Here is a 57,146-nt window from a genome sequence, read left to right as displayed (position 1 = left end):
GTCGGCCTGATCGAACTCGGCGAGGCCGAGGGCGAAGCGGGCATCGTCGAGGACGCCGAGGCGCAGCTCAAGGCTCTCCTGGCCGACGTCTCGCGCCGGCAGGTCGAGGCGATGCTCTCCGGCGAAGCCGATTCCAACGACACCTATCTGGAGGTCCACTCCGGCGCCGGCGGCACCGAGAGCCAGGACTGGGCGCAGATGCTGTTGCGCATGTATGTGCGCTGGGCGGAGCGGGCCGGCTACAAGGTCGAGACGCTGGAGGTCAGCGACGGCGAAGAAGCCGGCATCAAGGCCGCGACGATCCTGGTGAAGGGCCACAACGCCTACGGCTGGCTCAAGACGGAGGCCGGCGTGCACCGGCTGGTGCGGATCTCGCCCTTCGACAGCCAGGCCCGGCGGCACACCTCGTTCGCGTCGGTCTGGGTCTATCCGGTGATCGACGATTCCATCCAGATCGAGGTCAACGAGTCCGACGTCCGCACCGATACGTACCGATCGTCCGGCGCCGGCGGCCAGCACGTCAACACGACCGACTCCGCCGTCCGCCTGACCCATATCCCGTCGGGCATCGTGGTGGCCTGCCAGGCCGGCCGCTCCCAGCATCAGAACCGGGCCCAGGCCTGGGACATGCTGCGCGCCCGGCTCTACGAGGCGGAGCTGAAGCGGCGCGAGGAAAAGGCGATGGCCGAGGCGGCGTCCAAGTCGGACATCGGCTGGGGCCACCAGATCCGCTCCTACGTGCTGCAGCCCTATCAGCTGGTGAAGGACCTCAGGACCGGGGTGGAGAACACCTCGCCCCAGGCGGTTCTCGACGGCGACCTGAACGGCTTCATGGAAGCGACGCTCGCCCAGCGTGCCGACGGCGGATCGACGGCCGAAGTCGAGGATGTGGAGTAGAGCGAAGCCAGGAAAAGTGGGAACCGGTTTTCCGTCCGGCTGAGCGAGGAAGAAAGCAAAGCCAGGAAAGGCAGGACGGATTTTTCCGCTCACGCCGGCTCGATACGCTCGCGGCTGCGCGGGCGCGGCTTTCCTTCGTCCCGGTCGCTTCGCTCCTCGCCTCTTGACCGGCCGGCGCGCGGTCGCGCGCTGGCTGTCGTGATACGGAAAGTTGTTCCGAGGGACCGCAGGCAATTGCGCCAGTCTCCGCTCATTCCCGCGAAAGCGGGAATCCATGGGGCGGAGCAGCACGTTAAGAGCAAGCCCAGAGTCCGTGCACCCTCTGCAAGCCTGTTGGCAGGCTCCCCCCAAGAATGGACCAAGTCCTCAAGGTACCGAAATGCATGATGGATTCCCGCTTTCGCGGGAATGAGCGGATCGGTTAGGCCCGTCGCATCGGACCGCCTTGCCGATCGGTTCAAGGCGGTCCCGCGGGACGTGCCAGGGCGCTCACCGTGCCTACGTCCGGATGATCTCCAGCGGCCGATAGAAGCCCGGTGTCAGGCCGGCTTCCGAGCGCGCCCGGTCGTTGAAGGGCGGCTTCAGAGGGCTGCGGAAGTGTTTGCGGACCAGCGCATGAAAGGTCGGCTCGAACGGCCGGCCCTCGCGCTCGCACAGGAACTTGAACCACTTGACGCCGAAATGGACGTGCTTCTTCTCGTCCTCGTAGATGCGCCTGAGCACGGAAGCGTCTGCCTCGTCGCCGCGCGCGTCGGCCTTCTCGATCATGGAGGGCGTGACGTCGAGACCCCGGGCTTCCAGCACCAGCGGCACGATGGCCAGCCGCGCGGTCAGGTCGTGCCCGGTTTCCTCCGCCGCCTGCCATAGCCCGTCATGGGCCGGCAGTGCGCCGTACCAGGAGCCGAGATCGGCGAGGCGCCCGCACAGAAGCTCGAAATGGATGCTTTCCTCCAGGCCGACCGTGACCCAGTCGTCGAAGAAAGCGCGGGGCATCGGCCGGTCGGCGAAGCGGCCGACGATGTCCCAGGCCAGGTCGATGGCGTTCAACTCGATATGGGCGATGGAGTGGAGCAGCGCGATGTGGCCGGTCCGGCTGTCGGCGGAGCGTCGTGGCATGTCCCGCGGCGCGCGCAGCTCGGGCTTTTCCGGCCGGCCCGGACGGGACGGAACCGGCGGGTCCAGCGGCGGGTGTCGAAGGGACAGCGAGCGGTCGAACCACAGCGCGGCCGTCCTCCGGGCGACGGCCACCTTTTTGCCCAGATCCGACGTGGCGACCACGGTGCGCGCGCCGGCGGCCAGCGATGCCGGGGCCTCCACGCCTGAGTCCGAAGCGTCCCGGGTCACAGCTTCTCGGCAGCCTCGAGCACCGCTTCGGCGTGGCCGGGAACCTTCACCTTGCGCCAGATCTTCGCGATGGTGCCGTCCGGCGCGATCAGGAATGTGGACCTTTCAACTCCGAAATAGGTCCGGCCGTACATGGACTTCTCCACCCAGACGCCATAGCTTTGACAAACCGATTTGTCTTCATCCGAGGCGAGGGGCACGCCGAGCTCGTGTTTTGCCCGGAACTTGCTGTGACGCGCGACCGAATCGGGTGAAATGCCGATGACCTCGACCCCGCGTTCGGAGAAGCGGGGCAGGAGTTCGGAGAAGCCGACGGCTTCCTTGGTGCAGCCCGGCGTGTCGTCCTTGGGATAGAAATAGAGAACCACCGATTTGCCGGAGAGTCCCGACAGCGAAATGTCTCCGAGCGTATCGGTCGGGAGTGTGAAATCCGGTGCCTGATCGCCTTCCGAAAGCGTCGCCATGTGCGTTTCTCCTCGCGGGGTGGTCCGTCGTGACCGCTGACGCCGGTCACGCGCGCCGGACCGCTCGTTCGTCGGTCAACTCAGATCGGGTTTTGCCCGGCAGGGCCGGCCGGTCAAGTCCTGCCCGATCCCGTGCGGCGCGTCCTTTGGTGGCAAAGGCGCCGATTGAATGATCAGAAAGACACCCAGATCCACGCCGCCGACCGCCTCGAAACGGTCGGCCGGACGTCGCGCCATGCGCGTGTCGGGGATCGCCGCGGGCGTGGCGCTCGTGCTCCTGATCGCGCTCGCCGTCCGCGTCTGGGTGGCGCCCGTCACGATCCCGTCCGCCGACCGGACGGTCCGCACCGTTCTCAACCAGCTGGCCGGGGACAACGGGCGGGTGGCCGTCGGCGGCGTCTCGGTGGGGTGGTCGCCCGAGCGGGCGTTCGAGCTGGTCGTCCGCGAGGTGGCGCTGCGCGGCCCGGCCGGGTCGCTCGAAGCGCCGGAGACCATCTTCGACCTGTCGGTGCGGTCGCTTCTGACCGGCGATATCCGGGTCCATTCGATCTCGATCGTCGATCCGGTCCTGGAGGTCAATCTTCCCACGATCGGGACGGGGGACGGTGCCGCCGATCCGGCCGCGGACGACGAGGCCGACCTGCCGCCGCCCCTCGGCGTGCTGCCGGTTGCCGAACAGCGTCTCGCCCGGATCTCGCTGCTCGCGCGCGAGCGCGGTCTCGCCGAACTGCACATCCTCAACGGCGAGGTCCACCTGCCCAACCTGGATCCGCGTCTTCCCGATCGGCGGTTCACCTCGATCGACGCGAGCTTCCGGCCGGATCGGGACGGGGACGTCGCCATCGAGGCGATCGGTCAGGCCGACAGCGGATCGTGGCGGGTGACGGTCGACCGCTCGAGCGCGGGGAGCGGTTCGGAACTGGTCGCCCGGGCGTCGGGACTGACGCTCACGGACTTCATCGACATTCCCCTGATCCGCTCCGGCTTCCACATGGCGCCGACGCTGACCGCCTGGTTCGGGCCATCGGGCCGGCTCGACCAGGCGCGGATCGAGCTGTCGGTCGAGCAGGGGGTCTTCCAGATCGCCAAGGATCCGGCGCGCAGCATCGACCGGCTGACCGTCGCAGCGACCTGGAGCGCCACCACAAGGGCGGTGACCGTCGGGACCCTCGAGCTTGCCGCGGGCGCGACGTACATGTCGGGCCACGGCCGGTTCGTGCCACCGTCCGGACCGGACGGCGCATGGACCTACGAACTCCAGGCCGACGACGCGCGGATCGGGCCGGACGACGTCGACGGGCCGCCGCTCGATTTCGTCGAACTCAGCACGGCCGGCGAAGTCCGTCCCGAGCGCAGCTACGTGACCTTCGACCGGTTCGTCGCGCGCTCGACGCTTGGGTCGATCACCGGCGCCGGCTCCATGGATTTCGGCCCCCAGGGCCCGTCGCTTGCGGCGGCGCTGAAGACGTCGCCGATGTCGGCCTCGGCGCTGATGCGGATGTGGCCGGTGGTGCTCGGCTACGAGGCCCGCAGCTGGCTCGTGGGCAACGTCCTGGCCGGCCAGATCGAGCGCGCCGACATGCAGTTCGCGCTGCTGCCGCTGGACATGGACGGCAAGCCGGCGACGGCCAGCGGGATGGACCGAACCATCGACATCGACATCGCCTACAGCGGCGCGGCGCTGAAGCTGCCGGGCGAGCTGCCCGCGCTGATGAATGCCGAGGGCACGGCGACGGTGGTCGACCGGCACGTCACCTTGAACGCCGAGACCGCCGAATTGCGGCCGGACGGGCGCGATCCGATTGCAGTCGAAGGCTTTTACGCGGACGTGCCGTCGGTGACGTCGAGCCCGCCGATCGGGACGATCCGCAGCCGCCTGTCCGGACCCGCGCCCTCGATCGCCGCGCTGGCCGCCGCCAAGCCGATCGATGCGCTGCGGTTCGTCGACGTGACGCCGGACGACCTCACCGGATCGATCGCCGCCAATCTCGAGGCGGTCGGCCCGCTGGGCAACACCATCGAGCCGGATGCCCTCAAATGGTCGGTGGATGCCACCCTGACCGATGTCGCGAGTGCGGTGGCGATCAACGGCCAGACCGTCACCGACGCCGATCTCAACGTCGTGGCCGACCAGTCGTCCGCGACAGTCAAGGGCGATGCGACGGTGGACGGCGTGCGGGCGTCGATCGATTTCACCCAGACCTTCTCCGGCGACGACCAGGGCCGCTCCGGCGACGTCTCGTTCGTGCTGACGGACGCGGAGCGCAAGAAGCGCGGCTTCGAGACCGGGTCGTTCCTCAAGGGGCCCATCGAGGTCTCCATGGAGGAGACCGCCGAAGGCGAGCGGCGGATCGAAGCCAGCCTGACCCGGGCGCAGGTGACCATTCCGGGCTTCGGCTGGACCAAGAGCGCCGGCGTCCCCGCCACGGCGGCCTTCACCCTGGTCGAGCAGGACGGCCGCACCGAGGTGAACTATCTCAAGATCACGTCCGACGGGCTGGACATCCAGGGCGGCGTGCGTCTGGAGGGCGGAAAGCTGGTCGATGCGACCTTCGACCGGTTCGCGCTCAGGGCCACCGACAAGGCCCAGCTCAAGGTGACGCCGAGCGGGAACGGCTACGACATCCGCCTCTCCGGCAGCGCGTTCGACGGGCGCGGCGTTATCTCCGGGCTCAAGAACGGGTCGGACGGTGGCGGCGGGTCATTCGACGCGCCGATCAACGTGACGATCGCCCTCGACGCGGTCCAGGGCAACGGCGGCGTGACCCTGACCGGCGTGAACGGCGCCGTTCGGATGACGGGCGGACGGCTCGCCTCGCTGGATCTGACCGGCTCCACCAACGGCGGCCGCGCCACCGACCTGGTGGCCAAGGTCGCGCCATCCGGCGGCGGGACGAGGTCGCTCTCGGTCCGCTCCGGCGACACCGGCCAGCTGCTCAAGTTCCTGGACCTCTATCAGCGGCTCGCCGGCGGGCAGGGGATTCTCCAGGCCACCCTGCGCCGGAACGGGCCGACCAACGGCCAGGTCCGCATCGAGCAGTTCCGCATCACCGGGGACCCGGCGGTGGAGAATCTCATCGACCGCACCGTCCAGACGCGCCGCTCCGCCGGCTCGCGGGTGATGGCCTATCAGCCGGAGCCCCAGCAGCGGCCGAACAACAGTTTCGAGGAACTGGTGGTGCCGTTCACCGAGAGCGACGGCCGGGTCGAGATCTCCGACGCGATCCTGCGCGGCGCGGCGATCGGCGGCACGGCGGGCGGGGTCATCGACCTGGACAACCGGACCCTGCAGATCAGCGGGACCGCCATTCCGGCCTATGCGGTGAACAATTTGTTCGGCCGCGTACCGGTGCTGGGCGAGATCCTCGGCGGCGGCAAGGAAGGCGGCCTGTTCGGCGTGACCTTCCGCCTGGACGGACCGATGTCCGGTCCGAACCTGTCGTTCAATCCGCTGTCCGCCGTCACGCCGGGCATCTTCCGGCGGATCTTCGAGCAGCAGAACGCGGACGGCGTCCCTTCCTATCAGGGCTACAACAACGGCAACCGGCGGAACTAGCTCCAACGGGCAGGTCCGCCGCAGCCGGGCCGAACCGGCCGCGACCGGGCGCGTCAGTCCGCCTTCAGGAGCACGTGCTTCTTGCGGCCCATGGACAGCTTGATGACGCCGTCGTTGGTGATGTCGCCGCGGCCGAGCTGGCGGCGGTCGTCGTCGACCACCGCGTCGTTCACCCGGAGCGCGCCGCCCTTGATGTGGCGCCGGGCCTCGCTGTTGCTGGCGGCCAGTCCGGCCAGCCGGAATGCGTCCAGAACGCCGATGCCGGCGTCCAGGTCGCTTCCGGCGACGGTCACCGTCGGCAGGTCCTGGGCGAAGGTGCCCGCCTCGAAGGTCTGGCGCGCCGTCTCCGCGGCCTTGTCCGCCTCCTCGCGGCCGTGGACGATCGCGGTCGCCTCGGTGGCCAGGATCTTCTTGGCCTCGTTGATCTCCGAGCCGCCGAGTGCTTCCAGCCGGGCGATCTCGTCGAGCGGCAGGCGGGTGAAGATCTTGAGGAAGCGGCCAACGTCGGCGTCCTCGGTGTTGCGCCAGTACTGCCAGAAATCGTAGGCGCTGAAGACGTCCTCGTTGAGCCAGACCGCGCCGTTCGCCGTCTTGCCCATCTTGGCGCCCGAGGACGTGGTCAGGAGCGGCGTGGTCAGGGCGTAGAGCTGGGGGGTGTTCATCCGGTGGCCGAGATCGACCCCGTTGATGATGTTGCCCCACTGGTCCGAGCCGCCCATCTGCAGCCGGCAGCCGTAGCGCCGGTTCAGCTCGACGAAGTCGTAGCCCTGCATGATCATGTAGTTGAATTCGAGGAAGGACAGCGACTGCTCCCGGTCGAGCCGCAGCTTGACCGAATCGAACGACAGCATCCGGTTGACGGAGAAGTGCCGGCCGACGTCGCGGATGAACTCGATGTAGTTGAGGCCCAGCAGCCAGTCGGCGTTGTTGACCATCATTGCGTCGGTGGGGCCGTCGCCGAAGCGCAGGATGCGCGCGAAGATGCGCTTGATGCCGGCAATGTTCTCCTCGATCTGCTCCTGGGTCAGGAGCTTGCGCTGGTCGTCGCGGAAGGACGGATCGCCCACCATCGAGGTGCCGCCACCCATCAGCGCGATCGGCCGGTGCCCGGTCTCCTGCAGCCAGTGGAGCATGGTGGCGGAGATCAGGTTGCCGATGTGCAGGCTGGTCGCGGTTGCGTCGTAGCCCACATAGGCGGTCACGGTCTCGGTGCGGAACAGATCGTCGAGGCCGCTCTCGTCAGAGATCTGATGGATGAAGCCGCGTTCGCTGAGGGTGTGCAGAAACTCTGACTTGAACCCGGTCATGGAAAACCAATCCTGTGATATCGGTCGGAGCGGAGGCGCTCCGGGGCGTTCGGCTCGCGGTTTATCAGCCTCTCAGACAAATTCCAGATGCGGAGTGGATTTTGAGTATCGAAGAAGGCACCCGTCGGCCCCTGCGCGCGATCGGTCTGATGAGCGGCACCTCCATGGACGGGGTCGACGTCGCGCTGGTGGAAACCGACGGGGAGGCCGCCGTGACCCCCGGACCGACCGCCTTCACCCCCTATCCGGACGAGTTGCGGACGCTTCTCAAACGCGCCAACGAGGTCGCCCTCGGTCTGGACGACCGCACGGCGCGTCCTGAGCCGCTGGCGGAGGCGGAACGCTGGGTCACGGAAATCCAGGCCACGGCGGTGAGGACCTTCGTCGAGGCGCTCGGCGCGCAGCCGGACGTGGTCGGCTTCCACGGCCAGACGGTGATGCATGCCCCGGACCGCGGGCTGACCATCCAGCTCGGCGACGGCCAGGCCATGGCCGACCGGCTCGGCATTCCCGTGGTGTTCGACCTGAGGGCGGCCGACATGGCGGCGGGCGGCGAGGGAGCGCCGCTCGTGCCCGTCTTCCACCGGGCGCTGGTCCTCCAGGCCGGGCTGGAGCTGCCGGCCGCCGTCCTCAACATCGGCGGCGTGGCGAACGTCACCTGGGTCGGGGCCGACGGCGATCTGGTCGCCTTCGATACGGGACCCGGCAATGCGCTCATCGACGACATGATGGAAGCCCGTCACCATCAGATGATGGACGAAGGCGGCGCGCGGGCGTCGGAGGGCACCGTCAACCGGTCGGTCGTGGAGGCCTATCTCGGCGATTCCTATTTCGCGCGGCCGGCGCCCAAATCCCTGGACCGGAGCCAGTTCGACCGCAGCCTGACCGATCCGCTGTCGACGGAAGACGCGGCCGCGACCCTGGTGGCGGTGACCGCCGAGAGCGTCGCGCACGGCCTGAAACAGCTTCCGGCCTATCCGAAGAGCCTGACGATCGGCGGCGGCGGCGCGCGCAATCCGGTCATGATGGAGGCGCTCGCCGGTGCGGTGGGCCTCGAGCCGCGCAGCGCCGACGGGCTCGGCTGGTCGGCGGCGTTTCTGGAGGCCCAGGCCTTCGCCTATCTGGCGGTGCGGGCGCTGGGCGGCCTGCCGATCACGTTTCCGGGGACGACCGGGGTGGCGGAACCGCAGACCGGCGGCCGGATCGCGAGGCCCTGATCCGGACGCGCTTTGCCGGTTTGCGCGGCCTCGACCCCATCCGCTCATTCCCGCGAAAGCGGGAATCCATGGTGGATTGGATCAGGTCGAGGTGGATATCGCCGGGGCCAGGACCCGGCCGCTTCGGCAGTGCCTTCGCTCACCCGGATCATGGACCCAGGAGAGCTGTCGACCAGCCCTATGGATTCCCGCTTTCGCGGGAATGAGCGGAGATTGGGGCGAGCGCTTACAGTCCCTCGGAAACGCTTTCCGGAAGACGGCAGCCAGCGCGCGACCGCGCGCCGGCCGGAGGCCGCCCACCCGGAGCCGGTGAGCGGAGCGAATTCGGCGTGAGGGGATTTTCTTTCTCGCAAATCCGGACGGAAAACCGGTTCCCACTTTTCCTGGATTTGCTGTGCCAGCGCGCGACCGCGCGCCGGCCGGAGGCCGCCCACCCGGAGCCGGTGAGCGGAGCGACCTCGGCGTGAGGGGATTTTCTTTCTCGCAAATCCAGACGGGAAACCGGTTCCCGGTTTCCACGGTCTCTGATTACGCCGCGTCGGGGGTGTCTGCGAGGCGCTTGTCCAGATAGGTCCCGCAGTGATCCATCAGCACGTCGACCCGGTCCTCGAAGAAGTGGTTGGCGCCGGGGATGATCTCCTGATCCACCACGATGCCCTTCTGGGTCTTCAGCTTGTCGACCAGGGCCTGGGTGTCCTTCATCGGCACGACCTTGTCGACGTCGCCGTGGATGATCAGGCCGGACGACGGGCAGGGCGCCAGGAAGGAGAAGTCGTGCAGGTTCGCCGGCGGTGCCACCGAGATGAAGCCCTCGATCTCCGGACGGCGCATCAGCAGCTGCATGCCGATCCAGGCGCCGAAGGAAAAGCCGGCGATCCAGCAGGAGCGGGCGTCCGGGTGGATGGTCTGGACCCAGTCCAGGGCCGCCGCCGCGTCCGAGAGCTCGCCGGAGCCGTGGTCGAACGCGCCCTGACTGCGTCCGACGCCCCGGAAATTGAACCGCAGCACGGCGAACCCGCGCTTCTGGAACATGTAGAAGAGATTGTAGACGATCTGGTTGTTCATCGTCCCGCCGAACTGCGGGTGCGGGTGCAGAACGATGCCGATCGGCGCGTTTCGATTCTTGGCCGGCTGGAAGCGGCCTTCAATACGGCCGGCCGGCCCGGTGAAGATCACTTCGGGCATCGGAACGAATCCTTTAGGAGACGGTTGCAGGGCAAGGCAGGCAAGCGGGCCGAAAAGCAGGAAAATCTTGACGGCAAGGGTCGCCTTCCTACACTTAAATTAATCTGGAACCATTCGAATTCGAGAGCGGGGACAAAGATCCGGTTCGCTCCGGGCAAATGGGGTCAGGGTGCGCGGGTTATCCACAGCTCGCGGAGCCAATGCAAGATTTTTCCGGACGATCGGGGACACGGATGACGGCGGCAAGCCGGATCTATTTCGACTGGAACGCAGGCGCGCCGGTGAAGCCGGCGGTGCGCGAGGCGATGGTCGATGCCCTGTCCGTGCTCGGCAACCCGTCGTCCGTTCATGCCGAGGGCCGGGCCGCGCGCGCCCGGATCGAGGAAGCGCGGCGTGCGGTCGCCGATCTCGCCGGCACGGCGGCCGATGCGGTCACCTTCACCAGCGGCGGCACCGAGGCGAACGTCACCGCGCTGTCGCCGGAGATGGAAATCGACGGACAGCCGGTCCGGTTCTCCCGCCTTCTGGTGTCGGCGATCGAACATCCGTCGGTTCTCGCCGGCGGACGCTTCCCGGCCGAGGCCGTGTCCGTCCTGCCGGTGGACGCGGACGGACGCCTCGATCTGGACGCGCTGGACGCTGCGCTGGCGGATGCGGACGGCCCGATGCTGGTCTCGCTGATGGCGGCCAACAACGAGACCGGCGTGCTTCAGCCGGTCGCGGAAGCCGCGGACCGGGTCCATGCGGCCGGCGGCGTGCTTCACGTGGATGCCGTGCAGGTCGCCGGGCGCGAAGCGATCCCGGCCGCCACGACGGGCGCGGACATCCTGACGCTGTCCGCCCACAAGATCGGCGGGCCACGTGGCGCCGGAGCCGTGATTCGCGTTCGTCCGGGACTGCGCATCGCGCCGCTCCTGACCGGCGGCGGCCAGGAAGGTCGCGACCGCGCCGGCACCGAGAACATGCCGGCGATTGCCGCGTTCGGGGTTGCGGCCCGCGAGGCGATGTCGGATGTCGTCCGCGCAGGGGAGATCCGCCGCCTGCGGGACTGGTTGGAGCGGGACGTCATGATTATGTGTCCCGATGCGGTGGTCTTCGGACGCAACGCCGGGCGGCTTGCAAACACGAGCTGTCTCGCGGTGCCGGGCATGACGGCCGAGACCGCCGTGATCGCCCTCGATCTCGACGGCGTGGCCGTCTCCTCCGGAGCGGCCTGCTCGTCGGGCAAGGTGGCCGCCTCCCACGTCCTCGCGGCGATGGGCGTGCCCGGGGATCTGGCCCGCGGCGCGGTGCGTATCAGCCTGGGCCCGTCGACCACGGAAGCCGAGGTCGAACAGTTCATTTCCGTCTGGCGCAAGCTGCGCCAGCGTTTCGCGCGGCAGACGGGGCAACCCGAGCCGCATTCAGACCGTCTTCGACAACCAGCGGGCCTTGAACCCGCCATGGATGGAGAGACTGATGCCGGCAGTGCAGGAAACGATCGATCAGGTTCGGTCGATCGACATCGACAAGTACAAGTACGGGTTCGTCACGGACATTCAGTCCGACAAGGCGCCTAAGGGCCTCAACGAGGACATCATCGCCTTCATCTCGGCGAAGAAGGGCGAACCCGACTGGATGCTTCAGTGGCGTCTGGAGGCCTATCAGCGCTGGCTGACGCTGGATGAGCCGACGTGGGCGCGCGTGAGCTATCCGAAGATCGACTTCCAGGAACTCTATTATTATTCGGCGCCGAAATCGTCGTCGGATGCGCCGAAGAGCCTGGACGAGGTCGATCCGGAGCTGCTGCGCACCTACGAGAAGCTCGGCATCCCGCTGAAGGAGCAGGAGATCCTGGCCGGCGTCCGCAAGCAGGGCGAGGCGAGCACCCTCGATGAAGCGGCCGGCGACAACCCCTACGGCAAGGTGGCCGTCGACGCGGTGTTCGATTCCGTCTCGGTGGTGACGACCTTCAAGGAAGAGCTCGCCAAGGCCGGCGTGATCTTCTGCTCGATCTCTGAGGCGATCCGCGAGCACCCGGATCTGGTGCGCAAATATCTCGGCTCGGTCGTGCCGATCACCGACAATTTCTATGCGACGCTGAACTCGGCGGTCTTCACCGACGGGTCGTTCGTGTACGTGCCGCCGGGCGTGCGCTGCCCGATGGAGCTGTCGACCTATTTCCGCATCAACGAGCAGAACACCGGCCAGTTCGAGCGCACGCTGATCATCGCCGACAAGGGCTCGTACGTCTCCTATCTGGAAGGCTGCACGGCGCCCCAGCGCGACGAGAACCAGCTTCACGCAGCGGTGGTCGAGCTGATCGCCATGGACGACGCGGAGATCAAGTACTCCACGGTGCAGAACTGGTATCCCGGCGACGTCAACGGCAAGGGCGGGATCTACAACTTCGTGACCAAGCGCGGCGACTGCCGCGGCGCGAACTCGAAGATCTCGTGGACCCAGGTGGAGACCGGCTCGGCGATCACCTGGAAATATCCGTCCTGCATCCTGCGCGGCGACAATTCCCGGGGCGAGTTCTACTCGATCGCCATCTCCAACGGGCACCAGCAGATCGATTCCGGAACGAAGATGATCCACCTCGGCAAGAACACGTCGAGCCGGATCATTTCCAAGGGCATCGCCGCCGGCAAGTCGGAGAACACCTACCGCGGTCTCGTCCAGGCGAACCGGCGGGCGAAGAACGCGCGCAACTTCACCCAGTGCGATTCGCTCCTGATCGGCAGCGAGTGTGGCGCCCACACGGTGCCCTATATCGAGGCCAAGACGGCGAGCGCGAAGTTCGAGCATGAGGCGACCACCTCGAAGATCTCCGACGACCAGCTGTTCTACTGCCGCTCCCGTGGGATCGGCGAGGAAGAGGCGGTCGCGCTGATCGTCAACGGCTTCGTCAAGGACGTCATCCAGCAGCTCCCGATGGAGTTTGCCGTGGAGGCGCAGAAGCTGATCGGGGTGAGCCTGGAGGGGTCGGTAGGCTAAGGCCGCTGCACGATGGATCCGGAGTTCTGGTTCAGGCCGAAGGTGCGGGGCTACGGTGCGTGGCCGGTGAACTGGAAGGGCTGGGCGGCGACCGGGGTCTACATTGCCGGCGTCCTCCTGTCCGTCCTGGCCCACATCGCGGCCATGCTGGCCTCCAGCCCGGCGACGGCGATTGCGGTGACGGCGATCTGGCTCGGCTTCCTGGTGATCTGGAGCGGTGGATTTCTGGCTCTGGCCCGCGCCAAGACCGACGGCGAATGGCGCTGGCGCTAGCCCTTGTTTCTATCGACCGACGCTGCCGCGCGATGGGATTTTGAGCGGCGCGACGGTCCAAAACGAACGGAATGCAAAGATGACGATGCTTGAGATCAAGAACCTGCACGTGACCGTCGAGGACCGGGAGATCCTGAAGGGGGTCGACCTCACGATCGAGGCCGGCAAGGTGCACGCGATCATGGGGCCGAACGGCTCCGGCAAGTCGACGCTGTCCCACGTGCTGGCCGGCCGCGACGACTACGAGGTCACCGAGGGCTCGATCCTGTTCAACGGCGTCGACCTGATGGAGCTGGAGCCGGAGGAGCGGGCCGCGGCCGGCGTGTTCCTGGCGTTCCAGTATCCGATCGAGGTGCCGGGCGTGGCCAACATGACCTTTCTGAAGACGGCCATCAATTCGCAGCGCAAGGCACGCGGCGAGGACGAGCTGTCCACGCCGGACTTCATGAAGCGGGTCAAGGCGGCGGCCGAGAAGCTGTCGATGAGCCAGGAGATGCTGCGCCGGCCGGTGAATGTCGGCTTTTCCGGCGGCGAGAAGAAGCGCAACGAGATCCTGCAGATGGCGGTCCTCGACCCCAAGCTCGCCGTCCTCGACGAAACCGATTCCGGCCTCGACATCGACGCGCTCAAGATCGTCGCGGAAGGCGTGAACGCGCTCCGCTCCCCCGACCGCTCGTTCATCGTCATCACCCACTATCAGCGGCTTCTGGAGCACATCGTGCCGGACGTGGTGCACGTGCTCGCCGGCGGACGCATCGTGAAGACCGGCGGCAAGGAGCTTGCGCTGGAACTCGAAGCGCGCGGCTATGCCGACTATGTCGAGGCCGCGTGAGGGAGGCGCAGATGTCCGAACAGACTGACGCCAACCGGACCGCCGCGGAGACGGCGCTGGTCGACTGGTTCGCCGCGGAGGCCGAAAGCCGGTCCGCCGAAGGCGCGATCGGGGCCCAGCGGGCGGAGGCCTTTGACCGCTTCAGCGGCCAGGGTCTGCCTCATCGCCGGGTCGAGGCCTACAAGTACACCGATCTGCGCGCCACGCTGCGCACCCTGCCGCCCGCCGCCGACCGGCCCGACAGCGCCGCGGTCGATGCGGCCGTCAAAGCCGTGCCGGCGCTCGCCGATACGGATACCGTGCCGGTCCGGCTGGTGATCGCCGATGGCCGATTCGTGGCCGAGGCATCCGATCTTGATGCCCTCGACGGGGCGGTTTCCGTCACCGGCTTCGCCGATCTTCTGGGGAAGGCCGATCCGCGCATGGAACGGATCGGGTCGCTCGCGGCCCAGGTCGACGATCCCATGCTGGCACTGAACACGGCGCTCTTCGAAGGCGGCGTGGTGATCGAGGTGGCAGCCGGAGCGAGCGTCGCGCGTCCCATCGAGATCCTGCACGTCGTCACCTCCGATCATGCGGTCACGACCATGCCGCGTCACGCCGTCTTCGTCGGCGAAGGGGCGTCGGTCTCCTTCCTGGAGCGGCATGAGGGGCGGGGCGAAGCCGCCAACGTCACCAATGCCGCGATCGAGCTGTGCGTCGCGCCGCGCGCCCGCGTGACCTGGGCAAAGCTTCAGGCGGAGACCACTGTCTCGACCCATGTCGGCACCACGACCGTGGCTGTCGGCGAGGCTGCCCGGGTGAACCATCTGACGGTCACGCTCGGCGCCCGGCTGTCCCGGTCCCAGCTCTTTGCCAGGATCGACGGCGAGGACACCGAGACCGCGTTCGATACGGCGACCTTCCTGACCGGCGAGCAGCATTCCGATGCGACGCTGGTGCTGGACCACAAGGTGCCGAACGGCGTCAGCCGGGAGCGCTTCCGCTCCGTGGTCGACGATACGGCCAAGGCGATCGTCCAGGGTCGGATCAATGTCTGGCAGCATGCCCAGAAGACCGACGCCCAGATGATGTCCAACGCGCTCCTCCTCTCCGACGAGGCGGAAGCGGTGAACAAGCCGGAACTCGAAATCTTTGCCGACGACGTGCAGTGCGCCCATGGGGCGACCTCGGGGCAGATCGACGAGGACGCGCTTTTCTATCTGCGCTCGCGTGGGGTACCCAAGCACCAGGCGGAACGGCTTCTGATCGAATCGTTCCTGATCGAGGCCGTGGAGGGGCTCGGCGACAGCGCCGTTGCGCCCGCGCTCGCCGCCCGCATCCGGGCCGCCCTGCACGCGGAGTGAGAGTGACATGATCGACGACTATCCCGTTTCCGCCACGCCCTACGACGTCGAAGTGCTGCGGCGGGATTTCCCGATCCTCATGCGGGAAGTCCACGGCAAGCAGCTTGCCTATCTGGACAACGCGGCCTCGGCCCAGAAGCCGGTCCACGTGCTGGAACGCATCCAGAGCGCCTACGCCAACGACTATGCCAACGTCCATCGCGGCCTGCACACGCTGGCGAACGCCTCAACGGAGGCCTACGAGGAGGCGCGCGAGACGGTGGCGGCGTTCCTCAATGCGCCGTCCAGCCAGGAGATCATCTTCACCCGCTCGACCACGGAGGCGATCAACCTGGTGGCGTCCAGCTACGGCGGCATGGTGCTGGGCGAGGGCGACGAGGTGGTGCTGTCGATTATGGAGCACCACTCCAACATCGTGCCCTGGCATTTCCACCGCGAGCGCAGCGGCGCGGTGCTGAAATGGGTCGACGTGAACGAGGACGGGTCGTTCGATCTGCAGCGGTTCGAAGAGGCACTGACCGAGCGCACGAAGATCGTCGCGCTGACCCACATGTCGAACGTGTTCGGCACGGCGGTTCCGATCAAGCAGGTGGTCGAGATCGCCCACGCCCGCGGCATTCCGGTGCTGGTCGACGGCAGCCAGGCGGCCGTTCACATGCCCGTCGACGTGCAGGACCTCGACTGCGACTTCTACGCCATGACCGGCCACAAGCTGTACGGCCCGACCGGCATCGGCGTGCTCTACGCCAAGCGCGCCCATCTGGAGGCGATGCCGCCCTATATGGGCGGTGGCGAGATGATCGAGAGCGTCACCCGGGACCGGGTGACCTATGGTGATCTGCCCAACAAGTTCGAGGCCGGCACGCCGCCGATCGTTCAGGCGATCGGGCTCGGGGCTGCCCTCGAGTATCTGGAAATGATCGGTCGCGACCGGATCGGCGCCCACGAGGCGCGCCTCAGGGACTATGCCCAGGAGCGGTTGTCGGCGATCAACTCGATCCGGCTGCATGGCACCGCGAAGGACAAGGCGGCGATCTTCTCCTTCGACATGCAGGGCGCCCACGCTCACGATGTCGCGACCATCCTCGACCGGGAGGGAATCGCGGTGCGAGCCGGCACACACTGTGCCGAACCTCTGCTTGCGGAGCTCGGCGTGGCGGCCTCATGCCGTGCCTCATTCGGCCTCTATAATACGCTGGAAGAGGTGGACCGCCTTGCGGACGGCATCGAGAAGGCCCATAGATTCTTCGTATGAGGAGAGCCGGTATGGATGAAAACACACTTCAGTCCGGCGATGTTGCGGTCGTCGATGAACGGACGACGGATGCAAAAGCGGCGTCCGCGATTCCGCAAGAAGAACTCGACCGCATTACAGACGACATCATAGCCGCTCTAAAGACCGTCTACGATCCGGAAATTCCGGTAGACATCTATGAGCTTGGACTGATCTACCGGATCGACATCGACGATGATCGGACCGTGGACATCGACATGACGCTGACGGCTCCCGGCTGTCCGGTGGCCGGCGAGATGCCCCACTGGGTCGAGAATGCCGTGGCCACCGTCGAGGGCGTCGGCGACGTCCGGGTGAAGATGGTGTTCGATCCGCCCTGGGATCCGAGCCGCATGTCCGACGAGGCCCGGGTGGCGCTCGACTTCTTCATGTAGGCTGAGACGAGTTGAAGCCGTTACGGCTGGAGATTTGGCAATGGCACAAGCGAGACCGAAGCCCCAGGTGATCACGCTGACCGACGCGGCAGCGGACCGGGTGCGCGAGATCATCGAGAACGCGGACAAGCCCGTCGCCGGTCTCAAGATCGGCGTGAAGAAGGGCGGCTGCGCCGGCATGGAATACACGCTCGACTATGTCGAGGAGCCGAGCCCGGGCGACGACCGTGTCGAGGACAAGGGCGTGACCGTGTTCGTCGATCCCTCCGCAGTGCTGTTTCTGCTCGGCACCCGGATGGACTTCAAGGTCGACAAGCTGAGGACCGGGTTCGTGTTCGAGAACCCCAACGAGGTGTCGGCCTGCGGCTGCGGCGAATCCGTCGAGCTGAAGCCGGCCTCTCTCGAGGACGCCTGATCATCCGACGGGGCCGGGTGCGCCCGCAACCGGCCGGTCAGGACACAGGGATGTCGAAGTGTAGAACACGCTCCCTGACGCCGAGGCTTTCGTAGAGGGCGATCGCGGGTTCGTCCCCGTGATCGGCCTGGACGAAGATGACCCAGGCCCCCAGATCCCGGGCGATGGGCTTCAGGGCCTCTAAGAGACGGGTTGCGATCCCTTCCCGGCGTCTGTCGGGTACCACCGCCAGATCGTAAATGTAGACCTCGGTTCGCTCCTGCTCGAATTTCTGCAAAGCGTAGGCGGCGAGCCCGCCGATCACGCGTCCCCCGTCCGTCGCGACAAGGGCGATGAAGTGCTCTTTGCGGAGCAGATCGGCAAGGTAGTCCGAGCTCGGCCGGCGCTTCGCATAGGTTTCGGGGTCGTCGAACACCTCGGCGAACATGGCGTTCAGATCGACCAGCGTCCGCACCTCGTCGGCACCCAGCCGGTGGACGGAAAAGTCGGGAGACCCGGACTCGTCTTGACCGCTCATACCTGATCTCCGATCTTCCCCGCCGATCCGTTTTATAAGCTTGCGCAGGACATAAGTGGGGCCGGCGCGGGGTCGTTCAACCTATCGAGACGCCACAGACCGGACGGTATCGTATGGAAATATTCGAGCGGCTGAAGGCGGCTGTCCCGGATGACTGGAACGCCTATGTCGGTCATCCCTTTGTGCGCGGAATGGGTGACGGGACGCTGCCGGAGCCGGCATTCCGGCACTATCTCGTTCAGGACTATCTGTTTCTCATCCAGTTCGCCCGCGCCTACGCGCTCGCCGGCTACAAGGCGCGGTCGCTTGCCGACCTGAAGGCGGCCTCTGCAGGCGTCTCGGCGATCGTGGACACCGAGATGGATCTCCATGTCCGCCTGTCGGAGCGCTGGGGCCTGTCGGCCGCCGACCTGGAGAGCGCCGTCGAGGCGCGGGCCACCGTCGCCTACACGCGCCTGGTCCTCGAGGCCGGCATGAGCGGCGACCTTCTCGACCTCTACACGGCCCTGGCGCCCTGTATGATCGGCTATGCCGAGATCGGCACGGCGCTGGCGGCCCTGCCGGGCGGCCTGTCGCCGGACAATCCGTATCGGGAGTGGATCGCGGAATATTCCGGCGAGGGCTTCCAGGAGGCGGCCCAGGCGGCGCGGGACCAGCTCGACCGGCTGGCGGCGGACCGCCTCACCGAGGCGCGCTGGCCGGCCCTCGTCGACCTGTTCCGCCAGGCGACCCGGCTGGAGGCCGATTTCTGGGAGATGGGGCTGACGCTCGCGGAGTAGCGGGCCGCGCGTCCGGACGGCATCATGTCCGTTCGCGAAGCCGGACGAGGTGGCGCATGCTCGAAACCGACTACATAGAGGATCTCTTCGCGCCGCTCGGCCCGGTCGGCGTGCGCAACATGTTTGGCGGGCAGGGCGTCTATTACGACGGCCTGATGATCGCGCTGGTCGCCTACGGGACCGTCTACCTCAAGACCGACACGGAAACCGTACCCGAGTTCGAGGCGGCCGGCTCGGAACCCTTCACCTATGTCGCCAAGGACCGCTCGCCGGTCGTGATGTCCTACTGGCGTTTGCCGGAGGAGGCGATCGACGATCCGGATGCGTTCCGGACATGGGCTGAAAAGGCCGTTGCCGCCGCCATCCGGGCGAACGCGAAGAAGAAGCCGAAAAAGAAGAAGACTGCGTCCGAGATCCGCTGACCGGTCTCGCTCCGCGTCGATGCGGACGAATCAGCTCTGAAGCAGCTGGCGGATGCGGGCGTACTGGTCGACGATCGGCCGCTCGGCGCCGGTGGCGGCGGCAGGCGGCTGCATCACCGGATCGGTCTCGCAGACGACCCGACTGTCGTCGAAGCTCATCGCCGTGGACAGGCAGCGTCCCGCGAGGGCCAGCGCCTTGGCCGGGTCTTCGTTGGCCATCAGCGAGACGGCGGCCGAGGAGAACAGCACCGTGCCGCCGCCACAGCTTTCCGCCAGCTCCCGCTTGGCTTCCAGGCTCCGGCGGACGGCTTCGGCGATCGACACCGTCTGGCGCAGGTTCACCCCCGACAGGATCAGGGCGATGGTCTGGGGGTCGTAACGGTAGACGGTCCCGAGCTTCTCGAAGACCCGGGTCAGCGCGACCAGCATGACCGCCTGAAGCGGCGTGACCAGATGGTCGCGACCTTCGGCCGGCATCGTGTCTCCCGCGCGCCGGCAGGAGGACAGGAAGATGGTCTGGGGGCCGCGCTTGGACTCAGGATGCAGCCAGCGCCGGCGGACGTCCTTGGAGAAGGCGTGGCGGTTGGGAAGATCGGCCAGCTTGTCGAACGGCGTCGTGGTCCGCTGGCGCGGCTCGTCCGCGAAAACCGGATCCTCGGCCGGTTCGGCGGGCATGGGCTTCGGCGTCGCCGCCGGGCGGGCCTGCCGCGCCTCGGCGATGTCGGTAACGACGGCTGCGGTCGGCCGGGGCGCCTCCGGTTCCGGCTCAGGCATAACCGGCTCGACAGAGGCGAGGGGCAGCGCGGCCTTCGGCGGATCGGTCGGAAGAAGCTGGACGAGCCGCTCGATGTCGTCCCGGCTGACCTCGTCGCCGCGGGCGTCGAGGCGGTCGATATAGGCGGTGACGAGTTCGTCCTCGTCGCTCACATAGGCGAACCAGACCCGGAACGTGTCCGCGTCTATGGAAAAGCCACGCCGTTCGGCCTCCTGGATCGCGGCCCGCGCAAGCGTGATCGACGGATCGATGGCGGCTCTGGTCAACGCTGCGGTCCCCTACGCGCATGCGGGCAGCCGGTACGGCGCCCTTCGACGACAGGGAGCAGAATTGCCGATCGCGGTTAATCCGGGGTTAACCGGGGTCCGGACGGCACCGGGAGCCGCCTTAAGGACGCGCAAACGAAAACGCCCCGGACGGGGCCGGGGCGTGAAACCGTCGAATTCAGGAGAGCCCGGTCTTACTCGACCAGCGCCTCGTCGCGGGATTCCGAATTGCCGGTCTCGTCATCGGACGCGGCGTCGTCCTCGGTGTTGTCCGTCGGCGGGCTGGGACGCACCGGGCGCAGCAGGAAGGCCGGCACGAATTCGCTCTCGCCGAACACCGGCTCCTGCGACTGCTTGCCCCCGCGACGGCCCTTGGGCTGCGGCGGATCGGTCTTCGGCGGCTTGTTGTCGCCCGAGGCGGACCCGCCACCGGACTTGCCGCGGCCCTTCGAGCCGGACTTGTCCGAGGACTTGGGCTGTTCCGAAGACTTGGCCGTATCCGGCGACTTGGCCGAAGACGTCTCGTCCTTGGCCGCGCTCGACGAAGACCGCCTGCGGCTCGGCTTCGGCTTCTGCGCCGGCTCCGCCGTCTCTTCGGCGGCGGCGGCCGGAGCGCCGCTTTCCCAGGGGATTTCCTTGCCGATCAGCTTCTCGATGTTGGCGACGGCCTTCTTGTCGCCCGGCGTGGCGATCATCTTGGTCACGCCGGTCCGGCCCGCGCGGCCGGTGCGGCCGATGCGGTGGACATAGTCTTCCGGGCTGTGCGGCACGTCGAAATTGAAGACGTGGCTCACCTCGGGAATGTCCAGACCGCGGGCGGCGACGTCGCTCGCCACCATGATGGTCAGGTTCCCCTTGCGGAAGTTGTCCAGCATCGTCATCCGCGAACGCTGGTCCATATCGCCGTGCAGCGCGCCAACCGACAGACCGTGGCGTTCCAGCGAGCGGAACACGATGCCGACGTCGCGCTTGCGGTTGCAGAACACGATCGCGTTCTTCAGGTCCGTCGCTTCGTCGATCAGCCGGCGCAGGGCGGCGCGCTTGTCCTTCGGGTCGTCGCGGGCGGCGACCAGCGTCTGGGCGACGTTCTCCGCGGTGGACGAGGGCCTGGACACCTCGACCCGCGCGGGATTGGACAGGAACTTGTCGACGAGATGCTGGATCTCCTTCGGCATGGTGGCCGAGAAGAACAGCGTCTGACGGCTCGGCGGCAGCAGTTTGCAGATCCGCTCGATGTCCGGAATGAAGCCCATGTCGAGCATGCGGTCGGCTTCGTCGATCACCAGGATCTCGATGCCCTGCAGGAGCAGCTTGCCGCGCTCGCTGTGATCGAGCAGGCGGCCCGGCGTGGCGATCAGCACATCCGCGCCGCGCTCGAGCTTCCGATTCTGGTCCTCGAACGAAACGCCGCCGATCAGGAGCGCTATGTTGAGCTTGTGGTTCACGCCGTAGCGCGTGAAATTCTCCTCGACCTGCGCCGCAAGCTCGCGGGTCGGCTCCAGGATCAGGGTGCGCGGCATGCGCGCACGCGCACGGCCCTTTTCGAGGAGCGTGAGCATGGGGAGCACGAAAGAGGCTGTTTTGCCCGTGCCGGTCTGCGCGAGACCGAGAACGTCCTGGCGTTCCAGCACGTGGGGAATCGCGCCCGACTGGATCGGGGTCGGCTGGGTGTACCCGGCCGACTGAATTGCGCTCAGCACTTTTTCGCTCAAACCGAGCGTATCAAAACTCATGATGGGAAGACGTTGCCACTTTCTGCCGCTACGCCGAAGAAAAACACCTCGGCACCATTTCGTCGGCTCTTTGGGATCACCCGTTTACCTAATCATCTGGCCTGTGTTGTCAACGTGAAACCGGGAATTTCCGCGGTTTCGCGACAGATTAACGCCGGTTTGAAGGGCGCCGGGGGCGCGGCCGGCGGATTCGGCGATCCTCCGGCCGAAACCAGACGCACCAAGCGCGCCTGCCTGAAGGCCCGGACATGCCGTCCCGCGCGGAACCACGCACTTTGTGACCCGCGTCACAGATCATCGCTCGCCCCGGGTGTCTAACGGGTCATGCCGGGTCTGCACAGGGCAGCCGGCACAGAGGTTGGGGGACGGCGAGATTTCGCTCTCCCGGATCCTGCGAGGAGGTTGCGATGGGCGCCGATTGGGATGTGCAGGGGGAGATCGCCAGGCTGATGGCCCTTGCCGGAATTTCCGCAGACAGCCAGAGCGGGACCCGGACCAACGGCGCTCAGCCGGAGGATGCCGGCCGCCGGAGCGGCGGGCGTGTCGGCTGTCGGCCGGGCGAGCGGTGCGGGGAGCCGACGAGCGGCTGATTGTTGTAACGCCTTGCCCAACAGGCGGAAACGCCTGATCGGGCCTGAACGGACTGTGTGGGCGAAGTGGGGACCAAGGAGAGGGGGCTCTCTGCGGGGGAGGGGCCTGGATCCGATCTGTCGGATCCGGGCCCTTATTCGTTTGCGCGTTCCCTATCGTGTCCGACGAGCCCGTCGGGCGCGCTTTCGTGGATGGTCAGCGTGTCGCCGAGGGTCGGATGCGCCTCTGCCAGCATCGGCCGGATGGTGTCTTTCAGGATGCGGCGCAGTTCGCCCGCGATGCGGTCGCCCAGACCGACCGCGTCGTCGCTGCGGCCGATCAGCGCGATCGTGCGCGTGAACGCGCCCTTGGGCATGGCTGCGATATGCAGGGCATCCAGGCGGTGGCGTTCCTGGGCCAGGCACAGCGGTGTGGTCAGGCACCAGCCCATCCCGTCCGCGACGGCGGCGAGCTGGCCGGTCGCCGTGTCGAACTCCGCCCGGTTGGGCAGGCTGAGCCCAAGCCGGCTGAGTTGCCGCTCGGTCTGGCGACCGATGGTCGAGCGCAGGCTGTAGCGGATGAAGGGGAGCGCGTCGGGATCCGGGAACCGGCCCGGCGATGTGGCGCTCTCCCGGGGCAGCACCATCACGAACGGCTCGGTCACGATATCCTGGCGGACGAGACCCTCGATCCCGTCCAGTTCGTCGCCGGCCGTCACCACGAAATCCACCGCCCGTGAAAGCAGCGCCTCGTGGTGATCGGGCGACAGGCCCGACCAGATCCGCCAGCGCTCCGCGAGGCTTTCGAGCCGGCGGACGAGGTGCGGCCCCGTGGTGCCGGCCATGCTTTCGGCCATGGCGATGGTGATGGATGAGCGCGGGCGGGCGTCGATGGCACGGACGGTCGCGACCGCGCCGTCGGCCGCGGCGAGCAGGCCGCGCGCCTGTTCCAGAAGAACCGTCCCCGCCGCCGTCAGCGCCAGCGGACGCAAGGAGCGGTCGAACAGGACCGTGCCCAGCGCCTGCTCCAGTCCGGCGACGGCCTGGGACACGCCGGACTGGGTCATCCCCAACCGCTGCGCGGCCGGCGTCATGCCACCGGCCTCCACGACCGCGAGAAAGACGCGGAGCGCCTTGAGATCAAATCCGGGCGGAAAGTCGGACACGAAGATGGCACCGAGCGTTGACGAACGCCGCCACCATGCGCCGGTTGTCGGCCGCCGATCAACGACCTTGGCGAGGATCAGCCGTGTACCGGCTCCGCCTTAAGAGCGAGAGACACGGCCGGCCCCGTCGCCCAGCCGAATTCCCGGGCTGCGTCGGTGAGCCAGTCGGCGAAGGACACCGCGAAGCTGGTCAGCACGTAGAGATCGAACGTGTCCTCCGTCCGGCGCACGATCAGACACCCCATGTGATGGATCGAGGTCTGGGCCAGTGTCCCAGGCGGAAAGCCCGTTGCGTCGAACGGGATCGCGGCTGCCTTGGCGAGCAGATCCTCGACCCGGTCGCCCGCGATCCGAACGCCGGCCCGGGCGTGGGAAAGATCCGCGACCGCGCCGATATCGGAGGCGACCGCTTCCGTCACGTCGGCCACGGGGCGGTCGGACAGGACGAGGAAGCGGCCGGGCGCGATGCGTCCGCAGATCCGCCCGCCGTCGCAGGTGAGGTCGCGCTCCGTCGGAAGCGCGATCCCGCATCCGGACAGCGCGGCGGCGACGCCCTCCCGCTTCCCCGGCCAGGCCTGGATCTGGGCCGCCGACACACCCGCGATCGCGGCGATCCGGATCGGGGTGGCGGTGCTGCGGCCTCCCTGCCTGCCGGGTGACAGGCGTCCGCGAAAGACGTCTTCCATCTCAGCCATTCAGCCGGTCTCCCTGCGGATCGTAGAAGTGGTGGGACACGACTTCGACCGGGACCGGGTGCGCGCCCCGGATCGGATCGACCACGGACAGATGCTGCCCGGTCCGCTCGCGCCCGCCGGAGACCAGCGCCAGCGCAATGTGGGCGCCGAGGGCCGGGGAATAGGTCGGAGAGGTCACGTGCCCCAGGCTCGGGATGCCGTCCGGCATGTCGTCGGACACCACATGGGCCCCGGTCCTGAGCGCCTGTCCGTCGAGCGACTTCAGACCGACCAGGACCTTGCGATCGGCGGCCGTCATCGCGGGGCGGGTCATCAGGGCCTGGCCGACGAACGCCTTCTTGGAGGAGGCCATCTTCTCCAGACGGAGATCGGCGAGCGTGGTCCGACCGTCGAGTTCGGCGCCGGCGACGTGGCCCTTCTCGATGCGGAGCGTGCCGAGCGCTTCCGTGCCGTAGGCCACCAGCCCGGACGACTGGCCCGCCTCGAAAACCGCTTCCCAGACCGCCAGCCCGTCACGGGCGCCGCAATGGACTTCGTAGGCGAGCTCGCCGGAGAAGGAGAGGCGGGCGACGATCACCGGCGCGGCCCCGATCCGCCCCCGCGCGACGCCCATAAAGGGGAGGCCGGCGTCGCTCATGTCGACGTCTTCCACGATGCGGGCGAGCACCTCGCGGCTCAGCGGACCGGCGATCGCCAGACCCGCCCACTGATCCGTGGCGGAGGCAACGGCGACCTTCATGTCCGGCCAGTCAACGGCGAGATGGCGTTCCAGCCGGGCCAGCACGCCGGCCGCGTTCGCCGTCGTGGTGGTCATCAGGAAGTCGTCCTCGGCCAGCCGCCAGGTGGTGCCGTCGTCGTAGACGAAGCCGTCCTCGCGCAGCATTACGCCGTAGCGGGCCTTGCCGACCGGCAGCTTGCCGAAGCCGTTGACGTAGACCCGGTTGAGGAAGTCGCCGGCGTCCGGACCCTGCACGGTGATCTTGCCGAGGGTGGAGACGTCGACGATGCCGACCGCTTCGCGCACGGTGCGGGCTTCGCGAATGTAGGCGTCGGTGAGGCTCTCGCCGGCCCTGAGATAGGCGCGCGGCCGCATCCAGGCGCCCGCTGCGACCATCTCCGCGCCGTGGGCCAGGTGCCAGTCGTGCATCGGCGTGCGGCGGGTCGGGCGGAAATGATCTCCGACCTCGCGTCCCGCCAGCGCGCCGAGGGAGACCGGCGTGTAGGGCGGACGGAAGCGGGTGGTCCCCACGTCGGGTATCGGCCGGCCTTCCAGATCGGCCATCAGGCCCAGCGCGTTGACGTTGGAGGTCTTGCCCTGGTCGGTCGCCATGCCGAGGGTGGTGTAGCGCTTCAGATGCTCGACGGAGCGGTAGCCTTCCTGATGGGCAAGCGTCACGTCGGCAGCGAGCACGTCGTTCTGGAAGTCGACGAACGCCTTGCCGCGGGCGGTCGGCGACGATACCGCGCGCAATGCCAGGGGCGGATTGGTGCCGGCGTCCGGATCGTCGGCCGCAATCGGCGGCCCGGCCGCGCTTTCCCGGCCGAGCGCAGCGAGCGCCGCATCGGCGGCGCGCAGCCCGTCGGCAAGCACATCGGCCAGCGCGAACGTGCCGTTGGCCGCGCCGGCCGCGGTCCAGGCTTCGCGGGGTGCACCGGGAACGAACGCGTCGATGTCGGGCCGCCACTGCGGTGCGCCGCCGGCCTGGCTGGCAAGATGGATCGTCGGCGTCCAGCCTCCGGCGACGGCCAGAAGGTCCGCATCGACCGCATCGCTGCCGCCCGGCCGGGGCTGGCCGGCCTCGTCGCAGCGGGCGAGGAACACGCGGCTGAGCCCCTTCGATCCCCGGGCCTCGGTCACGACGGTGCCGGCATGGACCGGAACGCCGGCCGCCTTCAGGGGAGCGGCGAGGGCGGTGGGCGCCTGCGGTCGGGCATCGACCACGGCAGCCACATCGATCCCGGCGCGGACCATGGCGAGGGCGGAGCGGTACAGGCTGTCGTCGGTGCCGAAGACGACGGCGCGGCGGCCGGGCGCGACGGCGTAGCGGGCGATGTAGCGCTCGACGGCGTTGGCGAGCATGACGCCGGGCAGGTCGTTGCCCGGAAAGACGATCGGCCGCTGGATCGCGCCCGCCGCCAGGATCACGTGGCCGGCATGGAGCGTCCAGTGGCGCTGGCGGGGCAGGTCCGGATCCCGGTCGCCGAGGTGATCCTGAACCCGTTCCACGGCGCCCAGCACGTTGCCGTCATAGTAGCCATAGACGCTGGTCCGGGTGAGGACACGCACGTTGGGCAGGGCATCGAGCTCGGCCGCGACGGCCTTCGCCCAGGCCTGCGCCGGTTGACCCTCGACGGTTGCCCGGGTCTCGAACAGGTCGCCGCCGAGGGCCTGGGTCTCGTCTGCGAGGATCACCCGAAGTCCAGCGCGGGCTGCGCGGCGGGCGGCGGCAAGGCCCGCCGGGCCCGCCCCCACGACCAGCACGTCGCAGAAGGCGTTGGTCTTTTCGTAACGACTTTCGTCGAAGCTGGGATCTGCCCGTCCGAGCCCGGCCGCCTTGCGGATGATCGGCTCGTAGACCCGCCAGGCGTGCCGCCCAGGCCCCATGAAAGTCTTGTAGTAAAAACCGGCCTTAAATCCTTGAGATAAAATGGTTAATGGCCAAGACATGAAGTCATGTCGCAAGCTTGGCCAGCGGTTCTGGCTTTGGGCTTCAAGTCCCTGATATATCTCGGAAATCGTTGCCTGTATGTTGGGTTCGGTCGAAGCGCCTCTGCCGAGGGTCATCAGGGCGTTCGGTTCCTCCACGCCGGCGCCCAGAATGCCGCGCGGGCGATGGTATTTGAAGGAGCGGCCGAACAGCCGCTGGCCATCGGCGAGGAGCGCGGAGGCCACGGTGTCGCCGGCGAAGCCGGAGCGGTCGGTCCCGTCGAAACGGAAGGCGACCGGGCGGGCGCGATCGATCAGCGCGCCGCCTTCGGGCAGACGGTATCCGCTCATTCGTCTGCTCCCTCGGGCGCGATCATCGCAGCCCCCTGAATGGCGTGGGTGGCGGTGTCGCGGCTCACCCGGAGGAACGAGCGGCAGCCCTGGATGTGATGCCAGATCTCCTGGTGGGAGCCGCGCGGATTGGTCCGCTCGTAGACGGCGGCGAACCAGGTGTCGGGGTCCGCGTCCAGGGGCGGGCGCACGACGGTGGCGTCGCCTTCGTAGGTGAATTCGGAAACGGAGCGGGGGCCGCAGAACGGGCAGGGGATGCGCATCGGCGTCTCGTCAGTGCAGGCGGGGGGTGGCGCCGGCGCCGCGCTCGTCGAGGAGCGCGCCGGTGCGGAACCGGTCGAGGGAGAAGGCGGCGTTCAGCGGATGAGGCTCGTCGCGGGCGATCGTGTGGGCGAAGCACCAGCCCGATCCCGGCGTGGCCTTGAAGCCGCCGTAACACCAGCCGGCGTTGAGATAGAGGCCCGGCTTCGGCGTCCTGTCGATGATCGGGCTGCCGTCCATCGACATGTCCATGATCCCGCCCCAGGACCGCAGAAGCCGGATGCGGGCGAGCGACGGGAACATCGCCACCGCGCTCGACGCCACGTCCTCCACGATCGGCAGGTTGCCGCGCTGGGCGTAGGAATTGTAGCCGTCGATGTCGCCACCGAAGACCAGCCCGCCCTTGTCGGACTGGGAGATGTAGAGATGGCCGGCGCCGAACGTGACCACGGTGTCCAGGAACGGCTTGAGGCCTTCCGACACGAAGGCCTGCAGCACGTGGCTTTCGATCGGCAGCCGCTCGAAACCGGCAAGCCGCATCACCTGGGATGTCGATCCGGCGACCGCGACACCGACCTTCGGCGCTTCAATGCGGCCCCGGGTGGTGTCCACGCCGGCGACGCGCTCCCCGTCATAGACGAACCCGGTGACCTCGCAGTTCTCGATGATGTCGACCCCGAGCCGGTCGGCGGCGCGGGCGTAGCCCCAGGCGACCGCATCATGGCGGACGGTGCCGCCGCGGGGCTGGCAAATGCCGCCGAGGATCGGAAACCGAGCCTGGTCCGACACGTCCAGGCCGGGAACCCGGCGCGCGACCTCGTCGCGGTCGAGGAGTTCGGCGTCGACGCCGGCGAGCCGCATGGCGTTGCCGCGGCGGGCGTAGGCATCGAGCTGGGCCGGGGTATGCGCCAGGTTGATGACGCCGCGCTGGGACACCATCGCGTTGAAATTCAGTTCCCGCGACAGATTTTCCCAGAGCTTCAGCGACCACTCATAGAAGCGGGTGTTGTCCGGAAGCATGTAGTTGGAGCGGATGATCGTCGTGTTTCGCCCGACATTGCCGCCGCCGAGCCAGCCTTTCTCGACCACCGCGATGTTGGTCAGGCCGTGCTCCTTCGCCAGGTAGTAGGCCGTCGCCAGGCCGTGACCGCCGCCGCCGACGATGATCGCGTCATAGGACGGTTTCGGGGCGGCCTTGCGCCACGCCATCGGCCACAGGCGCTGGCCGGAGACGGCGTTTGCGATGATCGAGCCAAGTGAGTAGCGCATAGGTCGCCCGGTTGGTTCGTGCTGACGTGACTGTCCACGGCGGCTTCGATGGATTAGAACCTCCGTACGCTAACGTATCGTGCGCCCCGATGGAGTGGCGCGATGCATGCATGACCAAAGCTTCTTGAGACCATGACTGGTCTTGATGGCCCGATCGATGGCGGGAGATCGGGTGCCCTTCATTTCCCAAGCTGGACGTGTGCCTCTGCGTGCCGCGTCACCAAGGACGGGCGATCCTTGCGAGCCGATAAAGGGCTATTGCGTGTCAGGGAACGAGTTCGAGCCGCCGGCGCTGGCGGCCGCCTCCACGATTCTGGAGCAGATCCTGGATCGTTTCGAGACCATGCCTCCGGAGCGGCTCAGGGCGAATCTGGAGCTGGCGCGGGACCTTGCGCTCGAGCTGGAGGCTCAGGTGGAGCACGACGTGCTCACCGGTGCCTACAATCGGCGCGGCCTTCAGCGGCTGCACGTCCAGGTGACGGGGCGGCGCCAGCGTCTGGGTGAGCCGGTCTCGGCGCTGTTCATCGACGTGGACAATCTGAAGGAGCTCAACCGGACCTACGGGCACGTGGCGACCGACGGGTTGCTGCGGTCGGCGGCGGTCCGTCTGCGGGACCTCAGCCGGCCCTACGACATGCTCGTGCGCTGGGGCGGCGACGAGTTCGTGCTGCTTCTGCCGGGTGTGGACCTGTCGAGCGCGGTCGGCATCGCGGAGCGGATTCGCAACCAGATGGCCTCGCGGCCGCTCGAGGGCTCGGTCGGGCCGGTCGAGATGTCGGTTTCGATCGGCGTGGGCGCCCTCGCCGAGGGCGAGGACGTCGAGGATCTGATCCGTCGGATTTCCGCGCTGATGTACGAAGCGAAGTCCGCCGGCAAGAACCGGGTGGCGGTTGCCGACTGGTGGGACGGGGCTCCCGGAAAGGCCGCGGCGGGCGGCTGCTGACGGCCTGTTCGAAACGCTTAGCGGGGCCCTGTGGCACGTGCCTTGGTCTGTCCGGATCCCGCATGGCTGATGCTTGGGCATCGGGCTGGCAGACAGGAACCGGCAGCAAACCACCTGTTTACAGATGGCGTGCTAAGCCTCCGCCAGGAGAGGAAACCCGATCCTTTTGTAAAGCTTTAGTTTATGGATAAAAATTTATTAAAAACAAATAATTATAGAAAATATTTCATGTTTTGAGTGAGGGCATAGCGGCGGCCGAAGCGTGCTCCATCGCGTCGATGAAGGAGCGCGCGGCCGGCGAAACTTCGGCGTCCGCCCGGGTGGTGACGCCGACCGGGCCGGAGGTGTCGGAGACCTCGAAGGGGAGCTCGACCAGGGCGCCCTCCTGAACGTCGAGGGCGACCACGCCGGACGAGATGATCCAGACCGCATCCGATCGTCTGGTATAGGCGCGCCCGAAATCGTTCGAGACGGTTTCGATCCGGTCGGGGATGTGGCCGATGCCGCTGGCCAGCAGATACCGCTCGACGATCCCGCGGATGGCGGCCTCCTGGTCGGGGACGAGGACGGGATAGGCGGTGATGCCGGACAGGTCCGGGGCGCTTGCCAGTGGATGGCCCGGCCGCACCACGAAGCTGACGGTCTCCGAATAGAGGTGCGTGAAGCTCAGCCCCATCATCGTGTCCGGCGCGCCGAGGCGGCCGAGGACCAGGTCGAGCGCCCCCAGGCGAAGCTGGTCGAGCAGGTGCAGATTGGGGCCGCTGACCACCTTGAGGGTGACGCCGGGCTGGGCCCTTCGGAACCGGTCGACGGCGGCAGGGACGACCCGGCCGGCCACTGAGGGAAGAACGCCCACCGTCAGGACGATCTCTTCTTCCATCCGCGACCGGGCCACACCGTCCAGACCCTGCCTGAGCGCTGCCACGCTGGCGCCGGCATAGCGCACGAACATCTCGCCGACCGGCGTCAGGACGACGCCGCCGCGCCCGCGCTCCATCAGCTGGACGCCGAGGATCTCCTCCAGTTCGGCGAGCGCCTTGGAGACGGCCGGCTGGCTGACGCCCAGGCTCTTCGCCGCCTTGGCGACGCCGCCGAGGCGGGCCGTCTGCAGGAGACACTGGAGGTGGCGGAATTTGACGCGGGCCGGTATCATGCTCAAACAGTTATATTAATCGCGCTATTTGTAATTTTACATGCCGATATGACAATATTTATCTTTGACAAAAGTCAAAGACGGTTGCGCCGTCACCCCTCCAGATGGGGCGGTCAGCGCGTGCGCTGGCCGACCGGCCGCAAGCCGCCTTCGCAGCAAACAGGCACGTGAACGGAAACGCGATGAGTAAAGACGAGCGCTTCGACACCGGCATGGCCGTTCGGCGATCGGTCCTCGGCGACGAACATGTCGATCGGGCCGAGGCCCGCAAGACCGAGTTCGACGCCGACTTCCAGCGCTTCATCGTGGAATCGGCCTGGGGCTCCGTGTGGAGCACGCCCAGCCTGTCCAAGCGGGAGCGCTCCATGATCACGGTCGCGCTTCTGGCGGCCGGCGGTCACCACGACGAGTTCGCCATGCACGTCCGCGCCATGCGCCGGACGGGGGCGACCGTCGAGGATCTCAAGGACGTGCTGATGCACGTCGCCATCTACGCGGGCGTGCCGGCGGCCAACACCTGCATCGGCATCGCCAAGAAAGTTCTCGCCGAGGGCGAGGGTCCCCAATGGAGGGAGGAGGTAACCTCATGAACGAGCAAGTCAGACGGACCGGATCGGGCCCGTTGCCCGGCCGGAACGATCTCGGTGGCTTCGCGCAGGGCTATCAGCCGCGCGAGCGTGAGCTGCAGCCGCCGGCCTATTTCCCGGACTACAAGTCCACCGTGGCGCGCTCGCCCAGGCAGGCGCTGCTGTCGCTGCCCCAGACCATGACCGAAGTCACCGGTCCGGTCTTCGGGCACAACGATCTCGATCCGCTCGACAACAACATGATCCGCAACGGTCAGGTCGACGGCGAGCCGATCGGCGAGCGCATCATCGTCCACGGCCGGGTGATGGATCAGGACGGACGCGGCATTCCCAACACGCTGGTCGAGGTCTGGCAGGCCAACGCGGGCGGACGCTATCGCCACAAGACGGAAACCTATCTCGCGCCGCTGGATCCGAATTTCGCCGGCTGCGGCCGGGTCATGACCGACGAGACCGGCCACTATCACTACTGGACGATCCGTCCGGGGCCCTATCCCTGGCGGAACTATCTGAACAGCTGGCGTCCGGCCCACATCCACTACTCGCTGTTCGGTCCGTCGTTTGCCACCCGGATGATCACCCAGATGTATTTCGAGGGCGATCCGCTGATCCCGATCTGTCCGATCGTGAATTCCGTGCCCGACCAGAAGGGTGTGGAGGCGATGACCGCGAAACTCGACATGACGGCCAACACACCCCACGACTGCCTGGCCTACCGCTTCGACATCGTGCTGCGCGGGCCGCGCCAGAGCTTCTTCGAGAACATGAAGGAGGGCATGTGAGATGCCGGTGAACCTGCTTCGCGAAACGCCCTCCCAGACGGCGGGCCCTTACGTTCATATCGGTCTGGTCCCCTCGGTTGCGGGCATCCAGATGCGGACCCAGGAAAATCTCCACGTCGTTGCGGGTCCGCAGACCGACGGCGAGGCGATCAAGCTTGAGATCGATCTGTGGGACGGCACCGGCGCGCCGGTGACGGACGCGGTAATCGAGCTGTGGCAGGCCGACGGACAGGGGCGCTATCGCCACCCGCTGGATCCGAAGGCCGGCGAGATCGCTGCCGATTTCCGGGGCTTCGGACGCGCCGCCTCCGACCTGAAGTCCGGCCACTATGTCTTCGAGACGGTGAAGCCGGGGGCGGTCGCCGGGCCGGACGGGTCGCCGATGGCGCCCCATGTCGCCCTGACGATCTTTTCCCGCGGCATCAACATCCATCTCAACACGCGGATCTATTTCGCGGATGAGGAGGCCAACGCCCAGGATCCCATCCTGCAGCTCGTGCCGCCGCCTCGCCGCGACACGCTGATGGCCGCACGCAAGGACGGCGGCGGAACGCCGACCTATGCGATCGATATCCGCCTGCAGGGTGAGAACGAGACCGTCTTCTTCGACGTCTAGGGGGCACCGACCGGGACGGTTCGTTTCGAGCGGCCCGGCGGTGTCGATGACGATCACAAATCCAGGCGGGGCGCGGCGCGGAGCCATGCCCCGTTTCCAGACGGCCGCGCCGTCGGAGGGCTCGGCTTGGTCACCCGCGCATCGGCGGGCGCGGGACTGATCCTTGCGAAGCCGGGCAACGTAATGCCGCGGGAAGGCAGATCCCGCACGTGATGAGGGAGCGAGCGACGTGAAGACCCAGGTTGCAATCATCGGCGGCGGTCCGTCCGGCCTGCTTCTGTCCCAGCGATTGCATCTCGCCGGCGTCGAGACAGTCATCCTCGAGCGGCAGACGCGCGACTATGTGCTTTCGCGCATCCGCGCCGGCGTGCTGGAGCAGGGCCTGGCCGATCAGCTGCGCCAGGCCGGCGTCGGCGAGCGCATGGACAGGGAGGGCGAGGTTCACGAGGGAACGGAGATCACCTTCGAGGACCACCGCCTGCATATCAATTTCCGCGAACTCGTCGGCAAGACCGTCATGGTGTACGGCCAGACCGAAGTGACGCGCGACCTCTACAAGGCGCGCGACGACATGCAGGGCACGATCATTCACGAGGCCCAGGACGTCGCCCTGCACGACACCGACACGGACAGTCCCTACGTCACCTTCACCAAGGACGGCGAAGAGCATCGCCTGGACTGCGACTTCATTGCCGGCTGCGACGGGTTTCATGGGCCAAGCCGCAAGTCCATTCCGGCCGACAAGTTGCGGGTCTACGAAAAGGTCTATCCGTTCGGCTGGCTCGGCGTCCTGTCGGAGACGCCGCCGGTCTCCGAGGAGCTGATCTATTCCGGCCATCCGCGCGGGTTCGCGCTCTGCTCGCTCAGGTCGCGGACGCTCAGCCGCTACTACGTCCAGGTCTCGTCCCAGGACAAGGTGGAGGACTGGTCCGACGACCGGTTCTGGGAGGAGCTGAAGGCGCGCCTTCCGCAGGACGCCGCCGACCGGCTGGTCACCGGGCCGTCGATCGAGAAGTCGATCGCGCCGCTGCGGAGCTTCGTCGCCGAGCCCATGACCCACGGCCGGATGTTTCTGGTCGGCGATTCCGCGCACATCGTGCCGCCGACCGGTGCCAAGGGGCTCAATCTGGCGGCCTCGGACGTGTTCTATCTCTCCACGGCGCTCATCAGCTACTACAAGACCGGCGCGGAAACGGAACTTCACGACTATTCCGCCAAGGCGCTGCGCCGGATCTGGCTGGCCGAGCGGTTCTCCTGGTGGATGACGACGCTGCTGCACAAGTTCGACGAGGAGGCGTTCGACGTCCGCGTGAAGCGGGCGGAACTCGACTTCCTGATGAGTTCGCGGGCCGCCCAGGCCGCGCTTGCAGAGAACTATGTGGGACTGCCCTACGACTGACGACCGATCTGCGGGCGGCCGGTTTGCGGCAGGCGAGCCGGGTCCGGCCGGACTGCCGGACAGGTAGCCGGGGCGCCGGGGCATGGCGCCCTATTGGGCCGTTTCGACCTAAAACTATTCCTTTTCATGTAATTTCGATGTGCTATGGTCTCCCGATCAGGCTTTTTCGGGAGGATCAGCCGCATGGCAGCCGGCTCCGCTGGGATCACGCGTACGGCCACGGCCGACGGACGGTTCGGCTACACCGAAGGCGGCGACGCCTCCGGGACGACCATCGTCTTCATTCACGGCATCGGCGGTCGTGCGGAGGTGTTCGATCCGCAGATGGCGGCCTTCGCGCCCGATTTCCACGTGATCTCCTGGGACGTGCCCGGCTACGGAACGTCCGCGCCGCTTGAGACGGCGACCCTGCCGACGCTGGCCGCCGCACTCGGCGATTTTCTCTCCGCGATCGATGCGCGCGACGCGATCCTGGTCGGCCAGTCGCTGGGCGGCATGATCGTGCAGGAAGCCATGGCCGCCGGCCTCGTCTCGCCGAAGGCGATCGTGCTCACCGGGACGAGCCCGGCCTTCGGCCGGCCCGACGGCGACTTCCAGAAGAAGTTCATCGAGGGCCGGCTGGCGCCGCTCGATGCCGGCAGGACCATGGCCGAACTCGCCGACGGGATGATGAAGGGCCTGACCGGCCCGAACCCGGATCCGGAGGGCTTCCGCATCGGCCGCGACGCGCTGGCCGCGACGCCGGAAGAGAGTTTCCGCGCGATGGTCTATGCCCTCGTGGATTTCGACCAGCGCGCCAATCTCCCCAACATTTCCGTCCCCGCGCTGCTGATTGCCGGCACCGAGGACACCAGTGCGCCGCCCCAGGTCATGCAGAAGATGGCGGACAAGATCGCGACCGCGACCTATGTCCAGCTCGACGGGGCGGGGCATCTCGCCAATCTGGACCAACCCGACGCATTCACCGAGGCCATGCGCGACTTTCTCGCCGGCCATGACAGCGTCCACGCCTAAGCGAGGAGGACCGATCCATGAACGTCCCCACCATTGATATCGAGAGCGTCGACATCGACGCGCCGATGTTCGAGCCTTCGGCCTTCCGTCTGAGCGACAAGCAGGCCGAGTGGTGCGAGACCGCCCGCAAGCTCGGCAAGGCGAAGTTCGCGCCGCGCGCGCCCGAATACGACCGCGAGGCCCGGTTCCCGACCGAGAACTACAAGGACCTCTACGAGGCCGGCCTGCTCGCCCTGTGCGTGCCGGAACGCTTCGGCGGCGGCGGGGCGGGCTACCAGAGCTACGCGCTGACGGCGGCCGAGGTCGGCCGCTATTGCGGGGCCACGGCACTCACCTGGAACATGCATGTCTGTTCGACGCTGTGGTCCGGGCCGCTCGCCGACGATCTGGAGATGTCGCCGGAGGACCGCGAGGCCCACGAGCGCCGGCGCGCGATCCACTACAAGCGCATCGTCGAGGATGGCGCCATCTACGCGCAGCCGTTCTCCGAGGGCGGAGCGGCGGCGGCCGGCGGCGTGGCGTTCTCCACCGAGGCGGTTCCGGTCGAAGGCGGCTGGATCGTGCGCGGCAAGAAGATCTTCGCCTCGCTCTCCGGCAACGCCAACTATTACGGCGTGCTGTGCACCGAGACCGAACCTGACGGAAAGAAGAGCCGGCGCAACACGCTCTATCTGGCCGTCGACGCCAACGCCAAGGGCGTGAGCGTGGTCGGCGACTGGGATCCCCTCGGCATGCGCGGCACCGTGTCCCGCACGCTGCTGTTCGACGACGTGTTCGTCGCGGAGGACGAGGCGCTGATGCCGCGCGGCCTCTATTTCAACGCCGCCGCCAACTGGCCGCACATGTTCATGACCCTGTCGCCTACCTATATGGGCCAGGCCCAGGCGGCCTACGACTTCACGGTCGCCTATCTGCGCGGCGAGGTGCCGGGCATGCCGCCGGTGAAGCGGCGCATGTACCCGACCAAGCAGATCGCGGTCGCGGAGATGCGCATCAAGCTGGAGCAGGCCAAGGCGCTCTGGTTCCAGGCCATCACCGAGGCGCGGCCGAACCCGTCCAAGGACCAGGTGCTGCGCGCCTGGGCGGCCCAGTACACCGTGATGGAGTTCGCCAACGACATCGCGCAGCTTGCCATCCGCACCTGCGGCGGCCAGTCGATGCTGAAGTCCCTGCCGCTGGAGCGGATCTACCGGGACACGCGCTGCGGCTCGCTGATGCTGCCGTGGACCGCGGAGCTGTGCGTCGACCGGATCGGCAAGGGCGCGCTCTACGAGCCGGGCGAGACGGACGACGAGTAATCTCTGGCGACGCCGGTGGCGCTCTTGACCCCGCTCATTTCCGCAATAGCGGGAGTGAGCGGCGGATGAGGCACCGGGCGCGGCCACAGCTCCGTCTTTGATTCTCCTTTGGGATGGACGCCCATGGACCTTTCCGACCTGATCGACCGCAACGCCGCGTTCACGCCGGACAAGGACGCGATCCGGTTTCCCGGACAGACGCTGACCTACGCCGAGTTGGCCAAGCGCATCCATTCGACGGCGTTCGCGCTGAAGACCCGGCTCGGTGTCGGGCGCGGCGACCGGGTCGCGATCCTGTCGCTCAACCGGCCGGACTATCTGGTGCTGCTTTATGCCTGCGCGCGCCTGGGCGCGATGCTGGTGCCGATCAACTGGCGGCTGGCCACGCCGGAGCATCTCTACATTCTGGAGCACGCCTCGGTGAAGGCCCTGTTCGTCGAGCGGGCTTTCGAGGGCGTGCTGGAGCCGCTCGCCTCGGCGCTTCCCGAATGCCGGCAGGTGGGGCTCGACTTCACGCCCGATCGCGGCACCGACCTGGCCGGCTTGCTCGACGGCGCCGACGGCGACGGGCGCAATCCCCACATCGACACCACCTGTCCGCTGCTGATCGTCTACACGTCCGGCACCACCGGGCGGCCGAAAGGGGCCGTGCTGCGCCAGGACGCGCTGGTCTGGAACGCGATCCAGTCCACCCACATGCACGACATGACGTCGGCCGACCACGTCTTCACCTCGCTGCCGATGTTCCATGTCGGCGGGCTCAACATTCAGACGACGCCGGCGCTGCAGGCGGGTGCGACGGTCACCCTGCACGACCGCTTCGAGCCCACCGCCGCGTTGAAGGCCATCACCGAGGATCGTCCGACGCTCACCGTGCTCGTGCCGGCGACGATGCTCGCCGTGCTGGAGCATCCGGATGCCGCCACGGCCGACTTCTCGTCGCTGAGGGCCGTGACGACCGGCTCGACGATCGTCCCGCAGCCGCTGGTCGAGGCGTTCCATGCGCGCGGCATTCCGGTTCTGCAGGTCTACGGATCCACCGAGACGGCGCCGATCTGCATCTACACCCGTCTCGGCGGGGCGGATTCGATCGCGCGCCGGGGCACGACCGGGCTGCCGGGGCTTGCCTGCGAGGCGAAGGTGGTCGACGCGGCCGGCACCGAGCTTCCGCCGGGCACCGCCGGCGAGATCATCGTCCGCGGCCCGACCACGCTCTACGAATACTGGGGCGACGAGGCGGCGACCTCCGACGTCCTGCGCAACGGCTGGTTCCACACAGGGGACATCGCCACCCGCGACGCCGACGGCTATTTCTACGTCCACGACCGCAAGAAGAACGTGATCATTTCCGGGGGCGAGAACATCTATCCGGCGGAGGTGGAGCGGGTGCTGCACGAGCATCCGGCCATTGTCGAGGCGGCGGTGGTCGGCCGGCCCGATCCCCACTGGCAGGAGGTGCCGGTCGCCTTTCTCGTCGCCCGGCCGGGTCTGGCGCCGAGCGAGGACGAGATCATCGCCCATCTGCGCGCCCACCTGGCCCGCTTCAAGGTTCCGCGCGAAATCCGCTTCGTCGACGATCTTCCCAAGAACGCCATGGGCAAGGTCCAGCACTTTCAGATCAAGGCGGACCTGGCGAGAGAAAGGGAAGCTGCCGACGCCTGAGCGGACCTCTTTGCGCTCCCGGATCTACCGGGGAGCCTGGCCGCGCTGGAGAAACAGGAAGACGAAGCCGATCGCCGGCATCAGGATATCGGTCCAGAAGATGATGCCGGCATTGCCGGGGGCGAAATTGTGGGCGGTCACCATCTGGTAGACGTGGCCTGCGGCCGCGCCCCACAGGAACATCGCCGGCCCGACCACCGCGGCGATCCGCAGTCCGCGGTTTCCGAAGAAGGCGAGCAGACCGACCACCGCGAACCCCAGCGAGGCGAACCCGACCTCGGCCTGGAACGGGCTGTCGGCCCAGCCGATGAAGCTTGCCGCCATCTTCCCGAAGAAGACGTGCATCACGAAGTTGTAGAACAGCGCGAAGAAGATGGAGAAAAGCAAGAAGTAGGCGAACAGCTTCTCCACAACCAGAGAGTACGTTACCTTCGGCGCCCGCGCGATCGCGATCGCGGACGCCACGAGCCCCAGAACGAGGGCGGTGAGCGTGAAGTTCGACAGAACAAACCCGATCGCGCTTTCCAAGGTGCTGGCCTCCCCTTCGCAATGCTCACTTGATAGCGCAAAGAAGAGCGGCGCGGGAGTTCCGGATTGGTGTCGGGATCGTGAATCTGGTCCTGCAGGGAGGGCCGGTCCGGGTAAAGGCCGATGCCCCCGGATGGTCACGCCTGTTTCGCGCGGATATACAGGAGCCGGCCCTTCGCGGGCACGTTTGGCGCGATGTGGTGGTGCAACCGGCCCCGATCAGAGGAACGGGCAACGCGCCGGTCGATTTCAGCGAGGAAGAGGGCGCTCGTGCTCAGGCATCTATTGCAGCAGAACAAGGACTGGGCGGCGCGCCAGGTCGAACGCGACGCCGGCTACTTCGATCGGCTGGTTCACCAGCAGTCGCCGAAATATCTCTGGATCGGCTGCGCCGACAGCCGGGTTCCGGCCAATGTCATCACCGATCTGCCGCCGGGCGAGGTGTTCGTCCACCGCAACATCGCCAACCTCGTCCACCACGCCGACATCAACTGCCAGTCGGTGATGCAGTTCGCGGTGGAGGTGCTGAAGGTGCAGCACATCATCGTCTGCGGTCACTATGGCTGCGGCGGCATCCGCGCCGCGATGGAGCGCTCGCCGGGCGGTCTGGTCGATCACTGGCTCCAGCCGATTCGGGACATCGCCCGGCTTCATCGCGACGAACTCGACGCCATCGCAAGCGTATCGGACCGCTACGATCGGCTGTGCGAACTTTCGGTGGAAGCCCAGGCGCGCCGGGTGCTGGAGGATCCGATCGTGCGCGACGCCCTGGACCGGGGACAGGACATCCACGTTCACGGCTGGGCCTACCGGCTCACCAACGGCCACATCAACTGCATTGCCGACGACCTGCGGCGGCTTGAGGTGTAAGGCCCGGGATCGGCGCGGAGATCGATCACCGCGTCAGTGCGAACCGGGTCTCACGCGATGCGCCGGGAGGCCTCGCTGACCTTGTGGGTCGAGGTCTGCAGGCGTTCGGTCGCCGTTGCGATCAGCGTCAGGTTCTGCGTGATCGTCCCGACCGCGTCGGCCGCCGAATGCATGTTCGCCGACGTATCCCGGGAGACGGCCGACTGCTGATCGACCGCCGAGGAGATGCTGAGGGAGATGGCATTGATGCTGTGGATCAGGTCGCCGATCTCCTTGAGGGCGTCGACGGTTTCGGCGGTGGCCCCCTGGACCGCGCCGATCTGCGAGGTGATCTCCTCGGTCGCCTTGGCGGTCTGCCCGGCCAGATGCTTCACTTCCGATGCCACGACGGAGAAGCCCTTACCGGCTTCGCCCGCCCGCGCCGCTTCGATGGTTGCATTCAGGGCGAGCAGGTTGGTCTGGGATGCGATGCTGTTGATCAGGTCGACGATGTCTCCGATCCGTTGGGTCACTTCCGACAGGCCCCCGACGATCGCGTTGGTCTGATCGCCTTTTCTTACAGCGGCTTCGGTCACGCGAAGTGCCTCGGAAACCTGACTGCTGATGTCTCGGATGGACGCCTCAAGTTCCTCAGCTCCGGACGCGACCGCCTGGACGTTGCTCGATGTCTGGGTCGATGCGCTGGCTGCCGAGGCTGCCTGGTGGCTCGTCTGGGTAATGTCACCGAGGATTTCGGCGAGGTCGGCGGCGATCAGCTTCACGACCGCTTCGCGCTCCATGCGGCGCTTCACCCGGTCGGTCAGGGTCGCGAACTTGACCACGCCGACGGGGTGGCCGTTCTCGTTCAGGATCGGATTGTAGGTCGCCTGGATCCAGATCTCGCGGTTGTTCTTGCCGATCCGTCGGTATTCCGCCGCCTGAAATTCGCCTTGCCGCAGCGCGGCCCAGAACCGCCTGTAGTCGTCGCTCTTCCGTTCGTCCTCGGCAACGAACATGGAATGGTGCCTGCCCACGATCTCATCGAGCGCATAACCGGTGGCCTTAAGAAAATTCGCGTTGGCGGAGACGATCGTGCCGTCGACCGTGAACTGGATCACCGCCTGGGACCGATTGAGTGCAGACAGCCATGCCGCATCGGCGTCCGCCTGGAGCTTCTTCTCGGTGATATCGACGGCGAACTTCACGACACCGACGACGACGTTGTTCCGGAGGATGGGATTGTAGGTCGCCTCGATCCAGACGTGGTCGCCGGTCTTCTTGACGCGCCGGAATTCGGAGCGCTTGAACGTCCCCCGGCCCAGTTCTTCCCAGAACTGCCGATATTCGTCGGTCTCGCGCTCACTCGGAACGACGAATATCGAGTGATGCTTGCCGACAATTTCGCCGAGCGTGTACCCCATGCAGTCCAGGAAGTTCTTGTTGGCGGACCTGATTGTCCCGTCGGGCCCAAATTCGATGACGGCGAGTGAGCGGTCGAGCGCGCTCGTGACGAGATCGGAATGGGTGGTCTTTGTCATGCCGAACATGGGGGGATCCAAGGCGGGAGGAGCCGATGGCCGGGTCGCTTCTTCCCGTTGAAGCGATCTGCCTGACAGATGCGGTCAACTCAGGCGCGGCGGTCGCGATCGATGCAGCCTGAAGGGTTCGAGAACCGCCGGTAATGATTGGTATTCATCGATCCACTGGTCGCATTAAGCGGGCAGCAACTTGCGCGAAGGTTGCGCCTTGATATGCGCGCGCAGGTCGTACCTTGCGGTGGTGGCTGGTTGAGACCGTCCGTCTGGTGCCGTACGCCGTGAACGACGGCCACCAGGCTGCGGGCTTCGCGGGGCCGAAGGCGGGACGGGAAAAGGGCAGCGGACGAAGAACGCCGGCGCGCCCTCCCCAGCATCGTGGGGTAGCGCTACCAAAAAGGCCCAAGGACAGAATGTCCTGCGCCGTTTGATCTATGTAAGTTATTGATATGAACGCGGAAAAATGGTGGGCGTGACAGGGATTGAACCTGTGACCTTTCCGGTGTGAACGGAACGCTCTCCCGCTGAGCTACACGCCCTCGTGGCCTATGGCCTGCCGACCGTCGCGGCCGGCGCCGCCATGCCCGTGAAACGGCCAAGGCGATTCCGCGCGGGCCGCTTCGGAAGCGACGATCGCGCGAGCGTGTCCAATAAGCGTTCTTGCCGGACGAGGCAAGTGGCCGGGCGCCTATTTCAACGCCTCTCTGACGGATTGTCGGCACCGAAATTTCCGACCGGGGCGTGCAACGCGTTTTGCGCTTGGCCCACAGATTGCTACACTCGTTCCAACTAGGGGCGGTCTCATTGCCGCCGCGCGTCCGTGGGTACGGACGGGCGCGGCGATACGGGGTCGCCGGGAGCGGATGAACGATGGATGGCATGGACGACGACGCCGATTCGGCCGGATGGGCCGATGCGGCGTCAGCGGAACCTGCCGTGACACGGCATGGCGCCGAGGACAGCTCGGCGTGCGTGCAGGGACGCGGCCTGGCCGCGATGGCTGAACCGAAGCGACCCGCCCGACGGGACCACCCGTCAGGCGGAGGGGTGAACTGTGCCTCCCGGAGCCGGTCCGGCGCAGGGCGGCGGCTGGGGCGGACGCCTCCGCCGGACGGTCGCTACGCGGCGCTCGATCTCGGGACCAACAATTGCCGCCTTCTGATCGCCGAGCCGCGGGGCAGGGGGTATCGGGTGATCGATGCCTTCTCCCGGATCGTGCGTCTGGGGGAGGGGGTGTCGACCAACGGCACCCTGGGCGAAGCCGCCATGGGCCGGGCGATGGAAGCCCTGCAGGTCTGTGCCCGCAAGCTCGGCCAGGCCGGTGTTCTCAAGTCGCGGCTGATCGCCACCGAGGCCTGCCGGATGGCGGAGAACGGCCCGGCCTTCGTCAGCCGCGTCGAAGAGGAAGTCGGGCTGTCGCTCGAGATCGTCAGCCGCGAGACCGAAGCGCGCCTCGCCGTGGCCGGCTGCTCCAACCTGATCGACCGCGGTGCCGAGGGCGTGGTCCTGTTCGACATCGGAGGCGGATCCTCCGAGATCGTCTGGCTCGACCTGTCCGGCCGTCACCGTCTCAACGGCGTGGCCGTGACCCGCTGCATCCGCGCCTGGACATCGCTGCCGGTGGGGGTGGTCTCGCTTGCCGAGCGCCATGGCGGCGTCGAGGTCGACGCGGCCAAGTTCGAGGAGATGGTGGAGGACGTCGGCTGCCTGCTTGCGCGTCTCGATCATGCCGGCGCGCTCGACCGGGTCGTCAGCCGGGGCCGGGTTCATCTGCTGGGCACGTCCGGAACGGTCACGACGCTGGCCGGCGTGCATCTCGGGCTTGAGCGCTACGACCGCCGCCGTGTAGACGGGACCTGGCTCGACGAACGCGACGTCGACCAGATGATCGAACGAATTCTGGCAATGCCGTTCGCCGAACGGGTCGCCAACCCCTGCATCGGCGCCGACCGGGCCGATCTCGTGCTTGCGGGGTGCGCGATTCTGGAGGCGATCCGGCGGCGCTGGCCCTGCCGACGCCTGCGCGTGGCCGACAGGGGCCTGCGCGAGGGAATCCTGATGGAACTGATGGCCCAGGACCGAACCGCCGCCGCAAGGGCGAACGGACAGCCTTCATGACCAAACGACCGGGCGGCTCCGGCAGCCGCGGGCTGAAGGAACGCGTGCGCACGGCGCGCGGGCGGCGCGCCTCGTCGGTGCGCTGGCTGGAGCGTCAGCTCAACGATCCCTATGTGCGCCGCGCCCAGGCCGAGGGCTACCGCTCCCGCGCCGCCTACAAGCTGATCGAGATCGACGACCGCTACGGCTTCCTGAAGCCGGGCATGCGGGTGGTCGATCTGGGAGCCGCACCCGGCGGCTGGTGCCAGGTGGCCGTCGACCGGGTGAAATCCGGGAACGAGGATCCCCGTGTGGTGGCGATCGACTATCTGAAGATGGACCACATGCCGGGCATCATCCTGTTCGAGAAGGACTTTCTCGACGACGACGCGCCGGACCTCCTGGTCGAGGCGCTGGGTGGCAGGAAGGCCGACTGCGTGCTCTCCGACATGGCCGCACCGACGACCGGGCACAAGCAGACCGATCACCTGCGCATCATCCATCTCTGCGAGGTGGCGGCCGAGTTCGCCGGCCAGGTGCTCGCGCCGGGCGGCACCTTTCTCGCCAAGGTGTTCCAGGGGGGCACCGAATCGGAGCTGCTGGCCGAGCTCAACCGGAATTTCGAGAAGGTGCGCCACGTGAAGCCGAAGGCGAGCCGCTCGGAATCGGCCGAGCAGTACGTGCTGGCCACCGGGTTCCGGGGCGCGGAGCCGACGGAGGACCCGGACAGGGCTCGGGATTGATACTGACGTCGGGCGTTTTTGCTCAGCTGCAGCTCGGCTCACTGCAGCAATTCGCGCGAATGGGCGAATTCGTTGACCGGATCCGATGAGGGATCATATTCTTGTCGTTACCCTGGCTTCGAGAGCGACATCATGACAGGCCAAGACCTTAAGAAATTCAAGGCTGCTTTGAAATCGTTCGGCAAGGCCAACACGCAGACGGCCGACCAGGCGCGCAAAGTCCTTCGCGATGAAGGCGTCATCGACTCGCAAGGCAGGCTGAAAAAGCCGTACCGGCGGTCGTCGCCGACGACGCTTCCGAAAGCGTCCTGATTGCATCGGCTCTCGACGGCTTTCGTCCTCGGCTATCACGGTTGTGACGAAGACGTCGCAGAAAACCTCCTCTCCGGGCACGAGTTTCAAGCCAGCCAGAACGCTTATGATTGGCTGGGATCTGGTGTGTATTTCTGGGAGGCCAATCCGCTCCGAGGCCTTGAATTCGTTCAGGACCTGCAACAGCGTCCGAAGAGTAAGATCAAAAAGCCCTCTGTTGTGGGGGCTGTGATCGAACTCGGGCATTGTCTTGATCTTCTGTCGTCGACCGGAGTGAATGCGGTCGAATATGCGCACGAGAGTTTCCTGGACGTCTGTAGGGTCGCAGATGTCGAGGTTCCCCAGAACCGCCTCGGAGATGATCTGCTCCTGCGCGATCTGGACTGCGCCGTGATCAACCATCTGCACAATGTGCGTGATGAAGCGGGGATGCCTCCATTTCAGACCGTCCGCGGCGTCTTCGTCGAGGGAGATCGGATTTACGAGAATTCAGGCTTCCGAGCGAAGACCCATATCCAGATCTGCGTGCGCGACCATACCTGTATCAAAGGGGTATTCAGGGTTCCGGACGACCAACTGAAAACCTGATTTTCCGAAGTTACCGTGGCGCGGCGGATGTCGACTGGATACCCCCGTGCCCCGACATCTCCGACCCTGCGTCCGGTGAGAGCCGCGCGAACACCGCGACCGAGCACACCGCGATTGCCGCCACCACCAGGAACGCGACCAGGAAATCGCCGGCGAGCACGTCGGTACCCGGCCGGGCGGCCCGCTGCGCTTCCAGCACGAAGGCGGAGACGGTGACGCCAGTCGACAGGGCGACCTGCTGGGCGACGCTTGCGAAGCTGGTCGCGCGGCTCATCCGGTGCTGGTCGATGTCGGCATAGGCGATGGCGTTGATCGAGGTGAACTGGAGCGAGCGGAAGAACCCGCCGACCAGCAGCACGCCGATGATGACCGTCGTCGCCGGGCCGAGCGAGAACAGGCCCATGCAGGCCAGGATCGCGGCGCTGATCAGGCCGTTGACCACGAGCACCTGCCGGAAGCCGAACCGGCGCACGATCGGCTTGGCGGTCGCCTTCATCAACAGGGCGCCGATCGCGGTCACGAACACCAGCGAGCCGGCATGAAACGGATTCATGCCGAGCCCGAGCTGCAGCGTCAGCGGCAGCAGGAACGGGATCGAGCCCACGCCGACGCGGAAGAAGAAGCCGCCGAGCACGCTGGCGCGGAAGGTGGGGGTCGACAGGAGACCCAGATCGATCAGCGGGTGTTCGGTGCGCCGCGCGTGGCGGACGTAGAGAGCGATGGAAACCGCGCCGCCGATAACCAGCGCCAGGGAGAGCGGCAGCGGCATCATCCGCTGACCCATCACCGAAAGACCGAAGATCAGCCCCGACAGCCCGACGCCGGACAGGACGAAGCCCACCTTGTCGAGCGGGATCACCTCCGGCGCGCGCACATTGTCGATCAGGAACGTCACCAGCAGGATGCCGACGAAGCCGACCGGCACGTTGATCCAGAAAATCCAGCGCCAGTCGAAATAGGTGGTGATGAAGCCGCCCAGCGGCGGGCCGATCAGCGGGCCGATCAGGGCCGGCACGGTCAGCCACGCCATGGCCGACAGGAGTTCCGGCTTCGGCGTCGTCCGCAGTACCACCAGACGGCCGACCGGGGTCATCATCGCTCCGCCCATGCCCTGGACGATGCGGGCGAGAACGAACTCCGGCAGGGAGGAGGAGAGGCTGCACCCGACCGAGCCCACGAGGAACACGCCGATGGCGAGCCGGAACACGGTCTTGGCGCCGAATCGGTCCGCCGCCCAGCCGGAGACCGGAATGAACACCGCCAGACTCAGAAGGTAGGAGGTCAGCGCCAGCTTGAGCCGAATCGGATCCGTCCCGATGTCGGCCGCGACCGCCGGGAGCGACGTGGCGATCACCGTGGAATCGATGTTCTCCATGAACAGGGCCGACGCGACGATCAGCGCGGTGACGTTGGGGCGAGGCACGGCGGAGGGGAGCCTTTCCGGCATATTTCAGGACATGGGACCCGGCCCGGAGCCGGGACGGCATGACACGGGACATAGCCCGGACGCCGCAGCGGGACAGCAACTGGCAGCCATGCGTATACGGCATTTTGCGCGTTGCAGTTCGTCGTGGTAATGACCTGCGCCACCGCATAGAAGCGTGGGATGAACGCGCGGGCAGGGCTTTGGTTGGAAACCGGCGCTGCCTGCTGGGCTCCTTTTTTCCGATCGTCGAGGTGGCGGATGGCGCAAATCATTGAAACCCACAGTGGGCGGGACGCCCTGACCTTCGACGACGTGCTCCTGATGCCGGGGCACTCGGAAGTGATGCCGTCGGAGACCAACCTCGCCACCAAGGTCACCCGGCAGCTGAGCCTGACCCTGCCGATCCTGTCGGCGGCCATGGACACCGTCACCGAGGCCCGGCTCGCCATCGCCATGGCCCAGGCCGGCGGCATCGGCGTGATCCACCGCAACATGACGCCGGAAGAGCAGGCCGAGCAGGTCCGGCAGGTGAAGAAGTTCGAATCCGGCATGGTGGTGAACCCGGTGGTCATCGGGCCGGACGCCACGCTGAAGGACGCGCTCGCTCTGATGGAGCACTTCCGCATCTCCGGCATTCCGGTGGTGGAGAGCGGCGGGCGCGGCGGCCAGATGGTCGGCAAGCTGGTCGGCATTCTGACCAACCGCGACGTCCGTTTTGCCTCGGATGTCGACACGCCGATCCGCAGCCTGATGACCCATGAGAACCTGATCACGGTGAAGGATGGGGTCAGCCAGGCCGAGGCCAAGCGGCTGCTGCATCAGCACCGGATCGAGAAGCTTCTCGTCGTCGACGACAACCGCAACTGCGTCGGCCTGATCACCGTGAAGGACATCGAGAAGGCCCAGCTTCACCCGAGCGCCTCCAAGGACGAGCAGGGCCGGCTCCGGGCCGCCGCCGCCACGTCCGTCGAAGACGCCGGAATGGAGCGGACGACGCGGCTGATCGAGGCCGGCGTCGACATGATCGTGGTCGACACGGCCCACGGCCACTCCGAGCGCGTGCTGGATACGGTGCGCCGCGTGAAGAAGCTCTCCAATCAGGTCCAGGTTCTGGCCGGCAACGTGGCCACGCCGGAGGCCACCCGGGCGCTGATCGACGCCGGCGCGGACGCCGTCAAGGTCGGCATCGGCCCGGGCTCCATCTGCACCACGCGCGTGGTGGCGGGCGTCGGCATGCCGCAGCTCACCGCGGTCATGGGTGCCCACGAAGTCGCGGAAGCGGCCGGGGTGCCGGTCGTGGCCGATGGTGGCATCAAGTATTCAGGCGATCTGGCCAAGGCGCTGGCGGCCGGCGCGTCGTGCGCCATGGTCGGCTCGCTTCTGGCAGGCACCGACGAGAGCCCGGGCGAGGTCTATCTGCACCAGGGCCGCAGCTACAAGGCCTATCGGGGCATGGGCTCGGTGGGCGCGATGGCGCGCGGCTCCGCCGACCGCTACTTCCAGGCCGAAGTGCGCGACTCGCTGAAACTGGTGCCGGAAGGCATCGAGGGTCAGGTTCCCTACAAGGGGCCGATCGAGTCGGTCCTGCACCAGCTCGCCGGCGGGCTGCGTTCGGCAATGGGGTATGTGGGTGCGCGGACCATCGAGGAGCTGCAGCAGCGGGCGCGGTTCGTCCGCATCACCAATGCGGGGCTTCGCGAAAGCCATGTCCACGACGTGGCCGTCGTGCGCCAGAGCCCGAACTATCCGACCGATGCCTGATCGGTCGGGGTCCGCAGGCCGGACGGGGCGATAATCCATGCGGATCGGTGGGCGCATTCAGGCGGCGATCGAGGTTCTTGAGACCGTCGAGACCCAACATCGACCGATTGCCGAGGTCCTGAAGGACTGGGGCAATGCGCACCGGTTCGCCGGGTCCGGCGACCGGGCGGCGATTGGCAACCTGGTCTTCGACGCAGTGCGCTGGCGCTCGTCCTCGGCCTGGTTGATGGATCAGGAGACGGCCCGCGCGATCGTGCTGGGGACGCTCGCCTATCGCTGGGGCTGGAACCTGGAAACCCTCGCCGACTTCATGGCCGGCGACGAGCATGGGCCGGAGCCGCCGACCGCGGTCGAGCGGACGCTGCTCAGCAACGCCTCGCTCGACAAGGCGCCGGCCCACATCCGGGCCGACGTGCCGGAATGGATCGAGCCGCAGCTGCGCGCCACCTTCAAGGAGCACTGGGTGGATGAGGCCGCCGCGCTGGCGGCGCGGGCGCCGATCGACGTGCGTGCCAATTCCCTGAAAGCCGGCCGCGACAAGGTCCTGAAAGCGCTCGACCAGTTCGGAGCGAAGGCGACGCCGTGGTCGCCGCTCGGCGTGCGGATCGGCGCAGGCTCCGATTTCGACCGCTCGGCCAACGTCACCAACGAACCCGGCTACCAGAAGGGCTGGTTCGAGGTTCAGGACGAGGCGAGCCAGCTCGCCGTCCTGCTGGCGGGTGCGGAGCCGGGCGAACAGGTGCTCGATCTCTGCGCCGGGGCCGGCGGCAAGACGCTGGCGCTCGCCGCCGAGATGAACAATCGCGGCCAGGTTCACGCCTACGATCGGGACAAGACGCGGCTGAAGTCGATCTTCGACCGGCTGCGCCGGGCCGGGACCCGTAACGTTCAGGTTCATTCCGCCGACTCCGACCTCAAGGGGCTCCTGGGCAAGATGGACCGGGTGTTCGTCGACGCGCCGTGTACCGGGTCCGGCGTCTGGCGCCGGCGTCCGGACACCAAGTGGCGCCTCACGCCGGCCGCGCTGGAAGCCCGGATGATGGAGCAGTCGCAGGTGCTCGACGAGGGGGCACGCCATGTCCGGCCCGGCGGCCGCCTGATCTACGTGACCTGCTCGGTCTTCGCGGACGAAAACAGCGGGCGCATCGACTCCTTCCTGCGCCGCCATCCCTCGTTCGCGCCGCTCCCGGTCGAGCGCATCAAGGGCGAGGCGCTCAATGCCGTGCCGGCCCGCACCGTCCCCAATGGCCTGCTGCTCTCGCCCGCCACCACGAAGACCGACGGGTTCTTCGTCTGCGTGATGGAGCGCGCCGGGTGACCCATCCACTCCCTCCGTCCCTTCGCCTGCGGATGCTGCACCGATGACCGAACGCCCCGCCGACCGCCACGACTTCGTCCTCATCATCGATTTCGGCAGCCAGGTGACCCAGCTGATCGCGCGCCGGGTGCGCGAGGCGGGGGTCTACTGCGAGATCGTTCCGTTCCAGTCCGCCGAAGAGGCTTTCCACCGCACCCGACCCTCCGCCGTCATTCTCTCAGGCGGACCGGCGTCCACCGCGGAGCTGGGCAGCCCCCGGGCGCCCCAGGCGGTGTTCGATGCGGGTATTCCGGTGCTCGGCATCTGCTACGGCCAGATGACGCTCTGCGTGCAGATGGGCGGCGAGGCCGAGCCTTCGGACCACCGCGAGTTCGGCCGGGCCATGGTCGAGGTCGTTGCCGACTGCCCCCTGTTCGAGGGTGTGTGGGCGACGGGCGAGCATCATCAGGTCTGGATGAGCCATGGCGACCGGGTGGTGCGCTTGCCGGAGGGCTTTGCGGTCTACGCCAAGTCGGACGGGGCGCCGTACGCGGTGTTCGGCAATCCGGAGCGCAAGGTCTACGGGCTGATGTTCCACCCGGAGGTGGTGCACACGCCGGATGGCGCGAAGCTGATCGAGAATTTTGTGCGCAAGATCGCCGGCTGCACCGGCGACTGGACCATGGCCGCCTTCCGGGAAGAGGCCAAGGAGAAGATCCGCGAGCAGGTCGGCTCCTCGAAGGTGATCTGCGGTCTCTCCGGGGGCGTGGATTCCTCGGTCGCGGCGGTGCTGCTGCACGAGGCGATCGGCGACCAGCTCACCTGCATCTTCGTCGACCACGGCCTCCTGCGGAAGCATGAGGCCGAGGAGGTCGTCTCCATGTTCCGCAACCACTACAACATCCCGCTGGTGCACGTGGACGTGTCGGATCTGTTCATCTCCGCGCTGGAGGGCGTGGCGGATCCGGAAGCCAAGCGCAAGACCATCGGCAAGCTCTTCATCGACGTGTTCGAGGCGGAGGCGAAGAAGATCGGCGGGGCCGATTTCCTGGCCCAGGGCACGCTCTATCCGGACGTCATCGAAAGCGTGTCGTTCGCCGGCGGCCCGTCGGTCACCATCAAGTCCCACCACAATGTCGGCGGCCTGCCGGACCGCATGAACATGAAGCTGGTGGAGCCGCTGCGGGAACTCTTCAAGGACGAGGTGAGGGCGCTCGGCCGGACGCTGGGTCTGCCGGAGAGCTTCGTCGGACGCCATCCGTTCCCGGGACCGGGACTGGCCATCCGCTGCCCCGGCGGGGTCACCCGCGAGAAGCTGGAAATCCTGCGCAACGCCGATGCGATCTATCTCGACGAGATCCGCAAGGCGGGCCTTTACGATGCCATCTGGCAGGCCTTCGCCGTGCTGCTGCCGGTGCAGACCGTGGGCGTCATGGGCGACGGGCGCACCTACGACTTCGTCTGTGCGCTCAGGGCGGTGACCTCGGTCGACGGCATGACGGCCGACTTCTACCCGTTCGACATGGCCTTCCTCGGCCGCGCTGCGACCCGGATCATCAACGAGGTGAAGGGCATCAACCGCGTCGTCTACGACGTGACCTCGAAGCCGCCCGGCACCATCGAGTGGGAATGATCCGACGGGGATCGGCGCAGTCGGAAGCCGTCAGGTCGTCTCTGTGACGCAGGGCGGTACGGGTCCGTCCGCCCTGCGCTTTCTCGTATCCAGACGTTCCAGTCTCAGCGCGCTGCGGCCAGGCGGTTGCCGGCCGTGGCCGTCGTCTGCGGCCGGAACAGGCAGCGGCTGGTATCCGGCTGGAACTTGTCGGTCAGCCCGATCACGCTTTCCGCACCGCCGAGCACGAGGAAGCCGTCCGACGGCATGAGCTTCACGATCCGGTTCAGCACGTCGATCTTCTGGTCGTTGTCGAAATAGATCAGCACGTTTCGGCAGAAGACGATGTCGAACTGACCCATGCCCACGAACGGGTCCAGCAGGTTGAGCTTGCGGTAGCTGACCGCCTGCCGGATCTTGTCGGAGACCTGCCAGTCGTCGCCCACCTTGGAGAAGTAACGGACCAGATAGTGGACCGACAGGCCGCGCTGGACCTCGAACTGGGAATAGATGCCCCGCTTCGCCTTCTCGATGATCTCGGTGGAGATATCGGTTCCGATGATCTCGAAACGGCGGCCGGCGCTGAGCGCAGGATTCTCCGCCAGAAGCATGGCCAGCGAATAGGGCTCCTGTCCCGACGAGGCCGCCGCGCACCAGATCCGGATCGGCTGGTGGCTCGGACGGTTCGCGAGCAGGGTCGGCAGCATGCGGTTGGTGAAGGCCTCGAACGGGTGCTTGTCCCGGAAGAACAGGGACTCGTTCGTGGTCATCGCGTCCACGACCTTGTCGGCCGCTTTTTCGCTACCGGGCCGGCGCAGGAACTGGGCGAGTTCGCCGACCGATTTCAGACCGAATTCGCGGGCGATCGGGTTCAGCCTGCTTTCCAGAAGGTACTGCTTGTCGGGCGACAGGGCGAGCCCGGACTTCGTCTTCAGGAAGCGCTGCAGATACTCGTAGTCGGCCTGGGGGATCATACACGTGCTCCGGAGAGTAGGCGGGCGACCTTCGGGCCGACGTCGTCGAGGGAAAGGACTTCGCAGGCCGCGCCGGCCGCGACGGTGGCGCCGGGCATGCCCCAGACCACGCTGCTGGCTTCGTCCTGGGCGATGATGCTGCCGCCGTTGTCGGCGATGGAAATGGCGCCCTTGGCGCCATCGGCGCCCATGCCTGTCAGGACCACTCCGAGCAGGCCTGCGCCGTAGACGCTTGCGGCGGAAAAGAAGAGCGAATCCACCGAAGGACGGCAGAAATTGACGGGCGGATCGTCGGTGAGCCTGATCACCGGCCGGCCGCCGGACTTGGCGACGATCATGTGCCGGCCGCCAGGCGCCACGTAGATGTGGCCGGCCTCGATCGGCTCGTTGTCCTTGCCTTCCGTCGCCGGACGACCGGCCGCCCGGGCCATGTGCTCGGCGAGGATCGCGGTGAACGTGGGCGGCATGTGCTGGGTGATCAGCACCGGAACGTGATCGATCGACTTGCCGATCGCCGTGAGCACCCGGCCGAGGGCCTGGGGCCCGCCGGTGGAGCTGCCGATGACCAGAGCCGGCACCGGGCCGCGGGCGTAGGTCCGCAGGCGTGGCGGAGCGCCGACCGGGCGCGGGGCGGCAGCAGCCGGTGCGGCGGCGGCCGGCGCGGCCGCTGCGGCGGGGGCGTGCGCCGGGGCCGCCGTCGGATCGCCGGGCCGGATCCGCACACCGCGGGCGCGGGCGCCGAGCTGCTTCACCTTGTTCAGGAGATCGCGGCGGAAATCATCCGCCGAGCGCATCCCGGCAGTGCCTTCCGGCTTGGCGATATAGTCGGCCGCGCCGAGGGTAAGCGCCCGAAGGCTCACCTCCGCGCCGCGCCGCGTCAGCGTCGAGGCCACCAGCACGATGGTGCCGGGCTTGCGCTCGAGGATCAGGGGGAGGGCCGTCATCCCATCCATCTCGGGCATTTCGAGATCGAGGATGACGACGTCGGGCTGCGCCCGCGCTACGTCGTCCGCCGCCCGGCGGCCGTTGATATGGGTGGCAACGACCGTCAGTTCCGGAACTTCGGTGATCCAGGATTTGAGAACCGACCGGATGACGGTCGAATCGTCGACGATCATCACCCGGATCGGGTTGGACCCAAGGTCCTTTGCAGGAGCAGTGGAAAGGGCGGGGGCGGGCATCCGTAGGATCCTCTTGATTGGGCAACCCGAACGAACGTCAGTTCGGGTCGATCAGCCCAACTTCGCTGAGTTTTTCTTTTATTATTTCGGAATCGAACGGCTTCATGATGTATTCGTTCGCTCCGATCTCGATCGCCGTGCTGATGCGATCGAGATCGCTTTCCGTCGTGCAGAAGATCACCTTGGGCTCGTCGCCATCGGGACGGGCTCTGAGGGCACGCAGGAAAGAGGGGCCATCCGCCTTCGGCATATTCCAGTCCAGCAGGATGGCGTCCGGCATGGCCGCGCTGCACTGTTCCAGCGCGACCTCGCCGTTTTCAGCCTCGGTGACTTCGAATGCGAGCTCCTCGAGGATGGCGCGCGCAGCACGGCGCACCACACGGGAGTCGTCGACCACCAGACACGTTTTTGACATCGTCATTCTCGCGGTTTGAGGCCCGATCAGGCAGCCTCGGCGGTGGCGATGCCGCCGAGCACTCGTTTCACGTCGAGCAGCAGAAGCAGCTCGCCGGGAAGCCGGTGGACGCCCTTCACGACGTCCGCCCAGCGCTTGTCGAGATTGGTCGGAGTGGGCTCGGCCGCCGAGGTGTCCAGTGCGAACACCTCACCGACCTCGTCCACGATCAGCCCGAAGGTCTCGTTGCGGTCTTCCAGGCCGATGGCCATCCGCGTGTCGACGTCGGTGCTCTCGAACCCCAGCATCTGCCGCACGTCGATCATGGTGACGATGCGGCCGCGCAGGTTGAGGACGCCCTCGATCTCCGGGGGAGACAGGGGCACGCGGGTGATGCCTTCGGGGGCGAACACCTCGTGGACCGCCTCGATCGGGAGCCCGAAGAGCTTGCCCGCGACACGGGCGGTGACGAATTGACGCTCGGACGTCAGGACGTCGTGGGTGGTCTTGATGCTGCTCATGCGGCCACTTCCTGGATGTGCTGGCCAACATCGTCCAGGGCGGCGAGCAGGCCGGCCTGATCGAACTTGGCGACGAAGTCGGTAAAGCCGGCAACCCGTGCGCGCTGAACCTTCTGGGGCGTGCACTTGCCGCCGGAGACGGCGATGATCGGGAGCTGGGCGAAGCTCGGCTCGGCGCGCAGCGTCTCCGCGAACTCGAACCCATCGATCTTCGGCAGATCGAGGTCGGAGAGGACGATGTCGACGTGTCCGCCGTTCTGGAGATAGTCCAGCGCCCGCGTCGCATCCGCGAAGGATTTGACCTCGTATCCGGCTTCAGTCAGCACCGGCTCGATGAGGTTGCGGTAGAACGGACTGTCGTCGACGAGGACCAGGGTCCCCTTGCTGCTCAGACCGTCGTCCGACCCGTGCTCGTACCAGTCCTTGTAGGCGGAGGTCAGGAAGTGACCGATGTCGAGGACGGCGGTCGCCTGTCCGTGCACGATCGCCGCACCGCGGGCCCCGGGGGTGTCGCAGGGGAGCTGAACGTCGAGACGGTCCTCCACGATGTCCACGATCTCGTCCACCACGAGGCCGACCGAACGGCCTTCCTCGGTGAAGATGAGAACCGGAACCGAACCCTCGGCTTTGGCGCGCGAGGCTTCGTGCACGTAGACCAGCGGGATCAGCGTGCCGCGGTACTGAACCATGGACTGTCCGTTGGCGTGCTCGATGCGGTCGACCGCGATCTCTTCCAGTCGGGTGATGAGCGAAAGCGGCACGGCCTTCGGTTCCGGCGTTCCGGCGCGGACCAGCAGGATCGACATCGTCTCGTGATGCTCTTCCGCGCTGACTTCCGCCTCTTCCTTGCTCTCCGCCTGGCCGACGTCGATGGTCGTCTCGGCGAACTGAGCGACACCGTTGGGATCGATGATCATGATCACACGGCCGTCGCCAAGGATGGTGCTGCCGGAGAACATGCCGATGTGACGCAGCCGCGAGGTCATCGGCTTCACGACGATTTCTTCCGTGTGGAAGACGGCGTCGACGACCAGACCGAATTTCTGGTTGCCCACCTGGATGACCGCGATGAAGGAGTCCTCCAGGTTGGTCTCGTCGGCTTCGGCCACTTCCAGCAGCTCCGAGAGCGGGAAGATCGGCAGCAGACGGTCACGCAGACGCAGGACGTTGGCGCCCTTCAGCCGCTCGATCGTGTGCTCGGAGTTGGCCTGGATCCGGACCAGCTCGACCACCGACAGCTGCGGGATCGCGAACCGCTCGCCGCCGGAGGCGACGATGAGGGCGGGGACGATCGCCAGCGTCAGCGGGATCTTCACATAGAAGGTCGAGCCTTCGCCCGTCTTCGAGCGCACTTCGACGCTGCCGCCGATGAGCTCGATATTGGAGCGGACCACGTCCATGCCGACACCGCGACCGGAGACGCTCGTCACCGCCGCCGCGGTCGAGAAGCCGGCCGCGAAGATGAAGCGGAAGATCTGGGCCTCCGTCATCTTGGCGACGTCGGCTTCGGTGGTCAGCCCGTTCTCGATCGCCTTCGCCTTGATCTTCTCGACGTTCAGGCCTTTGCCGTCGTCGGCGATCTCGATGACGATGTGGCCGCCTTCATGATAGGCGGACAGGCGGATCGTGCCTTTCTCCGGCTTTCCGGCAGCCCGGCGCTCGAGCGGGGTCTCCAGGCCGTGATCGGCGGAGTTGCGCACCATGTGGGTGAGCGGATCCTTGATCAGATCCAGCACCTGCCGGTCGAGTTCCGTATCCGCACCGGTCATCTCGAGCTCAACCTGCTTGTTGAGCTCGCGGGCCAGGTCGCGGACGATGCGCGGCAGCTTCTGCCAGGCATTGCCGATCGGCTGCATGCGGGTGCGCATCACCGCTTCCTGCAGCTCGCCGGTCACGGTGGAGAGGCGCTGCAGCGACACCTTGTAGTCGGCGTCTTCGGAGCGGCGGGCGATCTCCATCAGCTGGTTGCGGGTCAGCACCAGCTCGGAAACCGTGGTCATCAGGTTCTCGAGGGTCTCGACGCTGACGCGGATCGACTGCGAGGAGACGTTCGAGGTCTGCTGCTGCTGATGCTCCTCGCCGGAGGCCGGCTTGGAGGCGGATGTCGGCTTGGACGCGGCTGCCGGCTTCGCAGCCGTGGCCTCTGGTTCCGCCGCCTTGGCCGGAGCCGGAGCGGGCTCTTCGACCAGGCGCGGCTCCGCAGCCTCGGCTTCGGCCTCGGCGGCCGGCTTGGCCATCGGCTTCGGCGGCTCGACCTCGGTCTCGCGGAACAGGCGCTCGAGTTCGTCCAGATCGTCGTCGGCCGGGCTGGCCTCTTCGGTCGCGGCTTCCTCGACAACCTCTTCGACGACCACGGCGTCCGCCTCAACGACGACCTCGCCCTCGAGCGAGCCGCCGGCGGCCAGGGTCTCGAGCTGGCTGATGAGATCCTCGTCGGACCCCTCCGGCTCCTTGCCCTCGCTGGCCTCGATCGCGGCCAGGATCTCCTTGACCCGGTCGATCGTGGACAGAACCAGGGTCACGGCTTCCGGCGTGACAGCCATGCCTTCGCGGAAGCGGTCCATCAGCGTTTCGGCTGCATGGGTCAGCGTAGCGAGGCGGGGAAGCCCGATGAATCCGCACGTGCCTTTGATGGTGTGCACGAGCCGGAAGATGTTGTTCAGAATATCGGCGTTGTTCGGATCCTGTTCGAACTTGACGAGTTCGGTGTCGGCGACATCGAGGTTCTCGTTCGTCTCGGTCAGGAACTCGCTCAGCAGGTCATCCATGGCACGTATCCAGCGAGTTGATGTGGTTGCTCTTGGTCCGTCGGCGGCGGTGAGGGCCGCCGACGGCTACGATGGGTTCGATCAGGCCGCGCGGACGCGGGAGACGAAGGCGTCGACCTGGGCGCGCAGCGAGGTGGCCTGGTCGGAGAGGTCGGAGGCGGCCCGAACGATCT

51 protein-coding genes and 1 tRNA gene (1 of these 52 running past the window's edge) are annotated in these 57,146 nt (G+C 67.0%); 30 read left to right on the top strand and 22 right to left on the bottom strand.

The genetic code is table 11. The features are described 5' to 3' along the window. The gene (gene prfB, locus J2S73_RS20845; RefSeq protein WP_306887632.1) for a peptide chain release factor 2 occupies positions 1-897 on the top strand (it extends 235 nt beyond the left edge of the window). Within the gene, positions 1-897 belong to an annotated coding region that runs on past the window's edge; the region does not span the whole gene. Positions 898-1,395: 498 nt separating this feature from the next. On the opposite strand, the gene J2S73_RS20840 is transcribed toward prfB, so the two are convergent. Both J2S73_RS20840 and bcp read right to left on the bottom strand, forming a co-directional pair. Next, complete coding sequence (locus J2S73_RS20840; RefSeq protein ID WP_306887631.1) at positions 1,396-2,214, bottom strand: ferritin-like domain-containing protein; 819 nt, start codon at positions 2,212-2,214, stop codon at positions 1,396-1,398. Positions 2,215-2,237: 23 nt separating this feature from the next. After that, positions 2,238-2,705 (bottom strand): thioredoxin-dependent thiol peroxidase, encoded by a 468-nt coding sequence (gene bcp / locus J2S73_RS20835; protein WP_306887630.1) that lies wholly within the window; start codon positions 2,703-2,705, stop codon positions 2,238-2,240. 169 nt (positions 2,706-2,874) lie between these two features. On the opposite strand from bcp, the gene J2S73_RS20830 reads away from it, so the two are divergent. Continuing rightward, positions 2,875-6,261, top strand: coding sequence for a YhdP family protein (locus J2S73_RS20830; RefSeq protein WP_306887629.1), 3,387 nt, complete (start codon positions 2,875-2,877; stop codon positions 6,259-6,261). Between the two features lie 53 nt (positions 6,262-6,314). Here the strand turns inward: J2S73_RS20830 and tyrS are convergent, their stop codons facing one another. Then, positions 6,315-7,568 (bottom strand): tyrosine--tRNA ligase, encoded by a 1,254-nt coding sequence (gene tyrS / locus J2S73_RS20825; RefSeq protein ID WP_306887628.1) that lies wholly within the window; start codon positions 7,566-7,568, stop codon positions 6,315-6,317. A gap of 101 nt (positions 7,569-7,669) precedes the next feature. On the opposite strand from tyrS, the gene J2S73_RS20820 reads away from it, so the two are divergent. Then, positions 7,670-8,785, top strand: a complete 1,116-nt coding sequence (locus tag J2S73_RS20820; protein ID WP_306887627.1) for an anhydro-N-acetylmuramic acid kinase — start codon at positions 7,670-7,672, stop codon at positions 8,783-8,785. 528 nt (positions 8,786-9,313) lie between these two features. Here J2S73_RS20820 and J2S73_RS20815 read toward each other — a convergent pair. Next, positions 9,314-9,970 carry an alpha/beta hydrolase gene (locus J2S73_RS20815; protein ID WP_306887626.1) on the bottom strand — a complete coding sequence of 219 codons (657 nt, stop codon included), beginning with the start codon at positions 9,968-9,970 and terminating at the stop codon, positions 9,314-9,316. A gap of 233 nt (positions 9,971-10,203) precedes the next feature. Between J2S73_RS20815 and J2S73_RS20810 the strand changes: the two genes are divergently transcribed. From J2S73_RS20810 to sufA, 8 genes are all read left to right on the top strand, one after another. After that, on the top strand, positions 10,204-11,529 hold the full coding sequence (locus J2S73_RS20810; protein ID WP_306887625.1) for a cysteine desulfurase family protein: 1,326 nt from the start codon (positions 10,204-10,206) through the stop codon (positions 11,527-11,529). Then, positions 11,429-12,949, top strand: a complete 1,521-nt coding sequence (gene sufB, locus J2S73_RS20805) for a Fe-S cluster assembly protein SufB (RefSeq protein ID WP_306887624.1) — start codon at positions 11,429-11,431, stop codon at positions 12,947-12,949. The genes J2S73_RS20810 and sufB overlap by 101 nt, the downstream gene beginning before the upstream one ends. Positions 12,950-12,961: 12 nt before the next feature. Continuing rightward, positions 12,962-13,222 (top strand): hypothetical protein, encoded by a 261-nt coding sequence (locus J2S73_RS20800; protein WP_306887623.1) that lies wholly within the window; start codon positions 12,962-12,964, stop codon positions 13,220-13,222. Between the two features lie 85 nt (positions 13,223-13,307). After that, positions 13,308-14,054 carry a Fe-S cluster assembly ATPase SufC gene (gene sufC, locus J2S73_RS20795; RefSeq protein ID WP_306887636.1) on the top strand — a complete coding sequence of 249 codons (747 nt, stop codon included), beginning with the start codon at positions 13,308-13,310 and terminating at the stop codon, positions 14,052-14,054. Between the two features lie 11 nt (positions 14,055-14,065). Continuing rightward, positions 14,066-15,400, top strand: a complete 1,335-nt coding sequence (gene sufD / locus J2S73_RS20790) for a Fe-S cluster assembly protein SufD (protein ID WP_306887622.1) — start codon at positions 14,066-14,068, stop codon at positions 15,398-15,400. A gap of 7 nt (positions 15,401-15,407) precedes the next feature. Beyond that, complete coding sequence (locus J2S73_RS20785) at positions 15,408-16,655, top strand: cysteine desulfurase (RefSeq protein WP_306887621.1); 1,248 nt, start codon at positions 15,408-15,410, stop codon at positions 16,653-16,655. Positions 16,656-16,666: 11 nt separating this feature from the next. After that, positions 16,667-17,068, top strand: a complete 402-nt coding sequence (locus J2S73_RS20780) for an SUF system Fe-S cluster assembly protein (RefSeq protein ID WP_306887620.1) — start codon at positions 16,667-16,669, stop codon at positions 17,066-17,068. Between the two features lie 40 nt (positions 17,069-17,108). Further along, entirely contained in the window at positions 17,109-17,483 is a 375-nt protein-coding gene (sufA, locus tag J2S73_RS20775; RefSeq protein ID WP_306887619.1) for a Fe-S cluster assembly scaffold SufA, read from the top strand. Between the two features lie 37 nt (positions 17,484-17,520). Here sufA and J2S73_RS20770 read toward each other — a convergent pair whose 3' ends face one another. Next, complete coding sequence (locus tag J2S73_RS20770) at positions 17,521-18,000, bottom strand: AAC(3)-I family aminoglycoside N-acetyltransferase (RefSeq protein ID WP_306887618.1); 480 nt, start codon at positions 17,998-18,000, stop codon at positions 17,521-17,523. Positions 18,001-18,113: 113 nt separating this feature from the next. Between J2S73_RS20770 and tenA the strand changes: the two genes are divergently transcribed. Together tenA and J2S73_RS20760 are read left to right on the top strand one after the other, a co-directional pair. Beyond that, positions 18,114-18,779, top strand: a complete 666-nt coding sequence (gene tenA / locus J2S73_RS20765; RefSeq protein WP_306887617.1) for a thiaminase II — start codon at positions 18,114-18,116, stop codon at positions 18,777-18,779. Positions 18,780-18,835: 56 nt separating this feature from the next. Then, positions 18,836-19,201 (top strand): TfoX/Sxy family protein, encoded by a 366-nt coding sequence (locus J2S73_RS20760; RefSeq protein WP_306887616.1) that lies wholly within the window; start codon positions 18,836-18,838, stop codon positions 19,199-19,201. A 30-nt stretch (positions 19,202-19,231) separates the two neighbouring features. Here J2S73_RS20760 and J2S73_RS20755 read toward each other — a convergent pair whose 3' ends face one another. Together J2S73_RS20755 and J2S73_RS20750 are read right to left on the bottom strand one after the other, a co-directional pair. Beyond that, the gene (locus tag J2S73_RS20755; RefSeq protein WP_306887615.1) at positions 19,232-20,242 is read right to left on the bottom strand and encodes a hypothetical protein; all 1,011 of its coding nucleotides are present in this window, start codon (positions 20,240-20,242) and stop codon (positions 19,232-19,234) included. 194 nt (positions 20,243-20,436) lie between these two features. Beyond that, the gene (locus tag J2S73_RS20750) at positions 20,437-21,975 is read right to left on the bottom strand and encodes a DEAD/DEAH box helicase (RefSeq protein ID WP_306887613.1); all 1,539 of its coding nucleotides are present in this window, start codon (positions 21,973-21,975) and stop codon (positions 20,437-20,439) included. A 407-nt stretch (positions 21,976-22,382) separates the two neighbouring features. On the opposite strand from J2S73_RS20750, the gene J2S73_RS20745 reads away from it, so the two are divergent. Next, on the top strand, positions 22,383-22,565 hold the full coding sequence (locus tag J2S73_RS20745; RefSeq protein ID WP_306887611.1) for a hypothetical protein: 183 nt from the start codon (positions 22,383-22,385) through the stop codon (positions 22,563-22,565). A 134-nt stretch (positions 22,566-22,699) separates the two neighbouring features. On the opposite strand, the gene J2S73_RS20740 is transcribed toward J2S73_RS20745, so the two are convergent. The 5 genes from J2S73_RS20740 to J2S73_RS20720 all read right to left on the bottom strand — a co-directional run bounded on the left by J2S73_RS20740 (position 22,700) and on the right by J2S73_RS20720 (position 28,933). Then, positions 22,700-23,710, bottom strand: coding sequence for a LysR family transcriptional regulator (locus J2S73_RS20740; protein ID WP_306887610.1), 1,011 nt, complete (start codon positions 23,708-23,710; stop codon positions 22,700-22,702). Positions 23,711-23,787: 77 nt separating this feature from the next. Beyond that, positions 23,788-24,405, bottom strand: coding sequence for a sarcosine oxidase subunit gamma (locus J2S73_RS20735; protein WP_306887609.1), 618 nt, complete (start codon positions 24,403-24,405; stop codon positions 23,788-23,790). Next, a complete protein-coding gene (locus J2S73_RS20730) occupies positions 24,398-27,403 on the bottom strand; it encodes a sarcosine oxidase subunit alpha family protein (protein WP_306887607.1) in 3,006 nt (1,001 codons plus the stop codon). Before J2S73_RS20730 ends, J2S73_RS20735 begins: the two co-directional genes overlap by 8 nt. Further along, a complete protein-coding gene (locus J2S73_RS20725) occupies positions 27,400-27,666 on the bottom strand; it encodes a sarcosine oxidase subunit delta (RefSeq protein ID WP_306887606.1) in 267 nt (88 codons plus the stop codon). Before J2S73_RS20725 ends, J2S73_RS20730 begins: the two co-directional genes overlap by 4 nt. A 10-nt stretch (positions 27,667-27,676) precedes the next feature. Next, positions 27,677-28,933 (bottom strand): sarcosine oxidase subunit beta family protein, encoded by a 1,257-nt coding sequence (locus J2S73_RS20720; protein WP_306887604.1) that lies wholly within the window; start codon positions 28,931-28,933, stop codon positions 27,677-27,679. A gap of 262 nt (positions 28,934-29,195) precedes the next feature. On the opposite strand from J2S73_RS20720, the gene J2S73_RS20715 reads away from it, so the two are divergent. Continuing rightward, positions 29,196-29,876, top strand: coding sequence for a GGDEF domain-containing protein (locus J2S73_RS20715; protein WP_306887603.1), 681 nt, complete (start codon positions 29,196-29,198; stop codon positions 29,874-29,876). A gap of 226 nt (positions 29,877-30,102) precedes the next feature. On the opposite strand, the gene pcaQ is transcribed toward J2S73_RS20715, so the two are convergent. Beyond that, positions 30,103-31,029, bottom strand: coding sequence for a pca operon transcription factor PcaQ (gene pcaQ / locus J2S73_RS20710; protein ID WP_306887635.1), 927 nt, complete (start codon positions 31,027-31,029; stop codon positions 30,103-30,105). A gap of 182 nt (positions 31,030-31,211) precedes the next feature. Between pcaQ and pcaC the strand changes: the two genes are divergently transcribed. The 7 genes from pcaC to J2S73_RS20675 all read left to right on the top strand — a co-directional run bounded on the left by pcaC (position 31,212) and on the right by J2S73_RS20675 (position 38,387). Continuing rightward, complete coding sequence (pcaC, locus tag J2S73_RS20705; RefSeq protein ID WP_306887602.1) at positions 31,212-31,619, top strand: 4-carboxymuconolactone decarboxylase; 408 nt, start codon at positions 31,212-31,214, stop codon at positions 31,617-31,619. Next, positions 31,616-32,398 (top strand): protocatechuate 3,4-dioxygenase subunit beta, encoded by a 783-nt coding sequence (gene pcaH, locus J2S73_RS20700; protein WP_306887601.1) that lies wholly within the window; start codon positions 31,616-31,618, stop codon positions 32,396-32,398. Before pcaC ends, pcaH begins: the two co-directional genes overlap by 4 nt. 1 nt (position 32,399) lies before the next feature. After that, positions 32,400-33,014 (top strand): protocatechuate 3,4-dioxygenase subunit alpha, encoded by a 615-nt coding sequence (gene pcaG / locus J2S73_RS20695; RefSeq protein WP_306887600.1) that lies wholly within the window; start codon positions 32,400-32,402, stop codon positions 33,012-33,014. Positions 33,015-33,243: 229 nt separating this feature from the next. Next, positions 33,244-34,413 (top strand): 4-hydroxybenzoate 3-monooxygenase, encoded by a 1,170-nt coding sequence (gene pobA / locus J2S73_RS20690; protein ID WP_306887599.1) that lies wholly within the window; start codon positions 33,244-33,246, stop codon positions 34,411-34,413. A 183-nt stretch (positions 34,414-34,596) separates the two neighbouring features. Continuing rightward, positions 34,597-35,427 carry an alpha/beta fold hydrolase gene (locus tag J2S73_RS20685; protein ID WP_306887598.1) on the top strand — a complete coding sequence of 277 codons (831 nt, stop codon included), beginning with the start codon at positions 34,597-34,599 and terminating at the stop codon, positions 35,425-35,427. 17 nt (positions 35,428-35,444) lie between these two features. Then, positions 35,445-36,725: an acyl-CoA dehydrogenase family protein gene (locus J2S73_RS20680; RefSeq protein WP_306887597.1), complete on the top strand. Its 1,281-nt coding sequence runs from the start codon at positions 35,445-35,447 to the stop codon at positions 36,723-36,725. Between the two features lie 123 nt (positions 36,726-36,848). After that, entirely contained in the window at positions 36,849-38,387 is a 1,539-nt protein-coding gene (locus tag J2S73_RS20675) for a class I adenylate-forming enzyme family protein (protein ID WP_306887596.1), read from the top strand. A gap of 24 nt (positions 38,388-38,411) precedes the next feature. Here the strand turns inward: J2S73_RS20675 and J2S73_RS20670 are convergent, their stop codons facing one another. Then, complete coding sequence (locus J2S73_RS20670; protein WP_306887595.1) at positions 38,412-38,915, bottom strand: DUF6790 family protein; 504 nt, start codon at positions 38,913-38,915, stop codon at positions 38,412-38,414. Between the two features lie 270 nt (positions 38,916-39,185). Between J2S73_RS20670 and J2S73_RS20665 the strand changes: the two genes are divergently transcribed. Further along, complete coding sequence (locus J2S73_RS20665) at positions 39,186-39,785, top strand: carbonic anhydrase (RefSeq protein WP_306887594.1); 600 nt, start codon at positions 39,186-39,188, stop codon at positions 39,783-39,785. Between the two features lie 50 nt (positions 39,786-39,835). Here J2S73_RS20665 and J2S73_RS20660 read toward each other — a convergent pair whose 3' ends face one another. Both J2S73_RS20660 and J2S73_RS20655 read right to left on the bottom strand, forming a co-directional pair. Next, positions 39,836-41,311: a methyl-accepting chemotaxis protein gene (locus tag J2S73_RS20660; protein ID WP_306887593.1), complete on the bottom strand. Its 1,476-nt coding sequence runs from the start codon at positions 41,309-41,311 to the stop codon at positions 39,836-39,838. A gap of 452 nt (positions 41,312-41,763) precedes the next feature. Beyond that, a tRNA-Val gene (locus J2S73_RS20655) sits at positions 41,764-41,838 on the bottom strand. A 331-nt stretch (positions 41,839-42,169) separates the two neighbouring features. Here J2S73_RS20655 and J2S73_RS20650 point away from each other — a divergent pair. The 4 genes from J2S73_RS20650 (at position 42,170) to J2S73_RS20635 (ending at position 45,039) form a co-directional block, all read left to right on the top strand. Beyond that, positions 42,170-43,417, top strand: coding sequence for a Ppx/GppA phosphatase family protein (locus J2S73_RS20650; protein WP_306887592.1), 1,248 nt, complete (start codon positions 42,170-42,172; stop codon positions 43,415-43,417). Beyond that, entirely contained in the window at positions 43,414-44,139 is a 726-nt protein-coding gene (locus tag J2S73_RS20645; protein WP_306887591.1) for an RlmE family RNA methyltransferase, read from the top strand. The genes J2S73_RS20650 and J2S73_RS20645 overlap by 4 nt, the downstream gene beginning before the upstream one ends. A 132-nt stretch (positions 44,140-44,271) precedes the next feature. Beyond that, entirely contained in the window at positions 44,272-44,451 is a 180-nt protein-coding gene (locus tag J2S73_RS20640) for a hypothetical protein (protein WP_306887590.1), read from the top strand. Further along, the gene (locus J2S73_RS20635) at positions 44,452-45,039 is read left to right on the top strand and encodes a hypothetical protein (protein ID WP_306887589.1); all 588 of its coding nucleotides are present in this window, start codon (positions 44,452-44,454) and stop codon (positions 45,037-45,039) included. Positions 45,040-45,049: 10 nt separating this feature from the next. Here the strand turns inward: J2S73_RS20635 and J2S73_RS20630 are convergent, their stop codons facing one another. Then, entirely contained in the window at positions 45,050-46,462 is a 1,413-nt protein-coding gene (locus J2S73_RS20630) for an MFS transporter (protein WP_306887588.1), read from the bottom strand. A 261-nt stretch (positions 46,463-46,723) separates the two neighbouring features. Between J2S73_RS20630 and guaB the strand changes: the two genes are divergently transcribed. The 3 genes from guaB to guaA are packed head-to-tail and all read left to right on the top strand — an operon-like array spanning position 46,724 to position 51,156. Further along, positions 46,724-48,226, top strand: a complete 1,503-nt coding sequence (gene guaB, locus J2S73_RS20625; protein WP_306887587.1) for an IMP dehydrogenase — start codon at positions 46,724-46,726, stop codon at positions 48,224-48,226. 37 nt (positions 48,227-48,263) lie between these two features. Further along, positions 48,264-49,544 carry an RsmB/NOP family class I SAM-dependent RNA methyltransferase gene (locus J2S73_RS20620; RefSeq protein WP_306887586.1) on the top strand — a complete coding sequence of 427 codons (1,281 nt, stop codon included), beginning with the start codon at positions 48,264-48,266 and terminating at the stop codon, positions 49,542-49,544. Between the two features lie 43 nt (positions 49,545-49,587). Further along, positions 49,588-51,156, top strand: a complete 1,569-nt coding sequence (gene guaA, locus J2S73_RS20615; RefSeq protein WP_306887585.1) for a glutamine-hydrolyzing GMP synthase — start codon at positions 49,588-49,590, stop codon at positions 51,154-51,156. Between the two features lie 104 nt (positions 51,157-51,260). On the opposite strand, the gene J2S73_RS20610 is transcribed toward guaA, so the two are convergent. The 5 genes from J2S73_RS20610 to J2S73_RS20590 are packed head-to-tail and all read right to left on the bottom strand — an operon-like array spanning position 51,261 to position 56,973. Then, entirely contained in the window at positions 51,261-52,106 is an 846-nt protein-coding gene (locus tag J2S73_RS20610; protein ID WP_370874482.1) for a CheR family methyltransferase, read from the bottom strand. Then, positions 52,106-53,290 (bottom strand): protein-glutamate methylesterase/protein-glutamine glutaminase, encoded by a 1,185-nt coding sequence (locus tag J2S73_RS20605; RefSeq protein ID WP_306887583.1) that lies wholly within the window; start codon positions 53,288-53,290, stop codon positions 52,106-52,108. The genes J2S73_RS20610 and J2S73_RS20605 overlap by 1 nt, the downstream gene beginning before the upstream one ends. A 37-nt stretch (positions 53,291-53,327) precedes the next feature. Then, positions 53,328-53,705, bottom strand: coding sequence for a response regulator (locus tag J2S73_RS20600; RefSeq protein ID WP_306887582.1), 378 nt, complete (start codon positions 53,703-53,705; stop codon positions 53,328-53,330). Positions 53,706-53,731: 26 nt separating this feature from the next. Further along, positions 53,732-54,205, bottom strand: coding sequence for a chemotaxis protein CheW (locus J2S73_RS20595; RefSeq protein WP_306887581.1), 474 nt, complete (start codon positions 54,203-54,205; stop codon positions 53,732-53,734). Then, positions 54,202-56,973 (bottom strand): hybrid sensor histidine kinase/response regulator, encoded by a 2,772-nt coding sequence (locus tag J2S73_RS20590; RefSeq protein WP_306887580.1) that lies wholly within the window; start codon positions 56,971-56,973, stop codon positions 54,202-54,204. Before J2S73_RS20590 ends, J2S73_RS20595 begins: the two co-directional genes overlap by 4 nt. Between the last annotated feature and the right edge of the window lie 173 nt (positions 56,974-57,146).

This window comes from Amorphus orientalis, assembly GCF_030814015.1.
Classification (GTDB): Bacteria; Pseudomonadota; Alphaproteobacteria; order Rhizobiales; family Amorphaceae; genus Amorphus; species Amorphus orientalis.
Note: the sequence above shows the minus strand (reverse complement) of the source record. Positions and strands in the feature narration are given on the sequence as shown.

Bases quoted from the DNA above. Each gene is read 5' to 3' on its own strand.
- guaA (WP_306887585.1), top strand. From the start codon at position 49,588: ATGACCGAACGCCCCGCCGACCGCCACGACTTCGTCCTCATCATCGAT.
- J2S73_RS20685 (WP_306887598.1), top strand. From the start codon at position 34,597: ATGGCAGCCGGCTCCGCTGGGATCACGCGTACGGCCACGGCCGACGGA.
- J2S73_RS20735 (WP_306887609.1), bottom strand. From the start codon at position 24,405: ATGGCTGAGATGGAAGACGTCTTTCGCGGACGCCTGTCACCCGGCAGG.
- J2S73_RS20750 (WP_306887613.1), bottom strand. From the start codon at position 21,975: ATGAGTTTTGATACGCTCGGTTTGAGCGAAAAAGTGCTGAGCGCAATT.
- J2S73_RS20660 (WP_306887593.1), bottom strand. From the start codon at position 41,311: ATGTTCGGCATGACAAAGACCACCCATTCCGATCTCGTCACGAGCGCG.
- sufA (WP_306887619.1), top strand. From the start codon at position 17,109: ATGGCACAAGCGAGACCGAAGCCCCAGGTGATCACGCTGACCGACGCG.
- J2S73_RS20650 (WP_306887592.1), top strand. From the start codon at position 42,170: ATGGATGGCATGGACGACGACGCCGATTCGGCCGGATGGGCCGATGCG.
- sufC (WP_306887636.1), top strand. From the start codon at position 13,308: ATGCTTGAGATCAAGAACCTGCACGTGACCGTCGAGGACCGGGAGATC.
- pcaH (WP_306887601.1), top strand. From the start codon at position 31,616: ATGAACGAGCAAGTCAGACGGACCGGATCGGGCCCGTTGCCCGGCCGG.
- J2S73_RS20680 (WP_306887597.1), top strand. From the start codon at position 35,445: ATGAACGTCCCCACCATTGATATCGAGAGCGTCGACATCGACGCGCCG.
- J2S73_RS20785 (WP_306887621.1), top strand. From the start codon at position 15,408: ATGATCGACGACTATCCCGTTTCCGCCACGCCCTACGACGTCGAAGTG.
- J2S73_RS20725 (WP_306887606.1), bottom strand. From the start codon at position 27,666: ATGCGCATCCCCTGCCCGTTCTGCGGCCCCCGCTCCGTTTCCGAATTC.
- J2S73_RS20730 (WP_306887607.1), bottom strand. From the start codon at position 27,403: ATGAGCGGATACCGTCTGCCCGAAGGCGGCGCGCTGATCGATCGCGCC.
- J2S73_RS20745 (WP_306887611.1), top strand. From the start codon at position 22,383: ATGGGCGCCGATTGGGATGTGCAGGGGGAGATCGCCAGGCTGATGGCC.
- J2S73_RS20645 (WP_306887591.1), top strand. From the start codon at position 43,414: ATGACCAAACGACCGGGCGGCTCCGGCAGCCGCGGGCTGAAGGAACGC.
- sufD (WP_306887622.1), top strand. From the start codon at position 14,066: ATGTCCGAACAGACTGACGCCAACCGGACCGCCGCGGAGACGGCGCTG.
- pcaG (WP_306887600.1), top strand. From the start codon at position 32,400: ATGCCGGTGAACCTGCTTCGCGAAACGCCCTCCCAGACGGCGGGCCCT.
- J2S73_RS20595 (WP_306887581.1), bottom strand. From the start codon at position 54,205: ATGAGCAGCATCAAGACCACCCACGACGTCCTGACGTCCGAGCGTCAA.
- J2S73_RS20780 (WP_306887620.1), top strand. From the start codon at position 16,667: ATGGATGAAAACACACTTCAGTCCGGCGATGTTGCGGTCGTCGATGAA.
- J2S73_RS20590 (WP_306887580.1), bottom strand. From the start codon at position 56,973: ATGGATGACCTGCTGAGCGAGTTCCTGACCGAGACGAACGAGAACCTC.
- J2S73_RS20830 (WP_306887629.1), top strand. From the start codon at position 2,875: ATGATCAGAAAGACACCCAGATCCACGCCGCCGACCGCCTCGAAACGG.
- J2S73_RS20605 (WP_306887583.1), bottom strand. From the start codon at position 53,290: ATGCCCGCCCCCGCCCTTTCCACTGCTCCTGCAAAGGACCTTGGGTCC.
- bcp (WP_306887630.1), bottom strand. From the start codon at position 2,705: ATGGCGACGCTTTCGGAAGGCGATCAGGCACCGGATTTCACACTCCCG.
- pcaC (WP_306887602.1), top strand. From the start codon at position 31,212: ATGAGTAAAGACGAGCGCTTCGACACCGGCATGGCCGTTCGGCGATCG.
- guaB (WP_306887587.1), top strand. From the start codon at position 46,724: ATGGCGCAAATCATTGAAACCCACAGTGGGCGGGACGCCCTGACCTTC.
- J2S73_RS20760 (WP_306887616.1), top strand. From the start codon at position 18,836: ATGCTCGAAACCGACTACATAGAGGATCTCTTCGCGCCGCTCGGCCCG.
- J2S73_RS20800 (WP_306887623.1), top strand. From the start codon at position 12,962: ATGGATCCGGAGTTCTGGTTCAGGCCGAAGGTGCGGGGCTACGGTGCG.
- pcaQ (WP_306887635.1), bottom strand. From the start codon at position 31,029: ATGATACCGGCCCGCGTCAAATTCCGCCACCTCCAGTGTCTCCTGCAG.
- J2S73_RS20620 (WP_306887586.1), top strand. From the start codon at position 48,264: ATGCGGATCGGTGGGCGCATTCAGGCGGCGATCGAGGTTCTTGAGACC.
- tyrS (WP_306887628.1), bottom strand. From the start codon at position 7,568: ATGACCGGGTTCAAGTCAGAGTTTCTGCACACCCTCAGCGAACGCGGC.
- J2S73_RS20640 (WP_306887590.1), top strand. From the start codon at position 44,272: ATGACAGGCCAAGACCTTAAGAAATTCAAGGCTGCTTTGAAATCGTTC.
- J2S73_RS20675 (WP_306887596.1), top strand. From the start codon at position 36,849: ATGGACCTTTCCGACCTGATCGACCGCAACGCCGCGTTCACGCCGGAC.
- J2S73_RS20815 (WP_306887626.1), bottom strand. From the start codon at position 9,970: ATGCCCGAAGTGATCTTCACCGGGCCGGCCGGCCGTATTGAAGGCCGC.
- J2S73_RS20770 (WP_306887618.1), bottom strand. From the start codon at position 18,000: ATGAGCGGTCAAGACGAGTCCGGGTCTCCCGACTTTTCCGTCCACCGG.
- J2S73_RS20600 (WP_306887582.1), bottom strand. From the start codon at position 53,705: ATGTCAAAAACGTGTCTGGTGGTCGACGACTCCCGTGTGGTGCGCCGT.
- J2S73_RS20720 (WP_306887604.1), bottom strand. From the start codon at position 28,933: ATGCGCTACTCACTTGGCTCGATCATCGCAAACGCCGTCTCCGGCCAG.
- J2S73_RS20810 (WP_306887625.1), top strand. From the start codon at position 10,204: ATGACGGCGGCAAGCCGGATCTATTTCGACTGGAACGCAGGCGCGCCG.
- sufB (WP_306887624.1), top strand. From the start codon at position 11,429: ATGCCGGCAGTGCAGGAAACGATCGATCAGGTTCGGTCGATCGACATC.
- tenA (WP_306887617.1), top strand. From the start codon at position 18,114: ATGGAAATATTCGAGCGGCTGAAGGCGGCTGTCCCGGATGACTGGAAC.